At 38.4% G+C, this 57,671-nt stretch carries 55 protein-coding genes and 1 tRNA gene (1 of these 56 running past the window's edge); 14 read left to right on the forward strand and 42 right to left on the reverse strand.

The features are described from left to right. The first annotated feature begins 47 nt into the window (after positions 1-47). The 3 genes from EKM78_RS03165 to EKM78_RS03175 are packed head-to-tail and all read left to right on the forward strand — an operon-like array spanning position 48 to position 2,735. Positions 48-1,490 carry an excinuclease ABC subunit UvrA gene (locus EKM78_RS03165; protein WP_125769217.1) on the forward strand — a complete coding sequence of 481 codons (1,443 nt, stop codon included), beginning with the start codon at positions 48-50 and terminating at the stop codon, positions 1,488-1,490. A gap of 59 nt (positions 1,491-1,549) precedes the next feature. Then, complete coding sequence (locus EKM78_RS03170) at positions 1,550-1,858, forward strand: hypothetical protein (protein ID WP_125769220.1); 309 nt, start codon at positions 1,550-1,552, stop codon at positions 1,856-1,858. A 16-nt stretch (positions 1,859-1,874) separates the two neighbouring features. Then, complete coding sequence (locus EKM78_RS03175; RefSeq protein ID WP_125769223.1) at positions 1,875-2,735, forward strand: glycerophosphodiester phosphodiesterase; 861 nt, start codon at positions 1,875-1,877, stop codon at positions 2,733-2,735. Between the two features lie 706 nt (positions 2,736-3,441). On the opposite strand, the gene adhE is transcribed toward EKM78_RS03175, so the two are convergent. Beyond that, positions 3,442-6,003, reverse strand: a complete 2,562-nt coding sequence (gene adhE, locus EKM78_RS03180; protein WP_125769227.1) for a bifunctional acetaldehyde-CoA/alcohol dehydrogenase — start codon at positions 6,001-6,003, stop codon at positions 3,442-3,444. Positions 6,004-6,549: 546 nt separating this feature from the next. Between adhE and EKM78_RS03185 the strand changes: the two genes are divergently transcribed. Further along, positions 6,550-7,278, forward strand: coding sequence for a glucosamine-6-phosphate deaminase (locus EKM78_RS03185; protein WP_125769231.1), 729 nt, complete (start codon positions 6,550-6,552; stop codon positions 7,276-7,278). Between the two features lie 290 nt (positions 7,279-7,568). Here the strand turns inward: EKM78_RS03185 and EKM78_RS03190 are convergent, their stop codons facing one another. The 20 genes from EKM78_RS03190 to murB form a co-directional block, all read right to left on the reverse strand. Then, the gene (locus EKM78_RS03190) at positions 7,569-9,245 is read right to left on the reverse strand and encodes an oleate hydratase (protein WP_125769234.1); all 1,677 of its coding nucleotides are present in this window, start codon (positions 9,243-9,245) and stop codon (positions 7,569-7,571) included. Between the two features lie 316 nt (positions 9,246-9,561). Further along, the gene (locus tag EKM78_RS03195; RefSeq protein WP_125769237.1) at positions 9,562-10,749 is read right to left on the reverse strand and encodes an acetate/propionate family kinase; all 1,188 of its coding nucleotides are present in this window, start codon (positions 10,747-10,749) and stop codon (positions 9,562-9,564) included. An 8-nt stretch (positions 10,750-10,757) separates the two neighbouring features. Then, positions 10,758-11,777, reverse strand: a complete 1,020-nt coding sequence (locus tag EKM78_RS03200) for a class I SAM-dependent methyltransferase (protein WP_125769240.1) — start codon at positions 11,775-11,777, stop codon at positions 10,758-10,760. Between the two features lie 244 nt (positions 11,778-12,021). Continuing rightward, entirely contained in the window at positions 12,022-12,450 is a 429-nt protein-coding gene (locus tag EKM78_RS03205; protein ID WP_125769243.1) for a hypothetical protein, read from the reverse strand. Positions 12,451-12,463: 13 nt separating this feature from the next. Beyond that, positions 12,464-12,751 carry a hypothetical protein gene (locus EKM78_RS03210; RefSeq protein ID WP_125769246.1) on the reverse strand — a complete coding sequence of 96 codons (288 nt, stop codon included), beginning with the start codon at positions 12,749-12,751 and terminating at the stop codon, positions 12,464-12,466. Beyond that, complete coding sequence (locus EKM78_RS12490) at positions 12,735-13,046, reverse strand: hypothetical protein (RefSeq protein ID WP_164507178.1); 312 nt, start codon at positions 13,044-13,046, stop codon at positions 12,735-12,737. The genes EKM78_RS03210 and EKM78_RS12490 overlap by 17 nt, the downstream gene beginning before the upstream one ends. After that, positions 13,015-13,158, reverse strand: coding sequence for a PulJ/GspJ family protein (locus tag EKM78_RS13415; protein WP_125769249.1), 144 nt, complete (start codon positions 13,156-13,158; stop codon positions 13,015-13,017). The genes EKM78_RS12490 and EKM78_RS13415 overlap by 32 nt, the downstream gene beginning before the upstream one ends. Then, a complete protein-coding gene (gene comGC, locus EKM78_RS03220) occupies positions 13,145-13,483 on the reverse strand; it encodes a competence type IV pilus major pilin ComGC (protein WP_125769252.1) in 339 nt (112 codons plus the stop codon). Before comGC ends, EKM78_RS13415 begins: the two co-directional genes overlap by 14 nt. Continuing rightward, positions 13,484-14,248: a type II secretion system F family protein gene (locus tag EKM78_RS03225; protein WP_245994767.1), complete on the reverse strand. Its 765-nt coding sequence runs from the start codon at positions 14,246-14,248 to the stop codon at positions 13,484-13,486. It lies immediately after the preceding gene. A gap of 9 nt (positions 14,249-14,257) precedes the next feature. Next, positions 14,258-14,494 carry a hypothetical protein gene (locus EKM78_RS03230; protein WP_125769258.1) on the reverse strand — a complete coding sequence of 79 codons (237 nt, stop codon included), beginning with the start codon at positions 14,492-14,494 and terminating at the stop codon, positions 14,258-14,260. After that, on the reverse strand, positions 14,463-15,431 hold the full coding sequence (gene comGA, locus EKM78_RS03235; RefSeq protein ID WP_125769261.1) for a competence type IV pilus ATPase ComGA: 969 nt from the start codon (positions 15,429-15,431) through the stop codon (positions 14,463-14,465). Before comGA ends, EKM78_RS03230 begins: the two co-directional genes overlap by 32 nt. A gap of 77 nt (positions 15,432-15,508) precedes the next feature. After that, positions 15,509-16,243 (reverse strand): YebC/PmpR family DNA-binding transcriptional regulator, encoded by a 735-nt coding sequence (locus tag EKM78_RS03240; RefSeq protein ID WP_125769264.1) that lies wholly within the window; start codon positions 16,241-16,243, stop codon positions 15,509-15,511. 66 nt (positions 16,244-16,309) lie between these two features. Next, positions 16,310-16,852, reverse strand: coding sequence for a VanZ family protein (locus EKM78_RS03245; RefSeq protein WP_125769267.1), 543 nt, complete (start codon positions 16,850-16,852; stop codon positions 16,310-16,312). Beyond that, positions 16,845-18,443, reverse strand: a complete 1,599-nt coding sequence (locus EKM78_RS03250) for an APC family permease (protein ID WP_342768428.1) — start codon at positions 18,441-18,443, stop codon at positions 16,845-16,847. Before EKM78_RS03250 ends, EKM78_RS03245 begins: the two co-directional genes overlap by 8 nt. 465 nt (positions 18,444-18,908) lie before the next feature. Next, complete coding sequence (gene glmS / locus EKM78_RS03255; RefSeq protein WP_125769274.1) at positions 18,909-20,720, reverse strand: glutamine--fructose-6-phosphate transaminase (isomerizing); 1,812 nt, start codon at positions 20,718-20,720, stop codon at positions 18,909-18,911. A gap of 365 nt (positions 20,721-21,085) precedes the next feature. Continuing rightward, a complete protein-coding gene (glmM, locus tag EKM78_RS03260) occupies positions 21,086-22,441 on the reverse strand; it encodes a phosphoglucosamine mutase (protein WP_125769277.1) in 1,356 nt (451 codons plus the stop codon). Between the two features lie 20 nt (positions 22,442-22,461). Beyond that, the gene (locus EKM78_RS03265) at positions 22,462-23,598 is read right to left on the reverse strand and encodes a CdaR family protein (protein WP_125769280.1); all 1,137 of its coding nucleotides are present in this window, start codon (positions 23,596-23,598) and stop codon (positions 22,462-22,464) included. Further along, entirely contained in the window at positions 23,579-24,442 is an 864-nt protein-coding gene (cdaA, locus tag EKM78_RS03270) for a diadenylate cyclase CdaA (protein WP_125769283.1), read from the reverse strand. The genes EKM78_RS03265 and cdaA overlap by 20 nt, the downstream gene beginning before the upstream one ends. A gap of 82 nt (positions 24,443-24,524) precedes the next feature. After that, positions 24,525-26,669: a cation:proton antiporter gene (locus tag EKM78_RS03275; protein ID WP_125769286.1), complete on the reverse strand. Its 2,145-nt coding sequence runs from the start codon at positions 26,667-26,669 to the stop codon at positions 24,525-24,527. Beyond that, complete coding sequence (murB, locus tag EKM78_RS03280) at positions 26,656-27,576, reverse strand: UDP-N-acetylmuramate dehydrogenase (RefSeq protein WP_125769289.1); 921 nt, start codon at positions 27,574-27,576, stop codon at positions 26,656-26,658. Before murB ends, EKM78_RS03275 begins: the two co-directional genes overlap by 14 nt. Before the next feature lie 107 nt (positions 27,577-27,683). Here murB and EKM78_RS03285 point away from each other — a divergent pair, with 107 nt between their 5' ends. Beyond that, positions 27,684-28,445: an exodeoxyribonuclease III gene (locus tag EKM78_RS03285; RefSeq protein WP_125769292.1), complete on the forward strand. Its 762-nt coding sequence runs from the start codon at positions 27,684-27,686 to the stop codon at positions 28,443-28,445. Between the two features lie 3 nt (positions 28,446-28,448). Continuing rightward, complete coding sequence (locus tag EKM78_RS03290; protein WP_125769295.1) at positions 28,449-28,985, forward strand: 3'-5' exonuclease; 537 nt, start codon at positions 28,449-28,451, stop codon at positions 28,983-28,985. Here EKM78_RS03290 and EKM78_RS03295 read toward each other — a convergent pair. The 4 genes from EKM78_RS03295 to EKM78_RS03310 are packed head-to-tail and all read right to left on the reverse strand — an operon-like array spanning position 28,982 to position 31,589. Next, a complete protein-coding gene (locus EKM78_RS03295; protein WP_125769298.1) occupies positions 28,982-29,446 on the reverse strand; it encodes a GNAT family N-acetyltransferase in 465 nt (154 codons plus the stop codon). The genes EKM78_RS03290 and EKM78_RS03295 overlap by 4 nt on opposite strands. Further along, positions 29,443-29,904, reverse strand: a complete 462-nt coding sequence (gene tsaE / locus EKM78_RS03300; protein ID WP_125769301.1) for a tRNA (adenosine(37)-N6)-threonylcarbamoyltransferase complex ATPase subunit type 1 TsaE — start codon at positions 29,902-29,904, stop codon at positions 29,443-29,445. Before tsaE ends, EKM78_RS03295 begins: the two co-directional genes overlap by 4 nt. Positions 29,905-29,925: 21 nt before the next feature. Then, on the reverse strand, positions 29,926-30,894 hold the full coding sequence (pta, locus tag EKM78_RS03305; protein WP_125769304.1) for a phosphate acetyltransferase: 969 nt from the start codon (positions 30,892-30,894) through the stop codon (positions 29,926-29,928). Positions 30,895-30,896: 2 nt separating this feature from the next. Continuing rightward, complete coding sequence (locus tag EKM78_RS03310) at positions 30,897-31,589, reverse strand: uracil-DNA glycosylase (protein WP_125769307.1); 693 nt, start codon at positions 31,587-31,589, stop codon at positions 30,897-30,899. Between the two features lie 82 nt (positions 31,590-31,671). On the opposite strand from EKM78_RS03310, the gene EKM78_RS03315 reads away from it, so the two are divergent. After that, complete coding sequence (locus EKM78_RS03315; RefSeq protein ID WP_125769310.1) at positions 31,672-32,556, forward strand: Cof-type HAD-IIB family hydrolase; 885 nt, start codon at positions 31,672-31,674, stop codon at positions 32,554-32,556. Further along, positions 32,553-33,092, forward strand: coding sequence for a hypothetical protein (locus tag EKM78_RS03320; protein WP_125769313.1), 540 nt, complete (start codon positions 32,553-32,555; stop codon positions 33,090-33,092). Before EKM78_RS03315 ends, EKM78_RS03320 begins: the two co-directional genes overlap by 4 nt. A gap of 920 nt (positions 33,093-34,012) precedes the next feature. On the opposite strand, the gene EKM78_RS03325 is transcribed toward EKM78_RS03320, so the two are convergent. The 13 genes from EKM78_RS03325 to EKM78_RS03385 all read right to left on the reverse strand — a co-directional run bounded on the left by EKM78_RS03325 (position 34,013) and on the right by EKM78_RS03385 (position 47,974). After that, on the reverse strand, positions 34,013-34,594 hold the full coding sequence (locus EKM78_RS03325) for a GNAT family N-acetyltransferase (RefSeq protein ID WP_125769316.1): 582 nt from the start codon (positions 34,592-34,594) through the stop codon (positions 34,013-34,015). A gap of 511 nt (positions 34,595-35,105) precedes the next feature. Beyond that, complete coding sequence (locus tag EKM78_RS03330; RefSeq protein ID WP_125769319.1) at positions 35,106-35,477, reverse strand: TetR-like C-terminal domain-containing protein; 372 nt, start codon at positions 35,475-35,477, stop codon at positions 35,106-35,108. Between the two features lie 261 nt (positions 35,478-35,738). Continuing rightward, a complete protein-coding gene (smpB, locus tag EKM78_RS03335) occupies positions 35,739-36,209 on the reverse strand; it encodes an SsrA-binding protein SmpB (protein WP_125769321.1) in 471 nt (156 codons plus the stop codon). A 6-nt stretch (positions 36,210-36,215) separates the two neighbouring features. Then, complete coding sequence (rnr, locus tag EKM78_RS03340) at positions 36,216-38,558, reverse strand: ribonuclease R (RefSeq protein WP_125769325.1); 2,343 nt, start codon at positions 38,556-38,558, stop codon at positions 36,216-36,218. After that, on the reverse strand, positions 38,551-39,300 hold the full coding sequence (locus EKM78_RS03345) for an alpha/beta hydrolase (RefSeq protein WP_125769328.1): 750 nt from the start codon (positions 39,298-39,300) through the stop codon (positions 38,551-38,553). The genes rnr and EKM78_RS03345 overlap by 8 nt, the downstream gene beginning before the upstream one ends. Before the next feature lie 56 nt (positions 39,301-39,356). Continuing rightward, positions 39,357-39,593 (reverse strand): preprotein translocase subunit SecG, encoded by a 237-nt coding sequence (gene secG, locus EKM78_RS03350; protein WP_125769331.1) that lies wholly within the window; start codon positions 39,591-39,593, stop codon positions 39,357-39,359. 73 nt (positions 39,594-39,666) lie between these two features. Beyond that, entirely contained in the window at positions 39,667-41,208 is a 1,542-nt protein-coding gene (locus EKM78_RS03355) for a ClC family H(+)/Cl(-) exchange transporter (protein ID WP_125769334.1), read from the reverse strand. Positions 41,209-41,223: 15 nt separating this feature from the next. After that, positions 41,224-42,288, reverse strand: a complete 1,065-nt coding sequence (locus EKM78_RS03360; protein ID WP_125769337.1) for an oxidoreductase — start codon at positions 42,286-42,288, stop codon at positions 41,224-41,226. An 88-nt stretch (positions 42,289-42,376) separates the two neighbouring features. Continuing rightward, the gene (gene eno, locus EKM78_RS03365) at positions 42,377-43,678 is read right to left on the reverse strand and encodes a phosphopyruvate hydratase (protein ID WP_125769340.1); all 1,302 of its coding nucleotides are present in this window, start codon (positions 43,676-43,678) and stop codon (positions 42,377-42,379) included. A 91-nt stretch (positions 43,679-43,769) separates the two neighbouring features. Beyond that, positions 43,770-44,522 carry a triose-phosphate isomerase gene (tpiA, locus tag EKM78_RS03370; RefSeq protein WP_125769345.1) on the reverse strand — a complete coding sequence of 251 codons (753 nt, stop codon included), beginning with the start codon at positions 44,520-44,522 and terminating at the stop codon, positions 43,770-43,772. A gap of 21 nt (positions 44,523-44,543) precedes the next feature. Continuing rightward, positions 44,544-45,758: a phosphoglycerate kinase gene (locus tag EKM78_RS03375; protein WP_125769348.1), complete on the reverse strand. Its 1,215-nt coding sequence runs from the start codon at positions 45,756-45,758 to the stop codon at positions 44,544-44,546. A gap of 106 nt (positions 45,759-45,864) precedes the next feature. Further along, positions 45,865-46,893 carry a type I glyceraldehyde-3-phosphate dehydrogenase gene (gene gap, locus EKM78_RS03380; protein WP_125769351.1) on the reverse strand — a complete coding sequence of 343 codons (1,029 nt, stop codon included), beginning with the start codon at positions 46,891-46,893 and terminating at the stop codon, positions 45,865-45,867. 34 nt (positions 46,894-46,927) lie between these two features. Next, the gene (locus tag EKM78_RS03385; protein WP_125769354.1) at positions 46,928-47,974 is read right to left on the reverse strand and encodes a sugar-binding transcriptional regulator; all 1,047 of its coding nucleotides are present in this window, start codon (positions 47,972-47,974) and stop codon (positions 46,928-46,930) included. Between the two features lie 260 nt (positions 47,975-48,234). Here EKM78_RS03385 and EKM78_RS03390 point away from each other — a divergent pair. Together EKM78_RS03390 and EKM78_RS03395 are read left to right on the forward strand one after the other, a co-directional pair. Continuing rightward, positions 48,235-48,306: transfer RNA gene (locus tag EKM78_RS03390), tRNA-Arg, on the forward strand. A gap of 115 nt (positions 48,307-48,421) precedes the next feature. Further along, on the forward strand, positions 48,422-49,513 hold the full coding sequence (locus EKM78_RS03395; RefSeq protein ID WP_125769357.1) for an acyltransferase family protein: 1,092 nt from the start codon (positions 48,422-48,424) through the stop codon (positions 49,511-49,513). A 297-nt stretch (positions 49,514-49,810) separates the two neighbouring features. Here the strand turns inward: EKM78_RS03395 and EKM78_RS03400 are convergent, their stop codons facing one another. Then, positions 49,811-51,184, reverse strand: a complete 1,374-nt coding sequence (locus EKM78_RS03400) for an MDR family MFS transporter (RefSeq protein WP_125769360.1) — start codon at positions 51,182-51,184, stop codon at positions 49,811-49,813. 89 nt (positions 51,185-51,273) lie between these two features. On the opposite strand from EKM78_RS03400, the gene EKM78_RS03405 reads away from it, so the two are divergent. The 3 genes from EKM78_RS03405 (at position 51,274) to EKM78_RS03415 (ending at position 54,022) form a co-directional block, all read left to right on the forward strand. Continuing rightward, positions 51,274-51,702, forward strand: coding sequence for a MarR family winged helix-turn-helix transcriptional regulator (locus EKM78_RS03405; protein ID WP_125769363.1), 429 nt, complete (start codon positions 51,274-51,276; stop codon positions 51,700-51,702). 125 nt (positions 51,703-51,827) lie between these two features. Then, positions 51,828-52,418: an ATP-dependent Clp endopeptidase proteolytic subunit ClpP gene (clpP, locus tag EKM78_RS03410; protein WP_125769366.1), complete on the forward strand. Its 591-nt coding sequence runs from the start codon at positions 51,828-51,830 to the stop codon at positions 52,416-52,418. Positions 52,419-52,624: 206 nt separating this feature from the next. Then, complete coding sequence (locus tag EKM78_RS03415) at positions 52,625-54,022, forward strand: DHA2 family efflux MFS transporter permease subunit (RefSeq protein ID WP_125769369.1); 1,398 nt, start codon at positions 52,625-52,627, stop codon at positions 54,020-54,022. Between the two features lie 231 nt (positions 54,023-54,253). Here EKM78_RS03415 and whiA read toward each other — a convergent pair whose 3' ends face one another. The 3 genes from whiA to rapZ are packed head-to-tail and all read right to left on the reverse strand — an operon-like array spanning position 54,254 to position 57,124. Beyond that, the gene (gene whiA, locus EKM78_RS03420; protein WP_125769372.1) at positions 54,254-55,189 is read right to left on the reverse strand and encodes a DNA-binding protein WhiA; all 936 of its coding nucleotides are present in this window, start codon (positions 55,187-55,189) and stop codon (positions 54,254-54,256) included. Positions 55,190-55,191: 2 nt separating this feature from the next. Then, positions 55,192-56,229: a gluconeogenesis factor YvcK family protein gene (locus tag EKM78_RS03425; RefSeq protein WP_425453524.1), complete on the reverse strand. Its 1,038-nt coding sequence runs from the start codon at positions 56,227-56,229 to the stop codon at positions 55,192-55,194. After that, a complete protein-coding gene (rapZ, locus tag EKM78_RS03430) occupies positions 56,210-57,124 on the reverse strand; it encodes an RNase adapter RapZ (RefSeq protein WP_125769378.1) in 915 nt (304 codons plus the stop codon). The genes EKM78_RS03425 and rapZ overlap by 20 nt, the downstream gene beginning before the upstream one ends. Positions 57,125-57,405: 281 nt before the next feature. Between rapZ and EKM78_RS03435 the strand changes: the two genes are divergently transcribed. Continuing rightward, positions 57,406-57,671, forward strand: partial view of a cation:proton antiporter gene (locus tag EKM78_RS03435; protein ID WP_125769381.1) — the beginning only. It continues 1,711 nt past the right edge of the window; only the first 266 of its 1,977 coding nucleotides appear in the window; it begins with the start codon at positions 57,406-57,408; its stop codon lies beyond the right edge, outside the window.

Below are 57,671 nucleotides of genomic sequence, written 5' to 3' on the forward strand. Positions count from 1 at the left end.
AGTCTTTTTGGAATCAACAGGCAACCTAGATCTTGATGAATTTCTTGATGGCTAACCAAAGTACAACAAGAACCGGTAAGGGTGTTAGAAAAGATATTATTATCCCTACTTCAACTGGTAAGTCGTTTAAACTGCATGCTTTGTATGAAAATGCTTTTGATGCTGTTTATCATAGTTTAGAAAGTACTAAGAACGAAAATACTTTGAATCGTCTGGATCGCTTTTACACTAACGATACTTGTCCAATGTGTCATGGTAGTCGCTTTGATCCTAAGTTGTTCACTAATCATTTGATAAATAAAAATATTGCTGAAGTTTCTCAGCTGACTATTTCTGAACTCCAACAGTTTGCAGATGATTTATTAATTTGGTTGCCTAATGATATGCGTGCTTTGGGAAAAAATCTTGTGACTGAATTACTCGACTTGCTTTCTCCTATTATTGATCTTGGCTTAAATTATTTATCTTTGATGCGTGCCGGGAATACTTTGTCTACTGGAGAATTGCAACGTATCCAGTTAGCTCGAACGATCCGCAATCAGATGACTGGTGTCCTATATGTGCTCGATGAACCTAGCGTCGGCCTTCATGCTGCTAATGTTGCTGGCTTGATAAAGATCTTAAAGGAATTGGTCAAACTCGGAAATTCTTTGATCGTGGTCGATCATGACACTAGCATTATTGCCGCTGCTGATTATGTTATCGAAATCGGTCCCGATTCCGGTGCTGACGGTGGAAATGTTATTACTGAAGGAACAGTCGCCGATATCAAACAGCAAGAGACTTCAGTGATCGAACCATATTTAACTGGTAAAGCTGACATTATGCAGCACCAACCAAGCAACAATATTTTTGAAAAAGGTGAAATTGACGTCTCGATCAGTGATCGCTTTAATATCCACAATTTATCTGCCAAATTTGCCAAAGAAAAATTGAACATTGTCTCAGGAATGTCCGGTTCCGGTAAAACTACTTTGATTTTTGACAGTTTGATCCCCGCCCTTGACCATGAAATAAAACATGATGAGATGCCCGATTTTGTCACCCACATCGATACCGGCGGCATTAAAAACGTTGTGACGGTAGATTCAGTCCCGATCGGTAAAAATGTTCGCTCAACTGTTGGGACTTATACTAAAGTATTCGATGAAGTCCGTAAGCTTTTTGCAAAAACTGACCAAGCTAAGGCTAAGAAATTTACCGCTACTAATTTCTCTTATAACAATAAGGAAGGTGCTTGTCCAAATTGTGGCGGAACCGGCGTTATCACACTAGATATTCAATATTTACCTGATATGGTCGAGACTTGCCCGGTCTGCCATGGAAAAAGATATAAACCAGAAATATTAGATATTACTTGGCACGGCAAAAATTTAGCCGATATCCTCAATTTGTCGATCAAAGAGGCACTCGACTTTTTCCAAGACGATACTCGCATCCACAATATTTTGGAAGTACTTGATAATATTGGCCTCAGTTATTTAAATTAGGAGAAAGCACCCCTACTCTTTCTGGTGGTGAAGCTCAAAGGTTAAAACTAGTCACTTACATGAAACGGAATCAAAAAGATCAGCTATTTATTTTTGATGAGCCGAGCGTTGGCCTTCATCCACGGGATGTCTCGGTCCTGATCAACGTTATGGATCAATTGATCGATAACCACGCCACCGTCATCGTCATCGAACACGACTTAGATCTAATTTCTAATGCTGATTACATTAACGATCTCGGACCCGAAGGCGGAGTCAATGGCGGAAAAATCGTGGCTGTCGGAACACCCAAAGATATTTGTAAGAATCCACAAAGTGTTACGGGAAAATATTTAAAAAAGCATCTAGAACTGTTTAACTTAATATAATCACTGGGGGAATATTATGAAAAAATCTTTAACACTGTCATTACTATTAGTTGCCATCGCAACTTTTAGCTTTTCCACAAATACAGTATCTGCTGCACCAAAAGCCAAGGGGTTAGTCTCGATTCAAAAAGAGATAAAAAAAGCTTCACCAAAACAGCCAATAATTTTTTCACATCGGGGCAGTCCTTACAATGCTCCAGAGCATAGTTTTGCAGGGTACGACAATGCTATTAAAGACGGAAGTCATTTTATTGAGCAAGATGTTTGGCTCAGCAAAGACAATAAACTTTACGTGACACACGATAACAATCTCAAACGCACTACTGGCAAAAATATCGAGGTTTCCAAATCCACATCTAAACAATTATCCAAAGTAAAATTGCGCAATGGCGAAAAATTACATCAATTAAAAGACGTCTTCAAACACTACCAAAAAAACGTCCACTACATTATCGAAGCCAAGAAGAACTCCGGTGACAATACCGACACCGAAAAAGCCTTAGCAACCCAATTAAACAAGTCCAAAATGAACAACAACGTCATCATCCAAGATACCGACATAGGTGGCATCGAGCTATTACACAGCTTTAAACCACAAAAAAATGTCCCTTACTTATGGTTAATGGAAGCCAGCGGCGAGGACCAATACTTAGAAAACATCAAAGTAGCGCCAAGCTATATAACCTTCCTATCACTAGACGCACAACAAGCAACACCCAAAATAATCAAAGCCATCCACAAAAGAAACATGCTATCAGACCTGTGGACGATCCAAACATACAATGACAACTACAACGCCATCAAACACAACAAAGCAGATAGCATATTCACCAACAATACAAAAGAAACCAAACATTTGATCAACAAGTGGAAGTAAAAAAAAAGTTCTTGGCAGAATAGCCAGGAACTTTTTTATTCGCAAACATTTATCATTATTGAATAATTAAAACTATATTCGCCAAAAAAAGCAGTAGCAAATTATCGATACTAAAAAAAAGTACCGCACCCTCCACCACCCATTATCCTTGCGATAACTTAGGTTTTGTGGAGGGTGGAGGAAATTCGCCGTCAGCCATAAAATTCCTCTTGGCAACGAAGGAGCTTAGTGAAAGGCCCAGCTTTGAGATGTCCGGGTGAACTTCCCGGACATCTCAAAGTGGCTCCCAAACGTTCATTACTCAATTTCCGGATTATTCGAAGAATCAACAACAAACCACAATCCAATCAGCTGCAAGTAAACGAAACTAATATAAGTACCGTAACCCCCACCACCCATTATCCTTGCGATAACTTAGGTTTTGTGGAGGGTGGAGGAAATTCGCCGTCAGCCATGAAATTCCTCTTGGCGACGAAGGAGCTTAGAGGAAGGCCCAGCTTTGAGCTGTCCAGGTGGTCTTCCTGGATAGCTCAAAGTGGTGCCCATGGCGTTCCACGGCGCAATTTCCGGAACCCTCCACAAAACCGGCAATCAACCACAAAAAAAGCTTATCCAGAGGAAGGATAAACTTTTAAGAAGGAAAAATTTAAATTGAAGGGATTTAAATTTTGTGTTTTAGCTTTTATATGACTGTACCAAATAATGGCTATTTCTCGACATTTTTACCTGAATACTCATCAAGCAAAATTTGTCTTAATTCTGAGATCATTGGTTCTTTTGGATTTGCAAACGAGAATTGGTCTGCAAAAGCATTCTCAGCCAACTCGTCGACTTTATCTTCGAATTGCTTTTGGTCAATATCTAAGGATCTCAAACTTAAAGTGATACCGACTGAATGTGCAAGGTCTACGATCTTGCTGATCAAAGCTTCTTTCAAGCTTTCATTATCAGAGCCTACGAGACCGATGTACTTAGCTAGATTGGCATAATCTTCATCAGCTCTGAAGTATTCGTATTTTGGCCACATAGCAACTTTTTTTGGTTGCTCAAAATTATATCTAATTACTTGAGGAAGTGAAATAATAACGCCTAGTCCATGGGAGATTCCAAATTCATTGTATAAAACATCGGCTAAGGAGTGCCCTACTCCAGCAAAGGCATTGGCAAACGACATCCCTGCTAGAGCTGAGGCGTTGTGAAGTTCTGCTTGAGCATCAACATCTCCATCATAAGCTTTCTTCAAGTTATCGATTACTAATTTGAAAGCTTGCATGGCATAGGGACGGGTATAGTCAGATGCCATATTGGAAACGTATGATTCAACAGCATTGTTCAAGACTTCCAAGCCGCCGATAGCAATGATCTTCTTCGGCATTGATTCAACAAATTGCGAGTCAATGATGGCCACGTCAGGTGTCAATGCATAGTCGGCAATTGGATATTTCACGTCAGTCCGATTATCGGTAATGTTTGAAAACGGTGTAACTTCAGAACCTGTTCCAAATGCTGTTGGAATAGCCACAAATTGTGCTTTTTCCGGCTTAGGGAACTTGTAGGTCCGTTTTCTAATATCGATAAATCCTTGTTCTGCCCCGAAGAGATCAACATCTGGATGCTCGTAGAAAAGCCACATGTCTTTAGCAGCATTCATAGTCGATCCCCCACCTAGTGCAATGATCGTATCCGGTTTAAAAATATTCATTTGCGTAACACCACGTCCGACCATGTCAGTCGAAGTGACGTATTCAACATCTGAGAATAAAGTATATTCAACCGGATGCTTGCGCCGTTTCAGTTCATCAATAACTGTATTGACATAACCTAGTTGGACCATAGTAGGATCACAAACGATCATTGCTCGTTTGATACCTTCCATATCTTCTAGATAACGTACAGAAGTTTTTTCGAAGTAAACTTTTGGCTGCTTGATCCATTGCATGTTATTTCTCCGTCTAGCGATTGTTTTGATGTTCAACAAGTCAAATGATGAAACATTATGAGAGATAGAATTTTTACCCCAAGAACCGGTACCTAATGTTAATGAAGGGATCATTTCGTTATAAAGGTTTCCGATACCACCGATGGCAGATGGAGTATTAACGAGAACTCTACTTGCTAACATCTTGACTCCATAATCAGTTGCTAGCTTCTCATCCATTGTATGGATCGAGGCCGTATGACCAAGGCCTCCATGATCTTTTGACTTGTAGATTGAAATAACTGGAGAAAGTTTTTCGCTAGATAGTGGCTCATCATCACCGATCTTGGTCAATTCAACTGCTAAAACTCGTGTATCGGCAGGAACTTTGATCCCTGCTAATTTGGCGATTTTTAAAGCTGAAGCACCGGCGATCGGTCCTTTGACGCCACCTTGAGGACGAAACATTGTGTCAGCTAATGCTTTATAGTCTGCTTTCTTTAAAAAGAAGACGTGCATTTTTTCCATCTCAGTTTTGACATCAGAATAAATTTCCTTGTCAACGATGGCACTGTTCTCAGACGCACAAACCATTCCATTATCAAATGTCTTGGATAGAACAATGTCATTTACTGCTCGACGAATGTTAGCTGTTTTTTCAATATATGCTGGACCATTACTAGGCCCCACTCCCAATGCCGGTTTACCAGTAGAATATGCTGCTTTAACCATTCCGGGACCACCAGTAGCTAGAACACTGGCTACCCCTTCGTGATTGATCAAGTAAGAAGTAGCATCAATACTTGGTTTCTCGATCCATTGAATAATTCCCTCGGGAGCTCCGGCATCAATTGCTGCTTGATACATGATCTTGCCGGCAGCAACTGAACATTTTTGAGCTTGAGGATGGAAACCGAAGATGATCGGATTACGAGTCTTTACAGCAATCAAGGATTTAAACATAGTAGTTGAAGTAGGATTAGTTACCGGTGTGACTCCGGCGAGAACTCCAAGTGGTTCAGCAACTTTGATCAAACGATGTTCTTTATCGTCTTCAATAATACCAACGGTTTTGTCACGTTTGATCGAATGCCAAATCTCTTCAGTAGCATACATATTGTTGATCACTTTGTCCTCGGTGATACCACGACCAGTTTCTTCATGAGCTAGTTTTGCTAATTTCAAGCTAGAATTGAGACCAGCAATTGCCATTTGATGCACAATGTGATCAACTTGCTCTTGAGTGAAATCATCCATGATCTCCAAAGCTTTATGAGCCTTAGAGACCATTTGGTCTATGGTCTTCGAGACATCTTCTTCTTCACTGACATTTTTTGCGTCTTTTAACATCTGAAATCCTCCAAACAGAATAGATTGTTAAACTATTCACGTTATTTATTTCACTAACTATAATATCACCGTTTATTTTTAATGCAAGTATTTTCACTGCATTTTTGAAAAAATCTCTAAATGTATACGCTTACATGAGCAAAAACGTCTTCTTTTGTTTCAAAAATAGTAACTATAGCCTATTATGATAAAGTTTTGACTAGTCATTAATTATTCAGTCAGTTTAGAAAAAAATCAAAGTCACTTTCACTTTTTGTCTAGTAAATGTAAAGTGAATTAATTAACTTTTAACTATTCTAATGTTTGATTATTGCATAATTTTAAAAGTAATTTCCTATATAATATTCAATAAAGCGCTTTAATTGCTTTAACTGAGCACTTATCACATAATCAAAGTTGGATTGAATCATTTCATTAATTGATTTTTTATCAGTCAAATATAACAAAATTCATGAGTAAATTTCATTGACTTGTTTCTCAGAACAATTTATAATTGGACTATACCAAATCGAAGAGATTTACCATTTGAAAGGGGAAATATACACGATGAAAGTTATCGTAGCAAAGAATAGCGATGTAGCAAGCAAGAAAGCCTTTGACTTGATCAAAGATGCAATGAACAACGGTGTCAAGGTTCTTGGTCTTGCCACAGGTAGTACGCCAGTCACATTGTACAAACTAATGGTTGAAAGTGATTTAGATTTCTCAAACATGACTTCTGTTAACTTGGATGAATACATTGGTTGTGGACCAGACAACGATCAAAGTTATCGTCACTTTATGCAAGTTAACTTATTTGATAAGAAACCATTTGCTAAGACATATGTCCCTGATGGTCTAGCAACTGATGAAGCAGCTGAAACAAAGCGCTATGACAAGATTATCGACGACAATCCGATCGACCTACAAATTTTAGGTCTGGGTCGTAATGGCCACATTGGCTTTAATGAACCAGGCTCACCTTTTGATGCTTTAACTAGAAAGGTTCCATTAACTGCATCAACGATCGAAGCTAATGCTCGTTTCTTTGACAACGAAGAAGATGTTCCTAAGTTTGCTTACTCAATGGGTATCGGCTCGATCCTTAAGAGTAAGGAAATCGTTTTGATGGCCTTCGGTAAAGCCAAAGCTGCTGCAGTTAAGGCAATGATCGAAGCTCCCGCTTCAGTAGACTGCCCTGCTTCTGCTCTTCAAAAGAAAGACAATGTTGTTATCTTACTTGATGAAGATGCAGCCTCAGAATTAAACGCTAGTTCTATCAACGAAAATATTTAATTTTTAGAGGCAAATCCACAATGTTGGATTTGTCTTTTTTTGGTTTGAAAACGGGTTGCCGACGACAGCAGCCTCCACCCTCTTATTTATTCTGATCAGATTCGAAAAGGGACCTTTGAGAAATTGAACTTTCTCAAGGGTCCCTTTTGTATGGAGATAATTATTATTTATTTTATCAATTTTTCAATGATTTTTTTACCACCGAAAAATACGATAGCTCCAATGATCGAAGTTACGAGCAATAATTTACCTAAGAATTTTAAGAATTTTTTCATAGTGCCCTCCTATTTTTACCGGAACATGGTTTTGGCTGCTAAGGCCATGATTTTTGGATCTTTTTCATAATGATGCATTGGTGTTAATTCACTCATTGGAATGCCCAATAATTTATAAACGGCAATTTGAGCTGCTCTAAATGAATATTGTTCTGTAAAGACCATGTCGAATGGTTGTTCACAAAATTGACTGATGAATGCTAGATTCTTACTGTGCTTAGGAACGACATCCGGACGATCACCCACAGCTCTTTGATTGAACATGGCGCTTGCATATGGGATATAAACTGGGATAACGTTTTCTACACTAGCTACGATCTCATCGTGATGATTAGCGATATTATCTTTAGCTGGATCGACAGCAGCTAACTGACCCAAGAATTCTTCCAAGATCTCTTCACCGGTCATTTCAATAACGGGTTTTTGAACAAAATCGCCATTTCTTCTTGGATACATGAAGTAACCCCAACATACAGTCTCATTTGGCTTTTGAGCGTGGAAATGTGGTTGATGGTGCACTACTAGTGACATTAAAGGCGTACTGTCGATCCAAGTATTTAAAGCATTACCAGGCTGTTGTTGTGTGATCCGAGAAACATGATCCAAAAGTAGATGATTGTTAGTTGTGATAGTAAAACTGAACCATTCGCTTTGTGTACGATCGCCAAAGAACTTATCTGGATGACCGAGTGAGTAAAATTTCTCGCTAGCTTTCTTCCATAACATAGCGCTGGGAGCATATTCCATATTTTCTTTGATCGGTGTATTAAAGTCACCGATCGATGAGCTGTCAGTGATCGATCCATTAGTATCAAAGACCAAGTCGTTATCATTGACCTTGATCTCACCTTTTTTATTATCTTCGTCCAGCTGTTCATACTTGATGCCAGTCACAATGATATCGTCTTGAAGTGGAGTATCCTTGAATTCCAAATCTGTAACTTTACGGTTATTAATAAAGGTTACGCCCCGATCTTTCAAATACTTTCTCATTGGCAAAACAATGCTTTCGTATTGATTGTATGGCGATCTAGTAACACCCTCTAGCGTGTTGATCCGCGTAAATTCCAAGATCATCCGATTCATATAACGGCGTAGTTCCATAACTGAGCTTGCGCGTTTAAATGCAAAAGTCGTTTGCCACATATACCAGAAATTAGTCTTCCAAAAATGAGGTGAACTTTTGAACCATTCAGCAATACTAATATTGTTTAACTTCTGCTCATCTTTTTCAGGCATTAACATCAACTTAGACATCAAAGCCCGTTCCTTATTATTAAATTGCATATGACGATAATTGTTAGGTCCATCTTTAACACGAGGTCCATTTGAATCGATCAAACGACCAACATCGTGTGTTGGATGCGCATGATCAAAATTTAAAATATCATCCGTCACTGTTTGACCGGGATGATCAAGAGACGGTACTGTTCTCAAGACATCCCAAAGATTCTCGAAAGTCTCTTCATTCAGCATCCGACCACCTTTAGCTAAAAATCCTTTAGTATTAGATAGTGCTTGATTACTATATTCATTTTGATAAGAAGCTACAGCTGCACCATCATTAGCTCCGTGCGTTTCCAAACCCATCAATGTGATCTGGTCGCCTTTGAATCCGCCATCACGAATTAAATAAATTGCGGCAGCTAAATTACCAACTCCAGTACCGATCATATAAGCTTTACGTGTCAAAATAAAACACTCCCTTTCAAATACCTCTTTACAACTACAATATATTCGCAAAAATATGTAATGTAAAGGTTTTCAAAGAGAATAATTTTAAATATTAAAATAAATATAATATATTTTTTGATATATGATATTTGAGACGATATTCGTAAACTGTCGCAATCATAGTAAATAAGATATTAGTCTTATAATTAATATCACGTATAGCTGAATTATTAACTATATTATGATAATAAACTTCGAAACGATTTTTACCCTGACAATAAAAAAGACACACGCCTTAATATGGTGTGTGTCAGATTATAAAACTAAAAGAGAATTATTTTGTTAATCTCAAAACATCACGAACGATCATCAACTCTTCATCAGTAGGTACAACTAATACCGTCACAGATGAATCATCAGCACTGATCTTACGTAATCCTTTACCATTTTCGTTAGCATCTTTGTTGATCTTAACGCCCATGTAATTAAATTGGTCTACGATCAATTCACGGATCCAAGCATTAGCTTCACCCATACCAGCAGTAAAGAGCATCACGTCAGTACCGTTCATCAAAGCCATGTATGAACCAACATACTTAACGATTCGGTTAACGAAAATATCGATAGCTAATTGTGAACGCTTGTTTTCATCTTTAGTAGCGATGATATCACGCATATCTGGTGAAACGCCAGAAATACCCAATAGACCGGACTTTTCATTCAAGATATCGATCATGTCTTGTGGATCTGAAAGCTTAAGTTTCTTCATCATATAAGCGAACAATGAAGGATCAAGGTCACCGGAACGAGTACTCATTGTAATACCTGCAAGCGGTGTGAAGCCCATTGATGTATCAACTGATTTACCACCATCGATCGCATCGATCGAGGCACCACTACCAAGATGCATAGAGATCATCTTAAGATCTTCAATTGGTTTGTTTAAGAATTTAGCAGCTTGTCCCGAAACATAACGGTGTGAAGTACCATGGGCACCGAATTTTCTAACGCCGTATTTTTCGTAATATTCATAAGGAATACTGTACAAATAATTTACGGGATCCATTGTTTGATGGAATGACGTATCAAATACTGCTACTTGAGGAACATCTGGTAAAATTTCTTGGAACGCTTCAATACCATAAGCTTGACCTGGATTATGCAAAGGAGCGAATTCAGCAAGATCCTTGATTTGTTGAAGAACTTTATCAGTCACAACAGCAGAGTCTTTAAAGATGTTACCACCTGCAACTACACGGTGACCAACACCTGTGATCTCTGAATAGTCCTTGATGATCCCTAACTTGATCAAAGTCTTCAACATCTTAGTAACAGCAGTCTTGTGATCAGGAATATCTCCTACTTCACTCGTCTTTTCACCATTATATTTAACTTTGAAAATTGAATCTGATAAACCGAGACGATCAACCATACCCGATGCGATAACATTTTCGTCAGGGACCGAATACAATTTCCATTTCAAAGTTGAACTTCCTGAATTTACTGCAATAATCTTAGCCATTTTTATACCTATCCTTTAAAGTTATTTTTTGCCCAATCTTGTACTTGGTTTCTAAAGCCTTCAAATTCCTTCACATTTGCTGTTTCTGGAATAGTTCCCATTAACACGTTAGTCGTTTGTTGAGCTGTGCCACCGTGTTTTTGAAGAACTACGATCGCTTTTTGAGCCTCTTTAGACGCAAAAAGATTCGATGGTAGATCGAGAACAGCTTGAAGATAAACATTTGAAACCATCCATTCCGAAAGCTTCTTAGCTTGATCAGTTTGGAAAATTGCTGACGGAACGATAAACATCCCAATACCGCCGTCATTCAAATTATTCATTGTTTGTTCGATCAAGAGGTGATGAGCATATGAATGCCCTTCTTCAGCCTTGGTCTTAAATTTAGCCGCATTATCATCGATCGGATAATAGCCCACTGGAAGATCAGCAATTGCCAAATCGATATCTGTGACATCCCATTCAGCGATCCCATCTTGATGATACGCATCTAAATTCAAATTCATTACTTCAGAAAATGCTTTAGCCAAACTTACTAAAGCTTCATCATTGTCGATCCCCGCAGCATTGATATCAAAATCACCAGCCAACCTAAGTTGTTCGATAAACTCGATCAACAAGTTTCCTGTTCCGATAGTAGGGTCGATCATATGGATTGTGTGCTTGTTCAATGAACTAAAGATCTCAAAAGCAATCAAGCTAGCTATCAATCCGATCGTATCTGGCGTCATCAATTTATTGACTTCGAGCTTATCTTGGCGTTGTGCCTGGATAATATTGACCGTAATAGCTTGCTTCATTTGAGCCTGAGAAAGACTGATCTGCTTAAGCTGTGAATAAACATCCTCGAGTTGTTTCACAGTATCAGGAGCAGGAGCTCCATTTTCAACATATACTTTACCATCAGCAAGGTTCGTCAATGTTTCAGCCAAAGAATCTGTGTAACTAGTACCCAATGACTTTTGAAGTAATGTCGAAGCTTGGTTCAATAAATCATAGTAATTCTGCATTTCATTTTCTTCTGCCATTAAAAAACCTCTTTGCACATGATATTAAAATTTTAACGTTGATTTTCACTTAATTCAAGCGTTTTCAGATTCCAAAAATTTAATTTCGTGTCGTTGCGACAATTCATTCAAAATTGCTTGTCGATATCGTTGATCCAGGAGGAGGTATTGTCTTTGGCTAGTAGCAAATTTCTGGGAGGAAGCGGTAATGATCATGAGTGATATCGAAAAGATCAACAATACGTTTAAAAAAATGGTCCCTGACTTAGGTTTGCCATTCCACATGACTGAAAAACATCTCCGTTTCTGTGCCGTTTTTTTGAATTATTTTTAATAACAGATTTTGTCCCACCTTTAACGGTTGGAAGTCTTTTACATCATTCATAATTGGTTCAAAGCCGCCATTTTGTGATTCATATAAAAATCCATTGGCAAGAGAAATATACAGGTCAAGGTTCGCTCCATCTGTATCGGAATTAAATAGGCGCAATTCTTGATGTGAACTCCCTTGTCTGTTTTTAATGACAAGAATTTTACCATCGAATAATTCTTCCAGCCGTTCTTGGACAATGTGAGTGTGGATGTTAGAGTAACTTTCTAAATTCATAACTTTATGGGATAGAATAATGGCTTGTTGCAAAATAGTAATAGTCAGAACAGTAACAAATAATGCTAATACGGCTTCACTCAGCAAAAAGCCGGATCTTTTACTGCCATTTGACTTGATAATTTTTACCCATATCACCGATCACTCTGATGGAATCGTCATCAGTGACGGTGCGGTAAACGTGACCATTGAAAGTAATATTTGTTGGGGCTGAGTGATCTCTTAATTGTTCCCACATCAGTTTGTGAGCAGTAACTTGTGTCTCTAATTGTTGTAAATGTTGGTATTGAACAAAAACGGTCAGGGTCAATGTTGAAATTATTAGTACTGCCAGCCACAAAGAAGTCAGTGATTCAATCAAGAGAAAACCATCATGGGTTTTTCGCAACTAAAACACCCCAATTCATTTGAACCGTGTAGAAATGTTTTGAATTCCTGCCATCAGTAAAAAATTTAATCGTAATCGGCTTAGTTACTGCTTCATTTGTGACATTAGTGTCACCCTTAATGGTAAGATTCAAAGTTTTTGGTAAATCTAAACTTTCCGTGAAACTGCTGCCGTACTCAAAATTAATTTTATTGGACGTAAAGGTAACATGACATCCCTTATGAAGCAAATAAGTAGTAATCATCATTTGATTCCATTTTGCTTCAAATTGTTTCAATGCTATTTTTTTCTTCATTCTTTGTTTGGTAATCTTTGACTTGATAAGCTCCGATAATTACTAAAGATGAAAAAATAAATAGTGTCAAAATTGCTTCAATTAAAGTAAAGCCAGCCTTACGAGGCATCATTGATCACTTTGGATGATGGGTCAGAACTAACTACTTTGCCTTTTTCATTTATGTATAATTTTAAACTTTTGGCACGATTTCGTTGTTTTGAAGATAGTGCTGGCCAATCTTTTAATTTGTCTGGACCTTTGTATTTATTCACTTCATCAGCATTGGACATATTTACTTGGGACTGAATAGTTTCCGTGACTGCTTCATCAGCCCTTGTTTGAGCAACATTTTTTTGTTCTGCCAAATTAGGCACAATTAACAGTAATAACATCGAAATAATCAACATGACGATAACCATTTCGATCAAAGTAAAACCTTTTCGTTTTCTCACCATTTAATTCATTCCCTTCATCATCGAATAAACTGGCAATAATATCATCAGATAAGCAATCAAAATGAAAACTGCGATCACTCCGAATAAAACCGGTTGGACTAGATTGATCAGCTTTTTTATTGCCGCTTGTGTTGCTTGATATTTTAGCTCTGAAAGTAGTAATAAATCGCTCCCTACTTCTGCCCCACCATTCCCAATATTGAAAATCAAATTGAGTTCGTTAGGCAACAAAGCTTCATTTTCAATGACGTGTTGGAGCGAGTCGCCACTTTTAAGACACACTAGTAACTCACTGGCAATAACGTTTTGAATCGAACCGTCGACAAAATTTTGGTTGTTGAGACAAATCTTTTGTAAGTCGAGCCCTTGGGAAAACTGCATCCCTAAACCTTGTAAGATCGTAAATTGATAAAAATATAAGTAGCTTTTTCGTAACAGTGGAAGTTTGATCAATATTTTAGCGCGTTGATATTCATTTTTCCTACGTAAATAACACACAAAAACTATCCCGCAAAGGATCAGCAGGCCGGTCAATATAGTTATCACGTGAACAAAAATATCTAGAGAACTGTTATTACTATTAGTTTGGATCTGGGGGAGGATATAAAGTTTCATGCCGATGACCATCAATGTTAAGAAACCAATAATGAAAATCGGATAAGCTAGTAATTCTTTCAATTTAGTTTGTTGCTTGGCTTTTTGTAAAAGGATGTGACCACATTGCTCGATCGTCTGTTGCAGACCTCCGTGCATTTGTGAGATCACCAATTGATTTTAAACCACCAATGGTAGCTGTAAGTGTTTCATCGATGTCGATAACATGTAGCCTTCTTCTAAATCGGCGTATATTTTTTGATAAATCTGATTGTCCTGATCTAAAAATTTTAAACAGCGCATTGCTTGGTTCAGAGAAAATCCATTCTTCATTAATTTACTTATTAATAATAAGTAGTCAGCCTGGAAACTACTGGAAATTTTCTTAGCCAGCAACGTATTCATCGTAAATTTCATTGGTTATGATCCTTTTTTGCAGAGCATTGTTCAACAAGCTTTGCCACTTACTATCACGCTGGTCGTTAGCTTGATAACGCTCGATCTGTTGGTTATTTAAAAAATCAGCAAAAATTTCTAGTTTATCATTCGTTGGGATCAGTCTTTGATATGAGATCAGATTTACTGCATTATTGATCTCAAAACTAGATACACCCAGTTGTTTCAGACGGGAGACCACCGAATATTTTGACTTACCATGGATAGTCGTAAAGACCGTATAGCCACATAATGCAGCTTGTACAGCTTGTTGTGCTGTCTGCTTATCTCTGACCTCACCAATGATCAAAAGCTCAGGACGGTGCCTTAAACTAGTCTTGATCAGTTCTTCGTAAGTCATCCCTGCCTCAACATTAACTTGAAGCTGTAAAAAATCTTCTTCAGCTATCTCGATCGGATCTTCAATGCACATTACCTTCTTATTACGACCAACGATCCGAGCTAAGTTGTACATCAAGGAAGTTTTCCCTGAACCCATCGGTCCCGAAAAAATCATCATCCCTTTTAACCTGGCATAAGGTAGTAAGTAATTGACCAAATCGATATCACTGTCAGAGACTTTTTTTTGCGGATAGATCAAACGGATAACTAATGATTCCCGATTTAAAAAATCACCGACCGACGAGATCCGAACGTTGATACGACTATTTTGAAATGTGTAGCTAAAGGCGCCCTTTTGTGAACGCCTGCGTTCTGAAATATCCAGTCCGCCGTTGAATTTCAAATAGTTCATCAAAGCAAAAGTTTCATCGTAATTCAATTCGGCGACCGTATAAGTTGTCAAACTGTTCTTTGCTTCGATGACATACGTATCCTTTTTCGGTAAAAAATAAATATCGGATATCCGATTAGTACAAGCTTCTGTCAATAAATTGTTGACCATAGTTTCTGCTGTCATCTTTCACCTCCTTCACTAAAAAATTACGCAAAAAAAATAGACTCAAACTTTTCAGTTTGAATCTATTTTAAGAAAAATTATTCGTCATCGTCATCAGCAGCTGCTGTATAAACTTCTGACACATCATCATCATCTTCAAGTTGATCGATCATGTGTTGGAATTGTTCTTGTTTATCCTCTGGTACAGGAGTTGTATTTTGAGGAATCATTGTTAATTCAGCATTAGCTAATTCGTAACCTTTTTCCTTTAAACCATCACGTACTGCAGCGAATTCTTTCGCATCAGTATAAATTTCGAATGCATCGTCTGAAGTTTGTAGGTCATCAGCACCAAGATCCATAATGTCTAGTAATACTTGATCTTCGTCTTGAGTGTTCTTGGAACGATCCAAAACAATGTAACCTTTACGATCAAACATATATGCAACAGAACCAGTTGAACCTAAGCTACCACCATTACGTGTAAATGCTACACGAACTGATGAAGCAGTTCTGTTCTTATTATCTGTTAATGCTTCAACTAAGACTGCAACTCCACCTGGAGCATAGCCTTCATATGTTACTTCGTCGTAGTGTTCTTCTGAACCACCTTCGGCTTTATCCAAGGCACGTTTGATGTTGTCCTTAGGCATATTAGCTGCACGAGCTTTATCTACAATTAAACGAAGAGCAGCATTACTGTCCGGATCGGCACCACCCGATTTTGCTGCCATGTATAATTCACGTGATATTTTTTGGAAAATCTTTCCACGTTTAGCATCTTGGGCGCTCTTACGTCCTTGGATGTTATGCCATTTTGAGTGTCCTGACATTTCTGCTTCCTTCTTTCATTTTTATTAGTAAACCGTCTAATATATTATCAAATATAAGGCGTTATATCAATACTCCATTGAGAAAGGATGCAATTTTTTTTGACGCTTTTTCAGTAAATAAACAATTAGCACTGTCAATAAAATTGCCACCAGTGCACCAGTGCTATCTAGGATAACATCTTCGACCAATGGTGTCCGCCCTCCAGTTAATCCTTGGTGAAATTCATCAAAAGCCGCTAAACCTGTGGCAGCCATCCAAGGGATGAAAATTTGGAGAACTTGATTTTTTTTAAAATAAGTATATAAAGCTAAACACAAAAACAGCCCGAGGATAAAGTAAGTCCCAAAGTGAGCTGTCTTTCGCATGATGAACTCCACAAAATGGAAGTAACCATCATTTTTCACTGACTGATATTTATCACCATATTGAAATCCAAATGAATTTAAAAAATCATAAAGTGGTCGTTGATGATTGCCAAGATGGCGTTGTAAAAATGGAACTGACGTTTGTTGCTTATAAGTCATTGACGAACTAATAAATAACACTAACTCGACCAAGACTACTAGCAGCCAATACCATTTTTCACGCTGCTTAAGTTTATTATTCATTCGGATCCTCCAAGTTGATAGTATCGTTCAGTTCTTTAGCTTCGCCAAAATAGTGTGAACGATATGAGCTACCTACAGCCCAGTAATAAACAAATACTGAAACGACGAGAATGATGACAAAATCAAGTGGATACTTGATCAGCCCTAAGCCGCCAAAGTCTGTTCCACCGATCCAAGAAATCAGTGACAAAAATACTAATTGGAAAATCATCCACAAACTAGACTTGAACTTTTGTTTCATATTGTGGAATCCTTGACGACCATCGAAAACTATATAAACTGGCAAGCCAATAATAACAATAGCAATAACTTCGATAGTTGTTGGAAACATTGTCCAATAAATAGCCAGACTAGCTAGCGCAAATGCTGCTGGAGCAAAGAACTTCATCCCCTTGATCTTAGTTGGACGTTTAAAATCAGGAGCTAATTTCCGCAAGCTTCCAGCAACTACTGGACCAGTCAACAGCGAAATCAGCATCGTTGCTGAGACTACTCGTGAAAGAATGGTCCAATTTTTGAATAGTAAGATCATGATAAAGCTAACGCCAAAATTGACTAATAAAGCCACCCGTGGCGAATTGTATTTATTGTCCATTTTTGCCAAGAATTTAGGCATGTGTTGATTCTTTGGCATCGAAGCCAACGACTTACTTGCTGAGGCTGAAAAGGCCATACCACTACCGAATGGCGAAATAAAGGCCGTGAAATAGATCAAAGTGGAGAGCCAATAAATATTCAATAAAATAGCTAAGTCAGAAAACGGAGAATTGAAGTTTAGTGAACTCCAGCCTTTAGATACGATGGAACTAGGCAATGATCCAATAAAGACGATTTGCAAACAAATGTAGATCAAGGCACTGACAATTAGCGAAATAACAATACCGCGACGGATATTGACTGATGGCTTTTTAATGTCGTTACCTAAATTAATAACCGTTTGGAAGGCAACGTAGGAGAAAATAACCCCAGCACTACTAATAGCCAAGAAGATCGATGATGATCCGTTCGGCATAAATGTTGAAAAATTCGAACCTAAATTGCCGAAATCGAAATGTGCAGATATCAAAGCAATCATAGTAATAATAGGAACAAAAATCTTAAAAAGTGAAATTGCATTATTGAACTTGGCCATTAAGGCAACTGACCAATAATTAATAATCGTAAATAACGCCAACATAATAGTTGCCGCGAATATCCCCCAAGCTGACAACTGATCACCGTTCATCAATACTTTGGTCCACTTAACCCATTCCCAGGGCCAAGAACTCATATATTGAACTGAAGCAACGGACTCAATTGGCAAGATAGCCAATAAAGCTAACCAGTTGGCCCAGGAAGAAACATGTCCTAATAGTGAACCGTGAGTATACATTGCAAAGCGACTCATGGCACCATCTTCGGGGAACATCGTCCCGATCTCAACGTAGACTGTAGCGATAATGAATACTAATAACGCTCCAATGATCCACGCTAAAATGGCAGCTGGTCCAGCCACACGCGCAGCTTGACTCGAGCCAAACATCCAACCTGAACCGATGATAGCGCTCAGGCCGAACATAACAGTGGAAAATAATCCTAATTTTTTCTTCAAAATAACTTCCTTCATCCCTAGTGCATAGCAAGCACTATTTTGTAAACACCTTAATTATAATAAAATGTGAAAAGAATATCTAATTAACCATTAAAAAAATGCATAAAAAGTGTAATAATCTCCTTCATGAATATCATGACAACGGATACAAATTGTTAAGCTCATTTTTCACAATCAATCGACTTTAATAGTTAATTTTTCAATTTCCGGGTAAACAATTAACAAAGTAGGTAAAATCCTAACAAATCCAAAAATAAGAATCAACACCTGATAAACTTAAAATATTCAAAATTTAATTCATAATTGTAACTATGAGGTGCGGGAGAATCGACTTGAGAAGCAAAACAAACAAATTTAAAATCAGACTGAATTTTTTCATATTTGCAAACGAATTTATTTAACTCTATTGGCAAAATATGCATAAAAAATGGTTTCTAGCAGATGCTAGAAACCATTTAGTAAAAATTATTCAACTGTAACACTCTTAGCTAAGTTACGAGGCTTATCAACATCGTTTCCACGTTCAAGAGCTGCATAGTAAGCAATCAATTGAGCTGGAACAACACTGACAATAGGTGAAATCTTTTCATCGATTGCTGGCAATACCACTTGGTCACCATCTTCAGCATATTTCTTGCTGGAAATAACTAAGACATGTCCGCCACGGGCTTCAACTTCCTGAATATTGCCACGTGTATGCGCAGCACCGATACCATCATTGACATAAGCAAATACGGGAACACCGTCTTCGATCAATGAAATAGTACCATGTTTCAACTCACCAGCAGCAAATCCTTCTGCATGGATATATGAAATCTCTTTTAGTTTCAATGAAGCTTCTAGTGATAGAGCGTAATCAATACCACGACCGATATAGAAAGCATCGCGTTGACCATCAAGATAGTCATGAGCAATTTTCTTGAAACGGTCCTTTTCGTCAACGATCGTTTGGATAGCATTGGCAGCCAAAGCTAATTGCTTCTTCAAATCAAATTCCGATGCCAATTTAATACCCTTGTACTCACCAACCGCTTTAGCTAAAACTGATTCCACTGCGATTTGAGCTGTATAGGCTTTAGTTGAGGCAACAGCGATCTCTGGTCCAGCTAACAATTTCATTGTATAAGTAGCTTCACGAGAAAGCGTTGAATTTGGAACGTTAGTCATCGTCAAACTGTGGTGTCCTAATTCATTTACTTTAACCAGCACTTGTCTACTATCAGCAGTTTCACCACTTTGTGATAAGAAGATGAAGAATGGCTTCTTCGATAATTTTGGCATATGGTAGCCAAATTCACTGGCTAATTCAACGTCAACTGGCACATCGCACAAGTCTTCAAAGATGTTCTTGCCGACTAAACCTGCGTGGTAACTAGTACCGGCTGCAACAATGTAAAGACGGTCCGCTGATGCAACATCTTCAAGCATCTTTTCATCGATATTGATCTTATTACCATCAACATAGTGTTGCGAGATTTTTCTCATAACAGCAGGTTGTTCATCGATTTCTTTAAGCATGTAGTGTGAATAAGTACCCTTTGAAATATCTGAAGCATCCAAATCAACGGTATATGAATCTCTCTTAACTGGTGTACCATCAAGTTTGCTGATCTCAACACTGTTTTTCTTCAAAAGAACGATTTCACCATCATGGATCTCAACGAATTCATGAGTACTTTCAAGCATAGCCATTGCATCTGAACAAATAACGTTAAAGCCATCGCATAATCCGATCAGCAATGGACTCTTATTCTTAGCAACAAAGACACAATCTGGTTGTTCTCTGTCGACTAAAGCAAAGGCATATGAACCCTCGATCAATGAAACAGCTTTTCTAAAGGCTTGTTCAGTATCCATATTTTCTTTAACAGCAAAATAATCAACTAGTTGAACTGCTACTTCGGTATCAGTTTGGCTGACAAATTTGAAGTCACTTAAATATTTTGCTTTAAGTTCAGCGTAATTTGTAATAACGCCATTATGAACTAAGTAGAAACGGTCATCTTGTGAAAAATGTGGATGAGCGTTATCGATCGTAGGTTGACCGTGAGTAGCCCAACGAGTATGGCCGATCCCGATATCACCTTTAACTTCGGGTCCGACTTTCTTTTCAAGTGAACTGATCTTTCCAACTTCTTTTACAAGGTAGTCTTGACCTTTTTCATTATTTACATAAATTCCGGCTGAATCATAGCCACGATATTCTAATTTTTCTAATCCATTTAATAAAATTTCAGTTGCATTTTCGTTTCCTACAACTCCAACAATTCCGCACATAGTATGGTTCTCCTAAACTGGTATAGTCTATTCATAAATATTGGTATAGTTGATTGGTAGCCCCAACGTTTATTTTGAACAACTACCACTCTACTAATCTAGCGGGGTTATGTCAATAATTTTTAATTTTTTGTTAAAAAATCGTTTGAAATGGTACAGATGGTATGGACCGGTATATCAATTGGACTAGTTCATATAAAAAAAATCGTTTTATTTTATAACTAACTCTCTCTATAGCATGGTTATATTTCCAATCTTTTTACACTTAATTTTCAATCCCATTTGGAAAAAATATTAAAAAATACTTTCTGAGATTGCAAAAAGAGCTGATATCCTGTTGAGATATCAGCTCTTGTATAAGTAGTCTATGCACCCATGTCTTTTTTTACTACATCGGCAATTCTTTCAGTATATTCATTAACCTTTTCTTCAGTGGCAGCTTCACACATCACACGGAGCAATGACTCTGTTCCACTAGGACGTACCAATACTCGTCCATCGCCGTCCATTTCGGCTTCAACGACCTTGATAGCATCCAAAATGTCTGTGTGTTCTTTCCAATTATTCTTATCTGTTACTGGGACATTGATCAAACGTTGTGGGTAAATTTTCACTGGTTCAGCTAATTCTTTCAAACTCTTACCAGTTTCCTTCATAACATGCAACAAATGAATACCAGTTAGCATGCCGTCTCCAGTGTTCATATATTCAAATAAGACAACGTGACCAGATTGTTCGCCACCGATGTTGTAGTTATTCTCACGGATCTGTTCGACCACGTGACGATCACCTACAGCAGTTTGAACGTATTTCATATCATTGGCTTCAATAGCTTTGTACAAGCCCATATTCGACATGACAGTAGTTACGATCGTATCTTTTTTCAATCTGCCACCGTCGTGCATGTATTTTCCAAGGATGAACATGATTTTATCGCCATCAACGATATTACCATCTTCATCAACTGCGATACAACGATCTCCGTCACCATCAAAGGCCAAGCCAGCAATAGCATCTGAATCTTTGACTTTTTGAGCAAGTTGTTCAGGATGAGTTGATCCAACATGGTCGTTAATATTGATCCCATCAGGATGTGAGGCCATGATATCAAAATCAGCGTTCAAGTCTGCGAACAAGGTACTTGCCAAACGACTAGTTGAACCATTAGCAGTATCTAAAACGATATTCATGCCGCTCAAATCATCAGAAACAGTTTGTTTCAAGAATTGTAAATACTTTTGCGCACCTTCTGGATAATCCGAAACTGAGCCTAACCCTTCAGCTGATGGCCTTGGTAATGTGTCTTCTTTAGCATCTAGAAGTTCTTCAATTTCATCTTCAACGTCATCGGGTAATTTGTAACCGTCTGATCCAAAGAACTTGATACCGTTATCTGATGCAGGATTGTGTGATGCTGAGATCATAATACCAGCATCAGCTGAGACTGCTCTAACTAGGTAGGCAACAGCTGGCGTTGTCACTACATTTAAGTTCAAGACTTCGATCCCAACTGATAACAATCCTGAGATCAAGCTGTCTAATAACATTTGACCTGAAATTCTCGTGTCACGAGCAACTAATACTCGTGGGCGACTATTTTCATTTTGTGAGTGTTGCGTCAAAACATATCCACCCGCACGACCTAATTTAAATGCAAGTTCGGGTTTGAGCTCTTTATTAGCTATTCCTCGAACACCGTCTGTTCCAAAATACTTTGTCATAAAATCCTTACCCCCAACGTTTAATCTGTTGCGTTGTTTTCATTATCTTCATCATTGTTACTTGAAGTATTTCCGTTTGAATTAGTATTGTTGTTGCCACTGTTACCGTTGTTACTATTATTAGTTCCTTGATTATTTGAATTAGTACCATTATTCGTATTTGTCGAATTGCTATAACCGCCACCTGAACTACCATTTGCATGGACAGTGATCGTTACCATCAAGGAGTCAGGGTCAGATGAAGTGATCTTTCCTTTTAAGGCATTGGCAATATCAACACTCTTCTTAGTAGTAGATGTAATATCGGAAATATCGACTGGAATGTTGATCGAATCATCTATATCATCCAGTTGTTTCTCACTGCCGTAAACAGTTATTGATTTGACATCAGAATCAAGAGAGAAACTCATTCCGTTGGATGAACTTCCCTGTTGGGTAAAATTTATAGAGACCTTCTTGCTTGGCAAGTTGATCGGGATCTTTACATGGACCGTTTGTGGTTCCATTGTGACATTTAAAGTCTTCCCTTTCTTATCCAATGCCTGCACGAGGACTTCTTGATCAAAGGTCGTCTTAATACCCTTAGGCAAAATTGGTTTAACTACTAATTTATCGATCTTCTTAACATCAGCAGCGGCTCCGGTGACTCTGACCGTGCTAGGTGAAACTTGTGGTTTACTTGCTGAATATCCAGATGCCAACGAATTCTTATTATATTGTACATTTATTGGCAATGATTTAGACATTCGTTTTTGAATATTAACTGTTACATATTTTGGCTTGATAGTGTACGTTAATTCCGAATTCAAGCCTGTTTGTTGGATCCTGACCTTGTGCTTGCCTGGCAAATACTTTCTTAAATTTAAATAAGCTGAAAAGTTCTGTGTATTCTTAGTAGCCGTAACCAAAGCCGATGGACCCTCGATAGTAACTTTGACCGATTGTGGATAACCAGTAATGTAATAATCATCAGTGTTAGCTTGGATCTGTAACGGTACGGTCATTGTAGCTTTAGTATTAACTGTGGTTGAAGTAGATTGGTTAGAATCTCGCGTTGAACCAACACCGGGTGTACTAACTGAGAAAAATAACCAGAGTGCTCCACAGAGGGAAACAAATGCATAAAAATAATTACTATTAACTATTTTCTTCATCATTATTGTTTCCTCCCTTCTTACGACGACTTATTCTGAAAATATCAGTGATGGAACGATTTTGATCATTTCCATCTTCAGATAATTGTGCGTGAAGATATTTCAAGTAATCTTCACGAGAAAGGTCGAGCATCATGTGCCCATTACGAGTGATCATGACACCACCCGTTTCTTCAGAAACGACGATAGTGATCGAGTCTGTCACTTCACTAATACCGACAGCAGCTCTGTGTCTAGTTCCTAATTCCTTCGGGATCGTATTGCTCTCTGATAGCGGTAAGTAGGCTGCCGCTACGGAGATCCGGTTCTTACGAATGATCACCGCACCATCGTGGAGCGGTGTATTCGGAATGAAAATGTTGATCAGTAAAGCTCCTGTCACTTCAGCATCCAGATCAATACCAGTTTCGACATACTCTTCCAAACCAGTATTCATCTCTAAAGTTATCAAAGCCCCGATCCGGCGCTTACTCATATATTGAATGGCCTGGTCTAAACTCTCGATCAAATGATTCTTAGTCTTACCTTCTTCATTGCTCCGAGAGCTGAAAAAAGGCAATCTTCCCAGATGTTCTAGACCACGTCTGATCTCGGGTTGGAAAATAACCACGATAATGATCACTCCCCAATTGATCAATTGGTCCATTAAGAACGAAACTGTGTGGAGATTAAGTGCCCAACTAATGATCTTGATCAAAAATATGACAACGATACCTTTTAATAATTGAACCGCCTTCGTACCACGGATCATCGAAAGTACCTTGTACAAAACATACCATACAACAATGATATCGGCTAAATTAGCAAGGTTTTGCAATGTAAAAATATTGCTAAGTGTTAAATTCATATTTTTTACCCCTCTTAGCTCGAAATCAATTATAGCAAATAATTAATATTATAAAAGCCCATTTATAGGCATTAATTGATTACTAGATATCGTAATTAATAACTTCTTCACTGTAATTGATATTTTTTCTGAGTGTATTTGCTGTAGCACGACTGATCCGTCCTTGCTCCAATAGATCAAGAACAAACGCTCTCTGAAAACTCAAGGCGTTAACTTCGAGATTGACTTTATCAATATTGAATTGTTCTGAGTGATTCCTTCGTCTGCCTTGTAAAAGTTCTAGGCGTTCTTCGTAATGGCGTTGAAATAAATAGAGCAAGTTGTCATAGGCAATCTCACTGTCAGTTTCTTCAAGCTCACGGAGTTTCTCCAATGCGCGCCGCGATCCAGCTATCGAGATCTTGATAGCTTCACGGTTGTATTGGACTACTTCCTCACGCTTTGTGAATGGGATATGAATTACCTTGCTGATCTCTTTAACTGTTCTCTTGAAATAAGCAACGAAAAATTCAACTGTTTGATTGTAATGGTGTTTTACTAGATCTCGCTTGTATTTTTCGATCCGCTTAACAGCGGTTTGATAGGCATCATCTGAAATTTCATTAGCAGCATACAGCTCTTCGATCGCCTCCAATTCACAATTGAAACAAATATCCCACAACTCAGCATCTTTCTTACCTTTGATGCGCTTTTTACTGATAGGATTAGGTCCATCAGATTGTAACTGAATGTTGTGCAAATTAAAGACATATTCGGCGATAACTGTCGTATACACGGGATCACGCCCGTTTTTATTTTCTTCACGTAATTTATTGATTGTTTTCTCGATTACGATACGGTTAGCTTTTTCAACAGATAAAGTATTCGGATTAGTTGAAACCACTTCGGTGTCATCGGCACTATTGTCGACATCAACATCCTCGTCATCATCATCGTCAGTATTGATCGCGTTACCACGATAAGTAATTGGCGCGCTGTTCTTGGTGATCAATGGGATCAAAATAGTAGCTCCGATCAAACTGTAAATGATCACAGCACTAGCGATAAATAGCAACAACGTTCTAGCTGGAAAAGCTGCTCCACTGTCAGTAACGAATGGCAGAGATAAAATAGCAACCATCGTAACCGCCCCTCTAACTCCAGAAATACCTGACATCAAGCAGTAATAAAATCTGGCTTTTGAGAAGAAATTGAAGTCAGTTCGATCTGACCGTTCGAAAAATGTTGAATAAAAATAACTCCAAAGAAATCTGATCACTGTCAGCATGACCCAGATCACAAAAGCAAAACCTAAAGCTTTAATAGTATTCATACTTTGGTTATGGATCAATTCTTCCATAGCAAACGGGATCTCGATACCTAGCAAAACAAAGACGAATCCGTTGAGTAAGTATACGAGCATGTCCCAAGTTCTGGAAGTGACCAAACGGATCTCGGGACTGAATGCTCCGGTCGTCCGACTTGAGGAAATGTTTAAGATACCTGCAATAACGACCGCGACAACACCAGACACATGGAACACGTCTTCAGCTACATAGTAAATAATAAATGGGATCAATATTTGAATAATAGCATGTAAAATCGAATCATCGATACCTTGATTAATCAAATACAGCCGGACACCGTTGAAGATCCAGATCATCACGGCACCAACTAAAGCACCAATAATAGCAATATAGAAAAAGTCGATCGTCGCATTGGCTAATGAAAAAGCTCCTGTCACTGTGGCAGCGACAGCATATTTGAAACAGATCAAACCAGATGCATCGTTGATCAAACTTTCACCACTGATCAAATGCATCAATTTATCAGGAAGTTTGGCTTTTTTGGCGATCGATTGTACGGCAATGGGGTCGGTTGGCGACAAAACAGCGACCAAAGTGAAGGCCGTTGCCCAAGGTAAACTTGGCATCAGAAATTTGACTAAGGCACCACCAACAACCGTGGAAACAATAACTAAAATGATGGCATTGCCCATGATCGGTCCTTTTAACTTCCAAAGTTCCTTTTTAGGGAAACGATTCCCATCATTAAACAAGATCGGTGCAATGAAGACTAGTAAGAACCATTCAGTATTGACCGATATTTTAACGTTGATAGTAACGGCAGCGATAACCCCCGCAACGATTTGAATTAAACTGGCGGGAATAGAAACAAAATAGTGGCTAATAATATTGGCCACTATTAATAATGAGATGATCAGAATTATTGTTTCAACTATTAGCACTGACTTCACCAGCCTTATCTTCTCCGATGATCCGAACTTCTGTCTTCAAGTCGACATCGAATTTTTCTTTAATAGTTCTTTGGATCAAATGGATCAGATTCATGTAATCGGTAGCTGTAGCATGATTAATGTTAACAATAAAACCGGCATGCTTCATCGATACTTGTGCTCCACCGATGATCTTACCTTGAAGACCTGCTTCAATGATCATAGGACCTGTATAATGCCCCTTAGGACGTTGGAAGACGCTTCCGCATGAAGGATACTCGAGTGGTTGTTTAGAACGTCTCTGCTCATTTAAATCGTCCATTTTAGCTTGAATAGCTTGTTTATCTCCTGGCTTCAGTGCGAAGACAGCACTAATAACGATCCCACCATTCTCTTGGATGACGCTATGGCGATAGTCAAAATCCATTTGTTCATGATCAAAATTGACGATTTCACCATTTGGCATCAACACTTCGGTTGATTCAAAGACATCCTTGATCTCGCCACCATATGCCCCTGCATTCATGAAAACAGCTCCACCAACACTTCCGGGGATACCAGCTGCAAATTCCAAGCCAGTTAGTCCCGCTTTTTGAGCAGCAATGGTAGTATCAATAATAGTGGCTCCAGCTTCAGCCGTGACCTTATTGTCCGAAACTTTGATCTGATTAAAGTTTGGCAAGATGATCACAACGCCTCTGATGCCACCATCCTTGATGATTAGGTTGCTAGCATTTCCAATAACGGTTATTTTGACGTCGTTTTCTCTAGCTGTATTAACGATGGCAACTAGTTCCTGACGAGTCTTTGGAAATGCCAATACGTCAGCATTACCGCCTGTTTTGGTAAATGTATATTTGCTTAATGGTTCATTTGTTTTAAATTCAATATTAGGTAATTTATCAATTGGAAATTTCAAATTTTATCATTCCTTAGTGTACATAGACTACTTACAATTTTATCATATACTGTAAGACATAACGAATAATCACACATAGGAATCAATTATTCCTGAGGAGGAAACTTATGAAATTAGTATCTTGGAACGTGAACGGATTGCGTGCTGTTGTAAAACATGATTTTAAAAATATTTTTGATCAGATCGATGCCGATGTTTTCTGTATTCAAGAAACGAAGCTTCAAGAAGGTCAAATAGATTTAGACTTACCTGGATATCATCAATATTTCAACTATGCCGAAAGAAAAGGCTATTCGGGAACTGCTATTTTTACCAAAGAAAAACCATTAAATGTCACACTCGGATTAGAAGATGAAGATTACAATCATGAAGGTCGAACGATCACTTTAGAATTTCCAAAATTTTACTTGATCACCAGCTACTCACCTAATTCACAACAAAAACTCAAACGATTAGATTTTCGTATGGGATACGACGATGTTTTAAGAAAGCATATGCAAAAGTTATCTCAAGACAAGCCCGTGGTTTTGTGCGGTGATCTAAATGTCGCTCATCAAGAGATCGATTTAAAAAATGACAAGACTAACCATCAAAATCCTGGATTTTCTGACGAAGAAAGAGCAAAATTTAGTGAACTATTAGATGCTGGCTTTACCGATAGTTTCCGCTATATGCATCCCGATGAGGTGAAATACTCATGGTGGAGCTATCGCTTCAATGCCCGACAAAACAACGCTGGTTGGCGTATTGACTATTTTGTCGTTTCTAATAACGGTAAAGATATGATCAAAGACGCTGACATCTTGACGGATGTTTACGGCTCTGATCACTGCCCAGTTGAACTAGAATTAAATTTAGAAGGTGAATAATTAATGAACTTTGTTTCGATGGACTTTGAAACTGCTAATGGACACCGCACGAGTGCCTGTTCTCTAGCTTTAGTCTTAGTACGTGAAAGTAAAATCGTTGATAGTTTTTATACACTCATCAACCCACAAGAGAATTTTAGCCCACGTAACATCCAAATCCACCATATCCGACCGGGTGACGTCAAAGACGCCCCAACTTTTGATCAAGTCTGGCCACACATCGAAACGCTTTTTGACAGCTCGCACTTAGTGGCTGCTCACAATGCTAGTTTCGATAATAGTGTTTTGAAAAATACTTTAAGCAATTATGGGATCTATCCGCCTAGCTTTTTAACGATCGATACCGTTAAAACTAGTCGCAAATTTTATCCAGAATTGCCTAATCATAAGCTTGATACTGTTTCTAAAGGCTTAAATATCAATTTGGCACATCACCACAATGCTTTAGCAGATTCGATCGCTTGTGCTGAAATTTTGATTAAAACTGAGCAACAGTTTGGTGTTGAGCAAATAAAAAAGATGGTCAAGTTAACTAACTAAACCATCTTTTCCATTATTAATGTCTTTGACTTTTTAGACCTAGTTGTAAATCCATGTTTTTCGTACAAATGGATAGCAGCTAGGTTCTTTTTATATACTTCCAAAACCACTTTGGAGATAGGACTTTCTTTAGCAAATGCAAGAATGTCCTCCATTAAATATGAACCGACTCCTTGATTCCACAATGCTTGCTCGACGACAATGCCTAGTTCCGAAGTATACTCATCGACTGTTTCTAGACGAGTGAAACCAATGATAGCATCACCCAAAATGGCGATCATCAATTCATCTTGCGGTGAATTGTAGATCTGATCCAACGAAAATTGTTCATCTTCAACTGTTACCCCGTCTAAAGATTCATGTTCGATGAAACTACTTTCACGACTAGCCTGCTTTAAAAAATCGATCAGCTTTTGTGCATCGTCAGGAATCGCTTCTCTAATAATTAGTTCTTCACTCATACGATCGCTCCAAAATCTCTCTTCTCATACTTATCACCGTAAAGTTTGATAGTAACATCACGGTCATCTTCGTTTTGACGTTTAATATTGACCGAAATGTGATCATTGGGGACTTCATCTCTAATGAACTGTGGCCACTCAACTACCGTTACGCCGTTGCCATGGAAATATTCATCAAAACCTAAGTCCTCGTCCATATTATTCTCAAGGCGATAAGCATCCATGTGATAAAGTGGCATCTTGCCGTCTTGATATTCACGGATCAAAGTAAAAGTAGGACTTTTAACATTTTTCTTGATCCCTAGTCCTCGTGCTAATCCACGAGTAAAGGTCGTTTTACCAACGCCGAGATCGCCATTGAGCAAAATGACATCCCCTGGTTCAATCAGCTTGGCAAAATTTTGTCCGAACGTTTCGGTATCTTGGTACGAATGAGTCTGTAAACTATATTCCTGCATTTTTCTCCTCAATTAAGTAAATTAAAGTGCTAAAGCAGCAGTCAAAATTGATAACTTGTAAACATCATCAGCATTGCATCCACGTGAAAGGTCAGAAATTGGTTTGTCTAATCCTAACAAGATAGGACCAACGGCATCAAAGCCACCAAATCTTTGAGCGATCTTGTAGCCAATATTACCTGATTGCAATTCTGGGAAGATGAAGACATTGGCATGTCCAGCAACTTCTGAACCTGGAGCTTTTTGGTTTGCAACTGAAGGTACAAATGAAGCATCGAATTGTAATTCACCATCGATCGGAACATCAGGTGCCATTTCTTTAGCTAATTTAGTTGCTTCTTGAACCTTAGTTACTTGATCACCTTTGGCACTGCCCTTAGTTGAAAAACTCAACATAGCAACTTTAGGATCGATATCAAACAACTTAGCTGATTTAGCAGCTTGAACGGCTACTTCGGCTAATGTTTGAGCATCTGGATCGATGTTGATAGCACAGTCTGAGAATAAGTATCTCTCGTCGCCTCTTTGTAAGATGAAAGCACCACTGATACGCGAGTTACCTGGAGCTGTTTTAACAATTTGTAGTGCTGGACGAACAGTATCACCAGTTGAATGCACTGCACCAGAAACCATTGCGTCAGCTTTATCAAGATATACTAACATTGTTCCAAAGTAATTAACATTTTGAAGCATTTCTTCAGCTTGTTCTTTTGTATTCTTTCCTTTACGGCGTTCAACAAAAGCGTCGACCATACCCTCAAAATCTGAATAAGTCTTAGGACTAAGAATTTCAATATCGCCTAAGTCAAAAGAATTGTCACTGGCTACTTGTTTGATCTCCGTTTCATCACCAAGCAAGACGGGCTTCAAAACGTTCTCACTATTTAATTTTGCGGCAGCTTCTAAAATACGAGGTTCATCACCCTCAGGGAAAACAACCGTAAGATTCTTTCCATTTACCTTTTCTTTCAAGCTATCAAATAAATCCATTATCATTCCTCCATTTCATTGACAATCGTTGGTAATTGCCAATTGATTACCCTTTCATTGTATCGTAAAAGCGCTTTATTTGTTTGAGAAAATGGTTTTGATCCAAAAAATCCTCGATAAGCTGACAATGGACTAGGATGAACGGAGGAAATAATTGTGTTCTTAGAAGTGTCGATCAAAGCTGATTTGCTCTTAGCAGCACTGCCCCACAAAATAAAGACGACACCGCCTTTATCGGACAGAGCTTTAATGGCATAGTCAGTCAATTTTTCCCAACCTTTACCACGGTGTGAATAAGCCTGTCCTCGTCTAACCGTCAGGACTGAGTTCAGCAATAATACCCCTTGATCAGCCCAAGCTTTCAAATAGCCATGGTTAACTGGTGTACAACCTTCATCAGATTGGAGTTCTTTATAAATATTGACTAATGACGGTGGGATCTTCACTCCTGGTGCCACCGCAAAACTGCAGCCGATAGCTTGTCCCGGTTCATGATAAGGATCCTGTCCCAAAATAACTACCTTAGTATCTTGATAGGACGTCCACTGAAAAGCTTGAAAAATTTGATACATATTAGGATAAATTTCCTTGGTAGCATATTCCTTTTTTAAGAAATCATGAAGTTCTTGATAGTATTCTTGTTGAAACTGGTCATTTAGAACTTCTTGCCAGTCATTTTTGATAAATCTATTCACAACAACACACACCTTATTAGAAAAAATTATTTTAAAAATATGTTAATATGCAACTATAAGTTTAACGCATGGAGGCTGAATTATGATCAAAATCATCGCATCAGATATGGATGGAACATTGTTAAATGAAAAGATGATGATTTCACAAAAAAATATTGACGCCATCAACCACGCTACCGCAAACGGGATCGATTTCTTAATTGCCTCTGGCCGCCAACTTGATGAAGCAAAACCCTTTTTGATGAATAAGATCCACCCTGGTTACATCACCTTAAATGGTGCAGAAGTTTACAGTAAGGATGAAAAATTAGTTTCAAGTAATCCCGTTTCCAAAACGAGTGCCTTAAAAGTTGCCGAATATATGGATGAACACGACTTATATTATGAGCTTATCACTGACAAAGGTGTTTTTTCCAACAGTCTTGAAAAAAGAACTGTCAGCATTGCTCAATTATTGAACGTCTTGAATCCCACAACAACTTACGAAAAAGCCTTAGCGGATACAAAAGCTGTTTTAAAGCACGCCAAAACTATTTATGTTGACGATTATGACGAAATTTTGAATGATAGTGAAACTAAAGTTATGAAGCTATTAGTTTTTGACAATCGTCAGGATGAAATTTTTGAACCTTTGAAGGCAAGTTTAGGAGTAATTGATGATATAGTTATTACATCATCTTCTCCTAATAATCTGGAGATCAATAGTATCGATGCTCAAAAAGGTTCGGCTCTGATGGAATACGCCAAACAAAAAGGCGTAAATCCGGAAGAAGTCATGGCTATCGGGGATAATATGAACGATTATTCCATGATCAAGGCTGCCGGGATCGGCGTAGCTATGAAAAATGCCGTGCCCGAAATAACCGCTCTAGCTGACGAACATACGGATACTAATGTAAACGATGGTGTTGCTAAAATAATCGAAAAAGTAATCCAAAATAACAAAACCGTAGGTAATCGTGAATGAACTTATATATTCGAACAGCTGACTTGTTATCTGGCAATTTGATGGTCGTTTCCAATATCAACAAAGAAACAGTCTTCATTGCCACACGTAGTAAGGATGATCCCTACCTGATCCAGTTGTTTAATCGATTAAATGAAAAAGTTGCAGAGATCAAAATGAAGAATAGTTTTTTGCGGATTTTTTCTATCGAAGTCGCTGGTAAAGAAGTGGCTACGATCAATACTATTCCGATGATCGAAGTTAAATATGTTCATATTGGTAAAATCAATTGGAATGTAATCGGAAATATCCCTCTTTCTAATTATCACGTGAAGAGTAAACACGATACTGTGATGGAAGTTTCACCAGTTATTTTGAGTTTGGGACAACCAGGATTGCAGCTTCGGATCCGCGATATTGAGGATCTGGAATGTGGCACTTTAATTGCGATTTTTCTGAATAAGTATATTAAGCTTCCTGGGAAGCCGTTTGATGATGGGTTTACTCATATGAACGGGAAGAATAAGTTGTCTTATCTTAATTGTGATAGATCTTGATGGAAATGGATGTTTTTATAGCTGCTTTGAAGCGGCTATTTTTTTGTTTTATTTTAGGTTGAGATAGTAGTTTGGGTGTGCGTTCAATGCCGGTTCCGGGGCGGGGCGCTATATGGGATTGGAACGCCTCAGACGTCGATTTGAGCTTATTCGGGAAGACCACCCGAACAATCTCAAATACGAGTCTTCCTCTAAGCTCCTTCGTCGCCAAGAGGAATTTCACAGCTGAACCCATATAGCGCCCCGCCCCTCCACCTAGGTTGGTAATCGATATCCTTCTCTTGTTTGAGTTTTACCGACTAGATCCACAAATTGGCACTTCTTTCTGCCCTATTTTGCACTTGTCTATCTCAAAACTCTTCCGAGTTGTAAAGTCAAAACCATTGAGTCTAGGACTTACATGCATGAATTTCTACGAAAAATAATTCAGCACTCATATATTTGCACAACCTTATTCAGGAATTGAACTTTTGTTTCTGTTTTTTGTTTTTGTTTTGGTTTTGATCTTGCCAACAATGGTAGAAAACTAAGATAGACATGTGAGAAATAGGACGCGCACAAAGTGCCAATTTGTACAAAATAAATCGGTAAAACTCAACCCAGGGGGGGGGATATTGTCTCTATCTAGACGGAGGGGCCCGGGGATACAGACCTCAGTACCCAAATTCCTCTTGGCGACGAAGGAGCTTAGAGGAAGACCAAGTTTTGAGATGCCTGGGCGAACTCCCCAGGTAGCTCAAAATCGTGTCGGGTACGTTCCAGCGTCTGTATCCCCGGGCCCCGGAGTCGGCATTGAACGTAGCAACAAAACTACTACCTCCCACCCCAACCACCAAACAGACTAACAGACCTCCAGCAAAAGAAAACGCTTCTGTCTGCCATGGCTCTCTTACATCTATACAAAAAAAGAACGCACAATATTATGCGTCCTCCTTTTCATTTTCTAAATTATATTGCATATGATCATACAAATGACTACCAATGTAAAGTTGGCCAACCTTTTTAAACCCAGTTTTGTCATAAACATGCTTAGCTGGCTCATTATCAACATCAACATTCAAACTAAGGACTTTTTCACCTTTTTCTCGCAATAAATCAATAAAACTCTGCAAAGTCTTAGTTCCGATTCCTTTATTTTGAAACTCTGGAGCTACTGCGAATGAATCTAAGTACCATTCTCCTGGCCAAGCCTCTTTATCCGTAAACAAAGTATCTTGATGTACCCCATGTTTTTTTAATATTTTAATAAGAGGAGCATCGATTTGATCTTCTTCTTCTTCTGGATAACTAATAGCGATGGCAGCAACTCTGCCATCAACCTCGTTAACCAAAATATGATCCAATCCATATCGATAATTTGGTAATTCAAACCCTTCTCTAATGACTTGCATCATTGTCTCGTTTCCAATTTCTTTAAAAACGTCTAGTTCCATTTCGTCAAAGATTTGAAATAGCGTGGGCAATATCTGCTCGGCATCTTCCTCTTGCGCATATCTTAACATTATTTCACCTCGGATAATATCATACAGTATTTATTATAAATAATACAATTTTTGCATCTCCGAGTGGTAATACATTAATAAGCCGATTTTTTTTGAAAACTGTTTTCACAAAAAAAGAACCTCACCAGCAGGTTCTTTTTTGATATATTATGAATTTTTTGGGACTGAACACAACCTTCCTTTTATTGTTTTTTTAAGGAAATGTCCCACCTTTCCTTACAACTATTAGCTTACTGGATTCATCATTTTCTGAAAATAAACAGAAATTGTAAAATGTTTTATTCTGGTACACTTCTTAATAATTGATCAAGCAAAAATCATCTCCACAAAAAAAGAACTGATAGGCGGCATCAGTTCTTTTTTGCAAAATACTGTATAGTCGATTATAAAAAGACATCAACATAGTAGAAAATCATCTCTACTACAAAAACCATTTTAAATACATTAATCAATCTTGAAAATACTCAAAAGAGAGCTTCTGTATTGATCTAGTACACTTATTGCAATTTGTTCAGTTCTTCAGGTAGGTTCTCAATAAATCGCCCTGTTCGATTAATTGATCGATCATTTCCTCACGTGCAACATTTAGATCTTTTTCAAACCAAGTTTGTACAGTATGAACTAAGCCTCCTAACAAATGATGCTGTGCTTCATCCATGGCACCTTCCGGCAACTCATAGCGTTTAAAACAGTTGGCGAATTTAGTTAATAAGTAATCAGGCTTTTTTAAGATCATACTGAGATTTGCTAGATTGAGACATAATGTTTTATTAGACAAAATATAATCAACAACTGAAACGACTAACTCATCATATGAGTTACATCCTTTCGTGATTTCCCCAATTATGTATTTCTCAAAAAGTTCAAAGTAGAAATCTTCCATACATTCAAAATGATAATAGATGACGCTTCTTCCCTTTTGAGATTGTCGTACTAGATCAGTTATTGTATATCGGACCATGATTCGACTTGATAATGCGTCTTTTGCTGTGGAAAACAGATGCTTTTGAGTTAAATTAATATTATTTTCCATAAGTAAATTTTATCATAACGATAAGTATTAACGTATGATAACAATAACTATACAATGTAAAGATTTGTTTACACAAAATATACAATCAAAAAAACGTGATCAGACTCGAGTCTAATAACGCAATTTTGTTGCGCGTTGGATCTCTCGTTCTTGATCACGTTTTTTAATTGTTTCACGTTTGTCGTATTGTCGCTTACCTTGAGCAACACCGATCAATACTTTGGCAAAGCCATGTTTTAAATAGACTTTTAACGGTATGACGGTGATACCCTTTTCTTGAATAGTACCGACAATGCGATGGATCTCTTTCTTATGAAGTAATAAACGTCGATTACGTAATGGATCATGATTGAACTGGTTTCCTTGGTCGTAGATGGCAATATTGACATTCTCAAGCCATAATTGACCATCCCTTGCCTGGACGAAACCGTCTTTGATATTGATTTTACGAGCACGGATCGACTTGATCTCGGTTCCGGTCAATTCGATACCGGCTTCATAGGTATCAAGGATCGAATAATCATGTCTCGCTTTTCGATTGGTTGCTACTTCATTAGCAGATTTTTCATGATGTTTCTTCACGGTTCATCACCTGCTTTCGTATTTACCACGTCTCTTATGATTGTTATTTGAACGACCGTGTCCGCCACCGCGATGGTTGTTGCCACCTTTGCCGCCTTTATTGCGGAAAGTACTGCGACTGTGACTTGCACGGCGTTTCTTGAACTCTTCTTCACGCTTCTTAACTTGTTCTTCTTCTTCAGGAGTCAAGACACGTTCGAAGTCGATTTTTCTTTGTTCAACGTCTGCTCTGATCAATTTAACTTTGATAGGTTGACCGACCTTGAAGATCTTGCCATTGCTTCTACCATGCATTGACATGCTCTTTTCATCAAATTCATAGTAGTCGTCTTTCATATTTGAAATATGGATCAGACCTTCAACTGTGTTCTCAAGTTGAATGAACATACCAAAACTAGTTACGGAACTGACAACAGCATCGAATTCTTCACCAACTTTATCTTCCATATATTCAGTCTTCTTGAGATCATCGACAGCACGTTCAGCATCGATCGATTTTCTTTCACGGCTTGAAGTGTGGTCTGCGATCGGTGAAAGTTTCTCTTTCCACTTATCCTTTTCCTTGTCAGTGAAACCAAATTCAGCGTATTCATGGATCATCCGATGAACGATCAAGTCCGGATAACGTCTGATCGGCGAAGTGAAGTGAGTATAATATTTAGCTGCCAGTCCGAAATGACCAAGCGCTTGATCGGAATATCTAGCTTGTTGCATGCTTCTAAGCAGCATGATCGTAACAACTGCTTCTTCTGGTGTATCAGTAACTTTAGCTAAGACATTTTGGAACATCTTAGGAGTGATATCTTTAATATTACCCTTAACTTCCACACCGATCGCTGCGACGAATTCAAAGAAATTTTTGACCTTTTCTTGTTCAGGCTTTTCGTGGACACGATATAAGAATGGGACGTGACTCAAATTGTAATGCTTAGCAACCGTTTCATTAGCTGCCAACATGAATGATTCGATCATTCTCTCGGAAGTTCCACGGTTTCTCAGTTTAATATCGATCGGCTTGCCATTTTCATCAACGATGATCTGTGCTTCTGTTTCTTCAAAGTCGATGGCACCACGTTCATGACGCTTGTCGAATAAAATCTTATGCAGATCTGCCATATCTTTCAACATTGGTACGAGAGCAGCATATTCTTCATTTAATTCAACGTCACCTTTTAAGATCTCGTTAACGTTGTTATAAGTCATGCGATATTTCGACTGGATAACACTTGGAAAAATATCTTGCGTTAAGATATCGCCATTTTCATCGATCTCCATCTCACAAGTCAAAGCTAGACGATCTTCACCAGGATTCAAGGAACAAATCCCGTTAGATAATCTAAATGGAAGCATTGGAATAACTCGATCGACTAAATAAGTACTAGTCCCACGCTTATAAGCTTCCTCATCAATTGGCGAACCTTCTCTGACATAATGAGTTACATCAGCGATATGAACGCCTAGATGGAAGTGTCCATTCGGCAACTTTTCGACCTCAACGGCATCGTCAAAGTCTTTAGAATCATCCCCATCGATCGTGATGACGGTATTCTTAGTCAGGTCACGACGACCTTCACGATCTTCTTCTGTTACATGATCAGGGATCTGTTCAGCAGCATCGAGAACTTCCTGTGGAAATTCTGGATTGATACCATTATCCAAGACGATGGAAATAATATCGACACCAGGATCATTTTTGTTACCGATGATCTCAAGCGCTGTACCTTCCATACTTTGAGGATGAGAATCATTCGGATACTCATCGATCGATACTTGGACCATGTCACCCATTTGTGGATGAAGTCCCTTATCAGAAATAAAGATCATATAGGTTGAAAAACGTTTCTCATGACTTTGGACATAACCGTAGTGACCCGATTTCTTAACTTGAGCGTCACTGTATGGATGAAATTCACCAACCAGTTTGGTTACTGAACGTTCAATGATCTTAGTGATCTTTCCTTCAGGACCTTTGTCATCCCAAGGATTCGACGGTTTGGTGATCTGAATTTCTACTTCATCGCCATTGACCGCATGTAGCGTATTGTCACGCATAATAAAGGCATCTGGCTCTACCTCGTCGTAGCGAACAAAGCCAAACCCTTTTTCGTTAGCCTTAAAGACACCCTCTAAGACTTGTGTTTGTGTTGCCATTCTAAATTCATCTTTGTTAGTCAAGGTGATCTTTCCTTCACCTTCTAAAACTGCCAAAGCTTTAACAACACGTTTGAATGCCGACGATCCGTGCATTCTTAGTGAATCCTCAACTTGCTCAGAAGTATAGCGACGATCGGGATTACTTCTGAAAAATTCAAGAATATCTGAAATTAATTTATTTTCTTTATCAGGCATTTGTTTCCTCAATTTTTTCTAAAAAGTTTAAAACGTCATTCTGGACGTCTTTATGAGCCTTATTTACTGTCAGAACGTGTCCGGCATCATACCAGTGAAGATCGACATTTGAAAGTCGTTGTTTGACTTTATTTGCACCATCAGGATCGACCATTACATCACTAGTTCCTTGACCAACGAAGTATGGTCCAGTGATCTTGTTCAAATTATTTTCGACATTGTGTGTTTCCGAAATGATCTTGTCCATAAAGTTATCTAGCTTATCATCGATGGCCGACATCTTTTCATTCATGACAGTCTCATCAGTCTCACTGATCTGATAAACTTTCTTGGCATAAATCAAAAATTCCTTCCGGACCATCGCGTAACTAGTATTGAACAAAGGCGAGCCAAAGGTTCCGCCAGCTGATACTTCTGGAAGTTCTTCGATCGCCTTAGTAGCAAAAATTGCTCCAAGTGAAAGTCCAAAGAAATAAAATTCTGTCTTGCCTTGTTTCATTAAATAATCAACAGCATCGATTGCTTGTTGCCACCAAACAGTTGGATCACCTTGTTCAATGATATCCAATGGCTCATACGTTCCGTGGCCCTTGAACATCGGTGCGTAAACAGAGTATTCATTTCTCTGCAAAAATCTTCCCAACAGGCGCATGTCGTTCGGTGTTCCCGAGAGAGAATGCATCAATACGACTGCCTTAGGGCCATTATCAAAATAAAATGGTTTCGGTTCGATCAGTTTCATTAAAATTACTCCTTATAACAAAAAACCTCCTGAGACTCTTCAGGAGGATAACTTGTCTAGTGAGATGATAAATAAACTAAAGCTAGTGACAAAGCGAAGAAAATGACCAAAAGGACATATGTAACTTTGACCATAAAGGCTTCAAATCCACGCTTCTTTTGGTTATTGAATAAATCTCCGCCACCACCAGAAAGTGCGTTCAAAGCATCTTGTTGCTTTGTAGGTTGCATCAATACAGCAATGATGATCAGGATCGAAACAATAATTAATAATACTTCAAAAAGATTATACACCGGCAAAACCCCCGTTCATGGTGTTTAAAGCTGAAATCACTTCTAAAACAATAACACAAATTCTTTCAAAATTCTAGTCTATTCCATTGATAAGCTCAGTCAGTTTTTTCTTCAATGTAGCCCGTGTAGCTCCATTGACCATCATCTCGATACGATCGCCTGATTTAACTAGGGTATCGCCTCTTGGAATTATTTGCATTTCTCCACGATAAATGGAAATCACTAAGACTGATTTGGGAAAACTAATATCACGAATATACTTACCATCGATCGGACTACCCTCAAAAACAGGGATTTCGATCCGATCATTGAATTTGGAAACTCGATTCAAATGCTTCGTATTTACTGTCAGTTTTTCTTTCAAAGCTTCGTAAATCGGTGATCCATTCAAAATGTCGACAACGATGTAGGCCACTAACGAAATAACGACTAAAGGCATCAAGTGTCCCAGCGAACCGACCATCTCAGTAACTAAAATAATGGCAGTAAACGGGGCCTTGGAAATACAAGCGAAGTAACCAGCCATCGCAAAAATTATCAAATTACTTTCAAATGAAATTGGTAAAAGTCCAATTTGATGCATGAATACTGCATACAATGCACCAATCATTGCACCAAGATTTAAGATAGGAAGAAAAATCCCACCTGGCAAGCCTGATCCATAAGATATCATTGAAAAAACAAATCGCAAAACAAAGATACCAAAGAGGACCAATAAGCCTACCTTCATGTTACTGAGTGCAACGATCAAACCATTTCCGCCGCCGATATATTTTGGAAACATCATTCCGATCGGCAACAATAAAATCAATGGGATCAAGCCTTGGAAGCTACGAGGTATTTTAGTTTTCGCATAAAGACTTGGCATTTCTAGTAAAACTACTTGATACAGTCTTCCCAGTAAACCAAGGATGATACCGAGTACGATCAAGTGCCAATACATATTGATCGGCAAGCTAAACTTGTATGGGATACTTAACACTGGTGTCAATCCAAATACATATAAAGCTACCAAATTTGAGCTAACCGAACTAGCTAAAGCTGTGATCCAGACCATTGGTGAAAAATTATGGTAGATCTCTTCTAAGACGAACATCGACCCTGCTAATGGAGCATTGAACGCAGCGGCTAGTCCTCCTGCTGCACCACTAGCAATCAAAATACGTTTCGAAACTGGCGATGAAAGCTTTCCTAATTCACCAAATCCTTGACCAACTGAAGCACCTAATTGGATGGCGGGACCTTCACGTCCAAGAAAAAGTCCAGGACCAATACTGATGATCCCACCAACAAATTTACGCCATAAAACAGCCCACCATTTAACTTCCAGCTGACCGTCTAATTGAGCTTCAACTTGCGGAATACCCGAACCAGAAATATTTGGTTCTTTTTTTAACATTAAACTTACGATAATACCTACAACGACCAAAACAAACAACAAAAGAATAAACGTTGTTAGACTAGTACGAGCAGATACATATAATCCTTGAAAAAGTTTGAGTAATTTGCCGATCGACCAGCGAAACGAACTAACGACAGCACCGGAAAAGATCCCGACGAAAACCCCAAACAAAATCAACTTCAATTTATATACATCGATTGAAGTGCTTTTCATTAAATTCCCCTCTATCTAATTTGATTCTGAAAATTTCGGCAATTGATAAACGCTGGGAGAAGGTTGTTTAAAACCTGCCTCTAGCAATTCGATGTCTGTAATAGCTTGTTCATCTGTCACTATCTTAGGTTGATCATTGATCAAAGTCTCATACACTGAATCGTAAAATTGACCATAATCGCCTTGTGGCGTTTTGATCTGCTTTTTGATCCAATCGCCATTGGAATTGTGATAATTTGCTACGCCATAATACATTGGACTATCTTCACCAAATCCCGGCGTCCCCGGCATGATGCCAGCTTTAAGATCATTTTCTTGTTGATCAGCGCCATATTTGATGAATGATCCATTAGTTCCGTGAACGATGAATCGCGGATAATCACTGGCAACCACGAATTCAGCTTTAACTTTGACCTTATTAGTCGTTCCGTAATGAAGATCAACATCAAAATAATTATCAACAGCATCAGCTTTTTCGTTGTTCCTAATATCATAAACAGCAGCATCTGGACGACCGAAAAGAGCGACCATCCGATCCATTAAATGAATACCTAATCCGTAAAAAGTCCCCTGTTCTTTCGTTCCTGAATTAACAACAGTGTTAGGACGATAATAGTCGATGTGAGATTCGACTTCCAAAATATTGCCTAAAAATCCTTGTTCAATAACTTGTTTTACCGCCAAATAGTCCCCATCAAAACGACGATTTTGGTAAGGAATAGCGATCACACCAATTTCTTTGGCTAGTGACAATAATTCTTTTGCATGCTCCACACTATCAACGAATGGTTTCTCAACGATCACTGACTTTTTCGCTAAAATAACTTGTTTAGCTAGTTGATAGTGAGTGCTGGCAGGCGTACAAATGGTTACTAAATCAATTTCTGGATCATTTAGAACAGAATCCAAGTCATTCGTAAAAATTGTTCCTTGGCTTTCATATGGCTCTTTCAGTGATTCATCAACTGGTTTTCTAGTATAAACTTTTACAACTTCAAAATCTGATCGAATATTTAAATAGGGTAAATGATATCGATTAGCAGATTTGCCAAAACCGATAAAAGCTATTTTTAGTGACATATTTTTCTCCTTGTCTAGACATACTAATATCATATAATTTTAGGCAAAAAAAAAACAGTCCCGAAGGGCTGTTTTATTTTGTGAACAATTATTTTCCAAGGTTGTAGAAACTGTGGATACCCTTGTATTCTGCTTGTTCGCCAAGTTGATCTTCGATTCTCATCAATTGGTTGTATTTAGCAATACGATCTGTACGGCTCATTGAACCAGTCTTGATTTGACCTGCGTTTGTAGCAACAACAAGATCAGCAATTGTTGTATCTTCTGTTTCACCAGAACGGTGTGAAACAACAGCTGTAAAGCCAGCTTCTTTAGCCATTTCGATAGCTTCGAATGTTTCTGTAAGTGTACCGATTTGGTTAACTTTGATAAGGATCGAGTTTGATACTCCCATATCAATACCCTTCTTCAAGTAGTCAGTGTTTGTAACGAACAAGTCGTCACCAACTAATTGAACCTTGTCACCAAGGGCCTTTGTAACTTTTTGCCAGTCTTCCCAGTTGTTTTCGTCAAGTGGGTCTTCGATTGTGATAACTGGGTACTTGTCAACGATTCCTGCAAGTAAGTCGATGAATTCGTCAGTGCTCAATGATGCACCGTTGTCGCCTTCACCCTTAAGTTCATACTTACCTGTTTCAGCATTGTAAAATTCTGATGATGCACAGTCAAAACCGATAGCAATATCGTCACCAGGCTTGTAACCTGCTTTTTCGATAGCTTCTACCAAAATCTTGAATGGTGCTTCGTTGTTTTCAAGGTCAGGAGCAAATCCACCTTCGTCACCAACGGCTGTGTTTAGGCCCATGCCTTCAAGAACAGCTTTAAGTGCGTGGAATGTTTCTGAACCCATACGTACGGCTTCATGAATTGATTTTGCACCAACAGGCATGATCATGAATTCTTGGAAGTCAACGTTGTTGTCAGCATGCTTACCACCATTAATAACGTTCATCATTGGTGTTGGAAGTACGTGAGCATTTGGTCCACCTAAGTATTCGTACAATGGAAGGCCGATTTCGTCAGCAGCAGCACGTGCAGCAGCCAATGAAACACCAAGGATAGCGTTAGCACCAAGGTTACCTTTGTTTTCTGTACCGTCAAGCTTGATCATAGCTTCATCAATAGCTCTTTGGTCTGTTACGTCCATGCCGATAACTGTCTTAGCAATCTTGTCATTTACGTTTGAAACAGCTTTAAGAACACCTTTACCACCGAAACGTGATTTGTCGCTGTCACGTAATTCAACAGCTTCGTGTTCACCAGTTGATGCACCTGAAGGAACATCAGCACGGCCAAAGCCGCCTAATTCAGTATAAATTTCAACTTCAACAGTTGGGTTACCACGTGAATCTAGGATTTCACGACTTAAAACATCAGTAATTACAGACATATTGTAAATCTCCTTTATGAGTTTAATACTTATTCATTCTAACCCGAATTTGTTCTAAATTAAAATGAAATTCAATAGTTTTATTTATAAATTATTTTTGATAGTTAACTAATGCTACGTATGATTCTGGATCCATACTTGCACCACCAACGAGTCCACCATCGATATCTTCTTTTGCCATCAATTCCTTAACGTTAGCAGGTTTTACTGAACCACCGTAAAGAATTCTTGTCTTGTCAGCTGTATCTTGATCGTACAAGCTTGCAAGTTTTTCACGAATAACGTGAACCATTTCTTGTGCTTGATCAGCAGTAGCAGTTTTACCAGTACCGATAGCCCAGATTGGTTCGTAAGCGATAACTGATTTAGCAATATCTGCAGCAGAGATTCCTGCAACAGCGTTTTCGATTTGACCAGTTACCCAGTCTTCGGCCTTGCCAGCTTCACGTTGTTCAAGAGTTTCACCACAGCAAATGATTGGTAACATGTTGTTCTTCAAGATTGTTTTGGCTTTCTTGTTGATGTCTTCATCAGTTTCTTTGAAGTATTGTCTTCTTTCTGAGTGACCAATGATTACGTAGTCAAGTCCCATTTCTGAAAGAGCCTTTGGTGAAGTTTCACCAGTAAATGCACCAGCATCTTCAAAGTATGAGTTTTCAGCAGCTGTCTTAAGAGGTGTACCTTCGGCACCAGCAACTAACGTTGTTAGGTCGATAGCAGGAGCACCAATAATAGCTTCAACGCCAGATTCTGGCAACTTGCCTTTGATACTGTCTAAAAATTCTTGGGTTTCTTTAGGATTTTTGTTCATCTTCCAGTTACCCGCAATAATAGGTGTACGCATAAAATATATTCTCCTTAATGACTATTTGTCTGAAATTGAATCAATACCAGGTAATACTTTACCTTCAAGGTATTCTAGTGAAGCTCCACCACCAGTTGAGATGTGTGTCAACTTGTCTGCAATACCTAAGCTCTTAGCAGCAGCAGTTGAGTCACCACCACCAACGATTGTGATAGCGTCTGACAAGTCACCTAAGGCACGTCCTACTTCAAGAGTACCTTCAGCAAACTTACTCATTTCGAATGCACCCATTGGTCCATTCCATACAACAGTCTTGGCACCGTTAAGCTTGTCCTTGAACAAAGCAACAGTCTTAGGACCGATATCCAAGGCCATCTTGTCATCAGGAATATCAACACCATCTGTTGTTTCTGCGTCAGCGTCGTTTGAGAACTCTGCAGCAACAATGTGGTCTACAGGAAGCACGATCTTGTCCCCAGCTTTTTGAAGGAGGTCCTTAGCTAGGTCAACTTTATCTGCTTCGAATAATGATTTACCGATCTTGTGTCCTTGAGCAGCAAGGAATGTATAAGCCATTCCACCACCAATAAGGATGTGATCTGATTTTGGAATTAAGTTTTCGATAACTCCAATTTTATCTGAAACCTTAGCACCACCAAGAATTGTTACAAATGGGTGTACAGGGTTGTCAACGGCATTACCTAAGAACTTGATTTCTTTTTCCATCAAGTAACCAGCAGCAACGGGCTTACCAGCAGCTTTCATAGCTGTTGAAATACCAACGTTTGAAGCGTGGCTTCTGTGAGCAGTACCGAATGCATCATTAATAAATACATCACCTAATGATGCCCAGTATTCACCAAGTTTAGGATCGTTTTTACTTTCACGTTTACCGAAGTCATTGTCGATATCTTGGAAACGAGTGTTTTCCATAAGTAAAATGTCGCCATCGTTTAATTCGTTGATAGCATCTTCAAGTTCTTTACCTTCGTTTTCAGGTACGAACTTAACAGGCATTCCACTTAATTCTTGTAGTTTGGCAGCAACAGGTTTTAATGATAAAGCCTTCTTATCTTCGTCACTCTTAATTCTACCTAAGTGAGATAGTAAGATAACTTTTCCACCATGTTCTGAAACATATTTGATAGTTGGGATTGCACCGACGATACGGTTAGTATCGCCAACAACACCATCTTTAATAGGAACGTTGAAATCAACACGCATCAAGACTTTTTTACCTTTAACATCAACGTCAGAAACAGTAAGTTTTGCCATTTTAAATCCTCCGAATATTTCTTTAAAAAAAAGCGGAAGGAGTTAGCCTCCCTCCGCCAATTTAATACATTAAATTAGGTTGTAAAACTTTGCTATGACTAAAGAATTAGTCTAATGTAGCAAATTTTTCAAGTGTACGAACCATTTGTGCTGTAAATCCTGATTCGTTGTCATACCATGCAACAGTCTTTACAACTTGGCCATCACCTGTACCAACGATTTGTGTTTGAGTTGGGTCAAATACTGAACCGAATGATGTACCGATGATATCTGATGAAACAATTTCATCATCGTTGTAACCGAATGATGGGTTGTTTTCTGTAACTTTCTTAATAGCTGCGTTAACTTCGTCAACTGTAACTTCTTTGTCAAGAGTTGCAACTAATTCTGTTAATGAACCTGTGATAACTGGAACACGTTGTGCATGTCCGTCAAGTTTACCTTTAAGTGCAGGAACAACAAGACCCATAGCTTTAGCAGCACCAGTTGAGTGAGGGATGATGTTTGCAGCAGCAGCACGTGCAGCACGAACATTACCTTTACGTTCTGGACCATCTTGAAGCATTTGTGTAGCTGTGTATGCGTGGATAGTTGTCATTGTACCAGCTTTGATACCGAATTCTTTGTTTACGGCATTAGCTAATGGTGCAAGACAGTTTGTTGTACATGAACCAGCTGAAGCGATCTTAACGTCGTTAGTTAAAACGTCTTCGTTAACACCATAAACAACTGTAGGCATGTCACCTGATGGAGCTGAGATCAATACACGTTTTGCACCGGCATCCAAGTGAGCTTGTGCCTTGTCAGCTGATGTGTAGAAACCTGTACATTCAAGAACGATGTCAACGCCATCGTTTGCAACCCATTTAAGGTCTGCAGCGTTCTTTTCAGCGTATACAGGGATCTTGTTACCATCAACAACGATTCCGTCTTCAGCAGCTTTGATAGCGTCAATCTTGAAGTTACCATGAGCTGTATCATATTTAAGCAAGTGTGCAAGCATTGCAGGTGATGTCAAATCATTGATTGCAACAACTTCCAAATCTGTTTTGCCTTGAGCTTTTAGTTCAGCAATACGGCGGAATGCCAAACGACCAATACGTCCAAATCCATTAATACCAACTTTTGTAGTCATACAAAAATTCCTCCTTCAGGAAAGTAAAAATATATTATTTTAAAGGGTTATCCCTTAAAATCATCTTTGAGGCACCTTCATCAGTGATCAGCACTGTATGAGCTGGTGCATTTTTCATGTAAGCTTCAATTGCTGTGGCCTTAGATTGTCCACCTGCGATTGCGATTACATGTTTAATATTAACAAGGTCCCGAACATGAAGTCCAATTCTAGGTACCTTATATACGAGTTTGCCATCACGATCGAAGAAATCACCGAATGCTTCAGCAACAGCATTGCCATTACTGATCGTTAATTTATCTTCATCTGAAAGGTTTCTTCTTTCAGCCATGATGCTCGCAGTTCCCACACTATGTACAACGACATTACATTGATAGATCAGTTCGAGAACTGATTTGATCGAGGCTTCATTTTGCAACGATTCAAAGCTTCGTTCACTAATGTCTTCAGGCAAATATAATGCCCGATGTTGTCCATGTGTTCTATTCGCCATTTCAGCACAAACACTGTTTGCCTGAATTATTACTGACTCTCCAACTCCACCTCGGGCTGGTAAGAACAATAAATCACGATTCTTTGAAAGACTTGGTGATAAATTCCTAGCAACTCTGGCTAAAGTGCTACCGCCAGTAACAGCAATTAAACTCTTGCCATTTGGTAGAATAGATCCAAGCAATTGGTTAAGTCTTTGACCAAAGGAATCAACAACTCGGTATTGCTTATCTGAATTACCAGGTAAAACAATGCAGCGCTCAATTCCTAGCTTCTTACTTAACTGTTGCTCTAGTAGTGCTGTTCCTTGAAAGTCAGCTAACATTTTATTCAGTTGACCATTGGCTTGAATCCCCGTCTTAGTGAGTGACATCCCTGATTTAGAAGAATTGATCAAGCCTTGATTCTTCAAAAGGTCTGTCTCAGTTCTAAGACTTCGTTCAGTAACATTAAGGTCATCTGCTAGGACCCGACGGCCCACCGGTTCCATTAATTTAATACTTTGTAGTATTCTAAAACGCTTCTCAACGGTCTTAATGAAATCGGGAGCAACCAAATCCAACAATTCTAAATCCTTATTGATTGTCATTTGATTTACTCCTTGGGACTAATCTTGTCCCTGTATGTCCTTTTGTGACCCATATACTCAAAAAATAAAAGCCCGGATAAACTTTGTTACCTCTCAAGCACAGTTCTTATTATAGACGGTATTGATTCAATTGCAAGTGCTATGGTTCAAAAACATGAGATTTTTCTTTAGGGAATATTATTTATTAAGTTTAAAGAGTTCATTCTTATCATAATTAGTGTTTTACTTTTATAGAATTTTTGCGATAATAGTATACAGATGCGTCGCTAGTATAATGGATAGCACTCAGGATTCCGGTTCCTGCAATGTGGGTTCGACTCCCACGCGACGCATAATTGACCCAAGCATAGCAGACTCCTAACGTCTACATTGCTTGGGTTTTCTTTTGCATCGATGAATGTTTTTAAAATTATAAACATTTAATTATTACATTTCTAAGGAGTAATCATGCTTAAATTGATCAATAATAAAACTCCTGCTGATATTGGCGATTACATGAAAGTATTCGCTTGTACCGCTGTTATGATGCAGTCCGTTTTGAGCTTGATCCTGACTGCAGGGCCTGATTATCAGCAACAGTTGATGATCGGGTTTCTCTATAACCTGGTTAAGTTCACTGCACCAGTTTTTATCTTTGGTATTTTATATACCACGACCAGAACTTCATCAAATATGAATTTACACAACTATCCACAATATTTCCGTACACAATGGTCTGCCTTATTCGTCCCAACTATTTGGTGGACCACCATCTATTTGTTAGTAATGCCCAACATTCAATTAAAAAATCACTACACTGATTTGACAGGATTTTTCTGGCAATTTATTAATGGTAATGCTGCCCCTCATCTGTGGTACAACACGATGATGCTTCAATTTATCTTGATCATGCCCTTATTCTGGCTGTTGACTCGTTGGTTAACAAAGCATCCCTATTATGTACCTTACGTGATCATCATTTCGCTTATTTTATTTTCATTGTGGATCTGGTTTTATGACAAGCAAATTTTTCACGGTCCACATGAGCAAACATGGTATTTACTAGATCGGGTTTTCCTTAGTTTTTTCATTTATGGTATTTTCGGTTCATTAGCCTGGACTTCTAGGGTGCAATTTGAACCATTTATAAAAAAATCTTTCTTATTATTAGTCATAATTTTTTGTGGCATTTTATTTTGGACTAATTCGGAATTATTTGCTTTTGGCTTCCCGATCCATTTAGAAAATGCCCCATATTATAAAGCATCAATGACCTTGTATAGTTTAGTCGTCATCGGATTGATTGCTTTTATTGCAATCAAACAAATCCAAATGAAGGCCGCAACGTTGCCTTGGATCCATTTTTTGGCAACTTATGCCTATCGTGCATACTTATCAAACGTGTTTTGGCTTCAACTAGTCTGGCAACTGTTCGGAAAAAATTTAGCTCATTTTTCTATAGTTCTGTCATTAATTATTTCATATTTATTTACTTGGATATTGTCATTTGCTTCTGCAGTAGGATTTCATCTGCTATGGAATTGGCTCAAGAGAAAATAAGAGCGCGGAAGGTGACGGTCAGCTGCTGAGGATTAACGCATTTAGTTGCACAAGGTGCTGCGAAGCAGTGCCGCGACTACGTGTGTTAACCGGAGGCCGCTGTCGCCTGGAGCTCGTTTTAACATCCTTGAGGATAAAAATGAAAACCACTATCCCAATTGCAGCAATTTTAGCCAAACAAACTTGGTTGCACTTTTCAAATCTAAAAATTAGTGCCTGCTGGCATCTTCTAAACCGGAAGACTCTGTCGCCAGACGCACCTATAAACAAAGGCCCCCGCCTAATGACGGGAGCCTTTTAAATTGCTCTAGTTGTATAAAGTTTTCTGATGAAGATAAAACAAGTCAATAGTAGGATCAAACAAGTCGTGAATCCCAGTTTGATGCCGACTAACCCACCAGAGATAGTAGTAGTATTTTGATGCTGATTACTCAATGTGATGACTGCGATCAATAAAGCTGTTCCAAACGAAGCAGCAACTTGTCTCAACGTGTTGTATAAAGCGACTCCATCGGGAATTATTTCTGCTGGCAAATACGATAATGCTTGGGTTTGAATCGGGATCAACACTAAAACTAAGCCAAATTGACGAACGGTTTGGCCTAAAGTGATCGTTAAGATCGAAGTGTCTTTGTTGATCAAAGCTTGCATCGTAGTACCAATGCAATCGATGGTGATACCAGTCAAAACTAAATATTTCACGGGATATTTATCAAATAAATGACCACTGATCGGCGACATAAAAAATGTCACCATAGCTCCTGGCAGTAAGACCAAGCCAGAAATCAAAGCCGATCTATGCATAACGTTTTGAACTAAAATCGGCAGTAAAATCGTGTTTCCATACATCGTGACCATTAGCAACATATTCAATATACTAGCGACATTAAATTGTTTATGTTCAAAAACCTCCAAGTTGATAAAAGGATTTTTTGAGTGCTCTTGCGTTTTGAAAAATAAAAAGCCAAAGATCAGTCCTAAAATTAATAGGCCTAATATATTGAACGATACAAAATTATACTCACCTACATTCGAAAATGACCAAAGGAGACATAGCAAACCAAAACTTGCAGTAATTAATCCTTTGACGTTGAAATGCAGATCGGTCTGGTGTTCAATTTTCGGCATCAAGAAAATAGCCAAAATAATCGACAATAGTGTGAATGGCATAGTTAAACTGAAAAGATAGCGCCACGATAAGCTATCCAGAATAAACCCTGATACAGTCGGACCAATTATCGGTGAAAAATTAAAGACGACACCAATGATCCCCATAACTGCCCCACGATGTTTTTTATCAGCAGCTCGCATTGCGGTAACGTTGACCAACGGGATCATGACTCCAGCACCAATAGCTTGGACCATTCGTCCGATGATCAAGATCAAATATTGATCAGCAATTGTACCGACTAAAGATCCAAGTAAGAAGATCGTTGAAAAAACCAGAAATAGACTTTTAAAAGAAAAACGTTTCATCAAATATGCACTAGTTGGGATCATCAAAGCATTAGCGAGCATATATCCATTAGTCAGCCATTGTGCAGAAGAATAAGAAATATTAAACACACGCATGATCGGAGGAAGCGCCGTTGTCATCATCGTTGAGCTTAAAACTCCAAAGAAACTTCCAAATAAAACAATAAACAGTGATAAACGCAGGCCTTTTTTCATGATGATCTCCAATTTGTAATTTAGTTGACAAAAGCAACTTGAATTAATATATTAAAACTAGTTGCTTTTGTCAACTGTGGGAGGTAAAAATGGAAAAAGAAGATATCTATAATGTCCGTGAGTTTGATCGATTTTATACAAACATCCTTCAATTGACCGATAAATATCATCTACATACTCATTTCACTATCTTAGAATCACGGATCATGTTGGAGATCGATCGTGGCATCAATACCGCTAACCAACTACTCAATTTGTTGAAACTAGATAAAGGATACATCAGTCGTGTCTTGAAGAAGCTCGAAAATGAGGGTCTCATTTCTAAAACGACCGATCAAAATGACCTTCGAGTGAAATTTCTGCAACTTACACCTGAGGGTCACAAAGCCCTTGCCGAAATCAACCGTCGGGCTGATAATCAAATTCAAGAATTGTTCCAGAAAGTCGATCCAGGGCAAATCAAACCTATCATCCAAGCCATGAAAAAGATCCAAACTGAACTGATCGACAATAATTAATAGTAGACATATCCACTATAAGAATATTTTGTAATTAATAATGCTTCATTGTTGACCCTATATCATTTATATGCTAAATTAGCACTGTGCTTTTAAGAGTGCTAATTAAAAATAGGAGGCATCTTATGTTAGTTCCTACAGTTATTGAACAAAGTTCACGTGGCGAACGTGCCTATGATATTTATTCAAGATTATTAAAAGATAGAATCATTATGTTATCTGGTGAAGTTAATAGCCAAATGGCAAATACAGTTATCGCTGAATTATTATTCCTCGATGCTCAAGATTCAGATAAAGACATCTCCATGTATATCAACTCACCCGGTGGTTCTGTTACCGACGGATTAGCTATCATGGATACTATGAATTTTGTTAAATCAGACGTGCAAACAATTGCTACTGGTTTGGCTGCTTCAATGGGAAGTGTCTTATTGTCATCAGGTACAAAGGGCAAGCGTTTTGCTCTACCTAACTCAACAATTCTTATTCACCAACCACTTGGTGGCGCTCAAGGACAACAAACAGAAATTGAAATTGCTGCTCAAGAGATCTTGAAGACAAGAAAGAGATTGAACCACATTTTGGCAGACAACTCTGGTCAAACATTTGAGAAACTTCAAAAGGATACAGATCGTGATAACTACATGACTGCCGAAGAAACTAAGGATTATGGTTTGATCGATGGTATCATGACAAATAAACCTGCTGAGAAATAATAAATATTGTATTAAAAGAGACTCCTTGCGGGGTCTCTTTTTTTATATCAAAAAGTGGAATTTGATAAATGAATTTAAATATTTTTGGAAACCGATTCCATTGTTATAACTTCAACATTAAGAACTTACTATTGATAATTAAGGTAATTCATCTAAATTGACCTAATTTTTTATTTAGTCTATTCTAAACTTCGAAGGGAGCAAATATGAATAATACAATCGAAAACTCTGTAAATCGTAAGTTTTTTGTCAGTACTTTATTAGCCGGAACTTTCACGATGTCGATCAGTCAATCTTCACTTTCAACTGCCTATCCCACATTGATGAAGTTTTTCGGAGTGACTGCACCGACGATCCAATGGTTGACCACTGGATTCATGTTGATCATGTGTATCATGATGCCGATCAGTCCTTGGCTATTAAGTAATATTTCATTCAAGCAATTATTTTTAGGGGTCGTGGGGATATTTGGTGTCGGAACACTTATTATTATTGTTGCACCAAACTTTCCGATCGCAATGTTAGGTCGAGCGCTTGAAGCTATTGGAGTCGGAATACTATTCCCCTCGTTCCAATCTGTTTTACTAGAAATAACACCTGAGGATAATCGTGGAACTACAATGGGCTTTGCCGGATTAGTCATGGGTTCTGCATTAGCCAGCGGTCCGATCATTTCAGGTATCGTATTAAATTGGTTACATTGGCAAGGATTGTTCGTCATCTTCTTGATCATCATGGTCGTGATCTTTATTCTCGGCTTATTCTTTATCAAAGACGTGATGCCAAGAAAGAAAGTCCGGCTCGATTTTATTTCAATTATCTACTTAATCGGTTTGATCGGGTTATTATACGTTGTTAATCAAGCTGGTTCAAAGCATCAATTAGATACAACTTTGTGGATCATCTTAGGCATTAGTATTATTTTGACCGCCCTATTTATCCACCGAGAATTGACTGTCAACGAACCATTACTAGATCTTAAAGTAATGAAAAATTTCAACTTTGACTTGTCAGTCTTGTTAACAGGTTTTTCCTATATTTCATTGATCGTTGTAACGATCATTTACCCACTCTATTATCAAAATATTTTACACACATCAGTTTTAGTTTCAGGATTAGCATTAGTTCCACCAGCTATCCTATTGAGTATTTTGAATCCCTTAACTGGTAAATTAGCTGATAAGATCGGCTTCAAACCTACTCTGTTGATTGGAATGAGTATGATCGTCGTCGGTTGGTTCGCACTCTTTATCATCAAATCAAAATTGGGATTATTGCCAATGATCATTATTGCTATGTTAATTGAGGGGGGTAATGCCTTCGTCATGATGCCAGCGACAACATTGGGTGGTAATTCATTGCCACAAGACTTGATCCCCCATGGAACAGCTATTATTACAACCGTTCGTCAATTATTAGGTTCACTGGGAGTAAGTTTAGCTACTTTTATCATAGTCACTTCAAATACACGTCAAAGTTTACCTGCAAATGGTGGACTAGCCGGGTATCACGCAGTATTTAGATTCTTCTTTATTATCGCTTTAGTTGGTTGGATCTTTGCCGTATTAGTTAAAGATTACAAGAAAAAAGCGATCGCAAAATAATATTTACAACTAATAAGAGAGTGGAAGACGACGCGCAGTTGCTGAGGATTTAGGGACTGGCAGCTCAAAGGTGCGGCAAAGCCGTGCCGCTGACAGTTGCTAAACCGGAGGCCGCTGTCGTCTGGAACTCGTTTCCAAGTAAAAACGAGAGCATGCAATTGTGCATGTCTCTCGTTTTTTTTACGTTATTTTCATCCTAATTATGAAGTAGAAGAAAAAAACAAGTGCCAATTAGACTCTTGCTTCTTCTGCGATACTATTCAATTTTCTGATACGGTGGTTGATCCCTGATTTTGAAATAGCACCGCTAGGTACCATTTCTCCTAATTCTTTCAAGGAGACTTCAGGGTTATCCAGCCGTAGGACAGCTATTTCTTGAAGCTTAGCTGGCAATGAATCTAAGCCCACGGTGTCTCTTAGATATTTGATGTTTTCGACTTGTCTCTCCGCTGCAGCAACTGTCTTATTGATATTAGCATTTTCACAGTTGACGAGCCGGTTGACCGAGTTTCTCATGTCACGAACGATCCGGATATCTTCAAATTTGAGCATAGCATTAGTAGCGCCGATCAATTGCAAAAAGTCGGCTATCCGTTCTGCTTCTTTTAAGTAGACGATGTAGCCATTTCTGCGTTTAGTCGTCTTAGCGTTCAATCCGAAATGATTCATCATTTGGGCAATATCATCGTTGTGAGATTCATATAATGAATAAATCTCTAAATGATAACGTGAGGTTTCAGGATTATTGACACTGCCCGTTGCCAAAAATGCCCCACGCAAATATGAACGCATTCTTTGGTCTTCGTTTAAGATGTCAGGCGTGACGTCAGTATTGATCGACAAACCTGTTTCATCCAAAATACCTAAATCTTGCAACACTTGATTAGTGTCACGTTTGAGTCGAACAAGATATTGATTATTCTTCTTCAACTTCATTTTTTTACGAACTAAAAGTTCAGACTCCATGCCATAATTTTGCTTGATCAAAGAGAATATACGCCGAGCAATTGCTGGATTCTCTGTTTGAGTTGTCAGAACAAAATGATGATTTTGTAAACTTAACGAACCATTCATTCTGATCAGAGCTGACAATTCAACACGTGCATGCTCTGGATGGACCTCTAAACCAGTGAGTTCTTTTTTTACCTCACTTGCATATGAAGCCAATACTATCTCTCCTCATTTTTTCTATTTCCTGATTGAAATGCTAAATTTAAAATTTCTGAGGCAACTTTGTCACCGTCATGAAAGGCACCATTATCTCTCAACAGCAAAAAATCGTCTTGAATAACGCGACAGCCCATTTTTCTTAAAGTAGTAAAATCAGGTTCTACTTGATTAATGTATTCATCGTACTTCTTATGATTTACGTAATTGTCTGGTACTTGACGAGTGTTGACTAAGACCGTATCGACGTAATTACCACCAAGGTGACTATCTAATACTTTAACGTGATCAGCATCTGTGAAGTTCTCAGTTTCACCAATTTGCGTCATGATATTACAAATATAAACAACTTCGGCCGGTGTCTGTTTAACGGCTTCACCGATCTGCTTGATCATCAAGTTAGGTAAAATACTCGTAAATAAACTACCAGGACCTAACACTACTACGTCAGCTTGCATTATCGCTGCTAACACTGGTAGGACCGTTTCTGGTTCTTTTTCAGGTTCATCAGAAATTGTTACCCAGACACGTTTGACGTGCTTACCAGAATGTGTGATCTCATGTTCACCGGATAATGTAGAACCATCGGTGAATTCAGCGTTTAGCGTTAATTTCGAAGTTGAAGCTGGGAAGACGTTGCCGTCGATGCGCATCATCTTTGATAAAGTTTGCACAGCATCAAAAATATTAGGACGCATCTCGCTCAAAGCTGCGATGATCAAATTTCCTAATGCGTGGCCCGAGAAAAAGTCGTCATCACTTTTGAAGCGATGTTGGAACACCTCTAATTCTTCTTCTGGTAAGTCAGATAATGAAGCTAAAACATTTCGAATGTCCCCTGGTGGAACAACGTTGATGTAGTTACGAATAATACCAGATGATCCCCCATCATCAGCTACCGTAACAATTGCGGTAATATTTGCGTCCTTTTTCCTCAAACTGTTCAAGATGACTGGTAAACCAGTTCCCCCACCTATAACAACAACTTTTGGACGACGTCCCTTTACAACACGAACAATCCTATTGGTTGCCATTTTCAATAACCTTCTTTTGAGATTTATCTTTATCACGGTGAGTGATATCGACATAGTAGTCTTTCTTCAAGTCTTTTCCTAATCTTTCAGCAATCGCGACCGAACGATGTTGACCGCCAGTACAACCGATTGCAATAGTTAAACTTGTCTTTCCTTCTTTTTCATATCCCGGAATAATGTAATGGAGTAAATCATATAGTTTCTTATAGAAAGTCTCAGTTTCGGGACTGTCCATGACATAATCATAAACCGCCTTATCGGTCCCGGTTTGTGGTTTCAATTCCGGAACATAATAAGGATTCCTTAAAAATCTGACATCCATTACAATATCTGCGTCGATAGGCAAGCCATATTTAAAGCCAAATGACATGACCTCGACGTGAAAAGTAGGAACCGAGGAACTTTCTTGGAAATTGTCAAAAATCTCTTCGCGAAGCTGACGTGGCGTCAGTTCAGTAGTATCGATAACAACTTGAGCCCGTGATTTCATTTCTGCCAACAGTTCGCGCTCTTTTTGAATACCATCCAAAAGGCGACCTTCCATGGCAAGTGGATGGCTCCGACGGGTTTCTTTATAACGTGACACCAATTCTTCATCGGAAGCATCTAAGAACATGATCTTCATTTCGACTTTTTGATCAACGCCTTGTTCGTCAACTTGCATTTCTTTAAGCATTGAAAAAATCTCATCGTAAAAAGCACGTGAACGAATATCGACTACCAAGGCAACTTTAGAAATTTTGCCCGATTCGTGGACTAATTCCCAAAACTTTGGCAGCAAATTCGGTGGCATATTATCAATACAAAAATAACCAAGATCTTCGAAGGATTGCATGGCCACAGTCTTGCCTGCACCACTCATTCCCGTAACAATTACTAAACTTAATACCTTCTTTGCCATTAGAGCACCTCGCATTCGGATTTAAGTGTAACATAACAATCCGGGCGTGTCATTTAAAATGACGCTAGGAATGCAATTGTCTAACTGGATGGTTGGAAGTAATGGGTTTAACAAGTGAGTCCGGTCAAGACATACTATCAAAACAATATCATTCGGACCCATCTCTGGATAATATGAACAATTTAATAACAGAGTAAAAATTCGATTGCAACAAATTATGCTTCCATTAATTTCAAATAAGGGTACACTAAATTTAAACTAATACATCGAGGAAATTAACATTGAATACAGTCTTTTCAATTCTCCTGATAATTGCCGCCGTCATAGTTGCTAATGCCGTCTTTGATAAATTTCAACTAGTCCCAGTGGCATTTCTTCAAATTGCTGCTGGATTGATCTTAGCAATTTTTCCGTTATATCAACACTTTGAATTAGAACCAGAGATATTCATGCTAGTCATCATCTCAATGCTAATGTTTAACGATGGTCAAAATACTAGTCTGAATCGCCTGACTAGAAATTTTAGTACAACTTTTTCGCTCGCAGT

Origin of the sequence: Companilactobacillus furfuricola (genome assembly GCF_003946325.1) — a bacterium.
Taxonomy (GTDB): domain Bacteria; phylum Bacillota; class Bacilli; order Lactobacillales; family Lactobacillaceae; genus Companilactobacillus; species Companilactobacillus furfuricola.

Coding starts and splice junctions, on each gene's coding strand:
- EKM78_RS03290 (WP_125769295.1), top strand. CDS start 28,449: ATGAACTTTGTTTCGATGGACTTTGAAACTGCTAATGGACACCGCACG.
- EKM78_RS03200 (WP_125769240.1), bottom strand. CDS start 11,777: ATGGCAGAAGAAAATGAAATGCAGAATTACTATGATTTATTGAACCAA.
- glmM (WP_125769277.1), bottom strand. CDS start 22,441: ATGACAAAGTATTTTGGAACAGACGGTGTTCGAGGAATAGCTAATAAA.
- adhE (WP_125769227.1), bottom strand. CDS start 6,003: ATGTTAAAAGACGCAAAAAATGTCAGTGAAGAAGAAGATGTCTCGAAG.
- EKM78_RS03325 (WP_125769316.1), bottom strand. CDS start 34,594: ATGTTAAGATATGCGCAAGAGGAAGATGCCGAGCAGATATTGCCCACG.
- tsaE (WP_125769301.1), bottom strand. CDS start 29,904: ATGCAGGAATATAGTTTACAGACTCATTCGTACCAAGATACCGAAACG.
- comGA (WP_125769261.1), bottom strand. CDS start 15,431: ATGACAGCAGAAACTATGGTCAACAATTTATTGACAGAAGCTTGTACT.
- EKM78_RS03330 (WP_125769319.1), bottom strand. CDS start 35,477: ATGGAAGATTTCTACTTTGAACTTTTTGAGAAATACATAATTGGGGAA.
- EKM78_RS03165 (WP_125769217.1), top strand. CDS start 48: ATGGCTAACCAAAGTACAACAAGAACCGGTAAGGGTGTTAGAAAAGAT.
- EKM78_RS03230 (WP_125769258.1), bottom strand. CDS start 14,494: ATGAAATTTACGATGAATACGTTGCTGGCTAAGAAAATTTCCAGTAGT.
- EKM78_RS03185 (WP_125769231.1), top strand. CDS start 6,550: ATGAAAGTTATCGTAGCAAAGAATAGCGATGTAGCAAGCAAGAAAGCC.
- gap (WP_125769351.1), bottom strand. CDS start 46,893: ATGACTACAAAAGTTGGTATTAATGGATTTGGACGTATTGGTCGTTTG.
- EKM78_RS03285 (WP_125769292.1), top strand. CDS start 27,684: ATGAAATTAGTATCTTGGAACGTGAACGGATTGCGTGCTGTTGTAAAA.
- EKM78_RS03415 (WP_125769369.1), top strand. CDS start 52,625: ATGAATAATACAATCGAAAACTCTGTAAATCGTAAGTTTTTTGTCAGT.
- glmS (WP_125769274.1), bottom strand. CDS start 20,720: ATGTGCGGAATTGTTGGAGTTGTAGGAAACGAAAATGCAACTGAAATT.
- EKM78_RS03315 (WP_125769310.1), top strand. CDS start 31,672: ATGATCAAAATCATCGCATCAGATATGGATGGAACATTGTTAAATGAA.
- EKM78_RS03170 (WP_125769220.1), top strand. CDS start 1,550: ATGAAACGGAATCAAAAAGATCAGCTATTTATTTTTGATGAGCCGAGC.
- EKM78_RS03195 (WP_125769237.1), bottom strand. CDS start 10,749: ATGGCTAAGATTATTGCAGTAAATTCAGGAAGTTCAACTTTGAAATGG.
- rapZ (WP_125769378.1), bottom strand. CDS start 57,124: ATGGCAAAGAAGGTATTAAGTTTAGTAATTGTTACGGGAATGAGTGGT.
- clpP (WP_125769366.1), top strand. CDS start 51,828: ATGTTAGTTCCTACAGTTATTGAACAAAGTTCACGTGGCGAACGTGCC.
- EKM78_RS03245 (WP_125769267.1), bottom strand. CDS start 16,852: ATGAATAATAAACTTAAGCAGCGTGAAAAATGGTATTGGCTGCTAGTA.
- EKM78_RS03395 (WP_125769357.1), top strand. CDS start 48,422: ATGCTTAAATTGATCAATAATAAAACTCCTGCTGATATTGGCGATTAC.
- EKM78_RS03265 (WP_125769280.1), bottom strand. CDS start 23,598: ATGATGAAGAAAATAGTTAATAGTAATTATTTTTATGCATTTGTTTCC.
- EKM78_RS03385 (WP_125769354.1), bottom strand. CDS start 47,974: ATGACAATCAATAAGGATTTAGAATTGTTGGATTTGGTTGCTCCCGAT.
- EKM78_RS03355 (WP_125769334.1), bottom strand. CDS start 41,208: ATGAAAAGCACTTCAATCGATGTATATAAATTGAAGTTGATTTTGTTT.
- tpiA (WP_125769345.1), bottom strand. CDS start 44,522: ATGCGTACACCTATTATTGCGGGTAACTGGAAGATGAACAAAAATCCT.
- eno (WP_125769340.1), bottom strand. CDS start 43,678: ATGTCTGTAATTACTGATGTTTTAAGTCGTGAAATCCTAGATTCACGT.
- EKM78_RS03405 (WP_125769363.1), top strand. CDS start 51,274: ATGGAAAAAGAAGATATCTATAATGTCCGTGAGTTTGATCGATTTTAT.
- EKM78_RS13415 (WP_125769249.1), bottom strand. CDS start 13,158: ATGATGCCTCGTAAGGCTGGCTTTACTTTAATTGAAGCAATTTTGACA.
- comGC (WP_125769252.1), bottom strand. CDS start 13,483: ATGGTGAGAAAACGAAAAGGTTTTACTTTGATCGAAATGGTTATCGTC.
- pta (WP_125769304.1), bottom strand. CDS start 30,894: ATGGATTTATTTGATAGCTTGAAAGAAAAGGTAAATGGAAAGAATCTT.
- rnr (WP_125769325.1), bottom strand. CDS start 38,558: ATGCCTGATAAAGAAAATAAATTAATTTCAGATATTCTTGAATTTTTC.
- EKM78_RS12490 (WP_164507178.1), bottom strand. CDS start 13,046: ATGAAGAAAAAAATAGCATTGAAACAATTTGAAGCAAAATGGAATCAA.
- EKM78_RS03360 (WP_125769337.1), bottom strand. CDS start 42,288: ATGTCACTAAAAATAGCTTTTATCGGTTTTGGCAAATCTGCTAATCGA.
- EKM78_RS03320 (WP_125769313.1), top strand. CDS start 32,553: ATGAACTTATATATTCGAACAGCTGACTTGTTATCTGGCAATTTGATG.
- EKM78_RS03375 (WP_125769348.1), bottom strand. CDS start 45,758: ATGGCAAAACTTACTGTTTCTGACGTTGATGTTAAAGGTAAAAAAGTC.
- EKM78_RS03175 (WP_125769223.1), top strand. CDS start 1,875: ATGAAAAAATCTTTAACACTGTCATTACTATTAGTTGCCATCGCAACT.
- EKM78_RS03240 (WP_125769264.1), bottom strand. CDS start 16,243: ATGTCAGGACACTCAAAATGGCATAACATCCAAGGACGTAAGAGCGCC.
- EKM78_RS03295 (WP_125769298.1), bottom strand. CDS start 29,446: ATGAGTGAAGAACTAATTATTAGAGAAGCGATTCCTGACGATGCACAA.
- EKM78_RS03400 (WP_125769360.1), bottom strand. CDS start 51,184: ATGAAAAAAGGCCTGCGTTTATCACTGTTTATTGTTTTATTTGGAAGT.
- EKM78_RS03345 (WP_125769328.1), bottom strand. CDS start 39,300: ATGAAACTGATCGAACCGAAACCATTTTATTTTGATAATGGCCCTAAG.
- cdaA (WP_125769283.1), bottom strand. CDS start 24,442: ATGAATTTAACACTTAGCAATATTTTTACATTGCAAAACCTTGCTAAT.